The organism is Bacillus sp. NPDC057893 (assembly GCF_042796455.1).
Lineage (GTDB): Bacteria > Bacillota > Bacilli > Bacillales > Bacillaceae_G > Bacillus_A.
In genome coordinates this window covers 222,414-280,084 of sequence record NZ_JBHVNG010000005.1, presented here as the reverse complement: position 1 = coordinate 280,084, position 57,671 = coordinate 222,414, and the positions used below count along the sequence as shown (strand labels likewise).

Annotated in this window: 50 protein-coding genes, 2 pseudogenes, 1 riboswitch and 1 other annotated feature (1 of these 54 only partly in view); of the genes and pseudogenes, 42 read left to right on the top strand and 10 right to left on the bottom strand. The window is 34.6% G+C overall.

Annotated elements, in window-relative coordinates:
* The 3 genes from ACFVQC_RS22545 to ACFVQC_RS22535 all read left to right on the top strand — a co-directional run.
* Positions 1-660, top strand: partial view of a glycoside hydrolase family 25 protein gene (locus ACFVQC_RS22545; protein WP_377896219.1) — the 3' portion only. The gene continues 327 nt to the left of window position 1, outside the view; 660 of the gene's 987 nt are visible here — the last part of the coding sequence; the start codon falls outside the window, past its left edge; its stop codon occupies positions 658-660.
* 144 nt (positions 661-804) lie between these two features.
* The gene (locus tag ACFVQC_RS22540; protein ID WP_377896220.1) at positions 805-1,656 is read left to right on the top strand and encodes a peptidylprolyl isomerase PrsA; all 852 of its coding nucleotides are present in this window, start codon (positions 805-807) and stop codon (positions 1,654-1,656) included.
* Between the two features lie 639 nt (positions 1,657-2,295).
* Entirely contained in the window at positions 2,296-2,631 is a 336-nt protein-coding gene (locus tag ACFVQC_RS22535; RefSeq protein ID WP_078186005.1) for a YolD-like family protein, read from the top strand.
* 286 nt (positions 2,632-2,917) lie between these two features.
* Here ACFVQC_RS22535 and gerPF read toward each other — a convergent pair whose 3' ends face one another.
* Positions 2,918-3,133: a spore germination protein GerPF gene (gene gerPF / locus ACFVQC_RS22530; RefSeq protein WP_001141569.1), complete on the bottom strand. Its 216-nt coding sequence runs from the start codon at positions 3,131-3,133 to the stop codon at positions 2,918-2,920.
* Positions 3,134-3,345: 212 nt separating this feature from the next.
* On the opposite strand from gerPF, the gene ACFVQC_RS22525 reads away from it, so the two are divergent.
* The 5 genes from ACFVQC_RS22525 to ACFVQC_RS22505 all read left to right on the top strand — a co-directional run bounded on the left by ACFVQC_RS22525 (position 3,346) and on the right by ACFVQC_RS22505 (position 6,202).
* On the top strand, positions 3,346-3,690 hold the full coding sequence (locus ACFVQC_RS22525) for a hypothetical protein (RefSeq protein WP_377896221.1): 345 nt from the start codon (positions 3,346-3,348) through the stop codon (positions 3,688-3,690).
* Between the two features lie 31 nt (positions 3,691-3,721).
* Positions 3,722-3,922 carry a hypothetical protein gene (locus tag ACFVQC_RS22520; protein ID WP_377896222.1) on the top strand — a complete coding sequence of 67 codons (201 nt, stop codon included), beginning with the start codon at positions 3,722-3,724 and terminating at the stop codon, positions 3,920-3,922.
* Positions 3,923-4,068: 146 nt separating this feature from the next.
* Entirely contained in the window at positions 4,069-4,776 is a 708-nt protein-coding gene (locus ACFVQC_RS22515) for an SDR family oxidoreductase (protein ID WP_002148137.1), read from the top strand.
* A 253-nt stretch (positions 4,777-5,029) separates the two neighbouring features.
* Complete coding sequence (locus ACFVQC_RS22510) at positions 5,030-5,686, top strand: DUF6944 family repetitive protein (RefSeq protein WP_377899326.1); 657 nt, start codon at positions 5,030-5,032, stop codon at positions 5,684-5,686.
* Positions 5,687-5,989: 303 nt separating this feature from the next.
* Entirely contained in the window at positions 5,990-6,202 is a 213-nt protein-coding gene (locus ACFVQC_RS22505) for a YqaE/Pmp3 family membrane protein (protein WP_002065263.1), read from the top strand.
* A 70-nt stretch (positions 6,203-6,272) separates the two neighbouring features.
* Here ACFVQC_RS22505 and ACFVQC_RS22500 read toward each other — a convergent pair whose 3' ends face one another.
* On the bottom strand, positions 6,273-6,482 hold the full coding sequence (locus ACFVQC_RS22500; RefSeq protein ID WP_377899324.1) for a KTSC domain-containing protein: 210 nt from the start codon (positions 6,480-6,482) through the stop codon (positions 6,273-6,275).
* Between the two features lie 467 nt (positions 6,483-6,949).
* Here ACFVQC_RS22500 and ACFVQC_RS22495 point away from each other — a divergent pair, with 467 nt between their 5' ends.
* On the top strand, positions 6,950-9,448 hold the full coding sequence (locus ACFVQC_RS22495; RefSeq protein ID WP_377899323.1) for a PBP1A family penicillin-binding protein: 2,499 nt from the start codon (positions 6,950-6,952) through the stop codon (positions 9,446-9,448).
* 82 nt (positions 9,449-9,530) lie between these two features.
* Here ACFVQC_RS22495 and ACFVQC_RS22490 read toward each other — a convergent pair whose 3' ends face one another.
* Positions 9,531-9,809 (bottom strand): hypothetical protein, encoded by a 279-nt coding sequence (locus ACFVQC_RS22490; RefSeq protein ID WP_002148133.1) that lies wholly within the window; start codon positions 9,807-9,809, stop codon positions 9,531-9,533.
* A gap of 238 nt (positions 9,810-10,047) precedes the next feature.
* On the opposite strand from ACFVQC_RS22490, the gene ACFVQC_RS22485 reads away from it, so the two are divergent.
* The 8 genes and pseudogenes from ACFVQC_RS22485 to ACFVQC_RS22450 all read left to right on the top strand — a co-directional run bounded on the left by ACFVQC_RS22485 (position 10,048) and on the right by ACFVQC_RS22450 (position 19,903).
* Positions 10,048-11,193: an MFS transporter gene (locus ACFVQC_RS22485; RefSeq protein ID WP_377896275.1), complete on the top strand. Its 1,146-nt coding sequence runs from the start codon at positions 10,048-10,050 to the stop codon at positions 11,191-11,193.
* 247 nt (positions 11,194-11,440) lie between these two features.
* Positions 11,441-11,635 (top strand): annotated as a pseudogene (locus tag ACFVQC_RS22480) (HesB/YadR/YfhF family protein); the annotation flags it as partial.
* 412 nt (positions 11,636-12,047) lie between these two features.
* Entirely contained in the window at positions 12,048-13,169 is a 1,122-nt protein-coding gene (gene mmgD, locus ACFVQC_RS22475; protein WP_377899321.1) for a citrate synthase, read from the top strand.
* Between the two features lie 98 nt (positions 13,170-13,267).
* Positions 13,268-14,704 carry a 2-methylcitrate dehydratase gene (prpD, locus tag ACFVQC_RS22470; RefSeq protein WP_377899320.1) on the top strand — a complete coding sequence of 479 codons (1,437 nt, stop codon included), beginning with the start codon at positions 13,268-13,270 and terminating at the stop codon, positions 14,702-14,704.
* 18 nt (positions 14,705-14,722) lie between these two features.
* Positions 14,723-15,631, top strand: a complete 909-nt coding sequence (gene prpB, locus ACFVQC_RS22465) for a methylisocitrate lyase (protein WP_377899319.1) — start codon at positions 14,723-14,725, stop codon at positions 15,629-15,631.
* Positions 15,632-15,786: 155 nt separating this feature from the next.
* The gene (locus ACFVQC_RS22460) at positions 15,787-17,496 is read left to right on the top strand and encodes an acyl-CoA dehydrogenase family protein (RefSeq protein WP_377899318.1); all 1,710 of its coding nucleotides are present in this window, start codon (positions 15,787-15,789) and stop codon (positions 17,494-17,496) included.
* Between the two features lie 16 nt (positions 17,497-17,512).
* Positions 17,513-18,403: an NAD(P)-dependent oxidoreductase gene (locus ACFVQC_RS22455; protein ID WP_377896176.1), complete on the top strand. Its 891-nt coding sequence runs from the start codon at positions 17,513-17,515 to the stop codon at positions 18,401-18,403.
* Between the two features lie 39 nt (positions 18,404-18,442).
* A complete protein-coding gene (locus ACFVQC_RS22450; protein ID WP_377899317.1) occupies positions 18,443-19,903 on the top strand; it encodes a CoA-acylating methylmalonate-semialdehyde dehydrogenase in 1,461 nt (486 codons plus the stop codon).
* Between the two features lie 106 nt (positions 19,904-20,009).
* Here ACFVQC_RS22450 and ACFVQC_RS22445 read toward each other — a convergent pair whose 3' ends face one another.
* Entirely contained in the window at positions 20,010-20,642 is a 633-nt protein-coding gene (locus ACFVQC_RS22445; protein ID WP_377896178.1) for a LysE family translocator, read from the bottom strand.
* 159 nt (positions 20,643-20,801) lie between these two features.
* Positions 20,802-21,854: an enoyl-CoA hydratase/isomerase family protein gene (locus ACFVQC_RS22440; protein ID WP_377899316.1), complete on the bottom strand. Its 1,053-nt coding sequence runs from the start codon at positions 21,852-21,854 to the stop codon at positions 20,802-20,804.
* A gap of 356 nt (positions 21,855-22,210) precedes the next feature.
* On the opposite strand from ACFVQC_RS22440, the gene ACFVQC_RS22435 reads away from it, so the two are divergent.
* The 4 genes from ACFVQC_RS22435 (at position 22,211) to ACFVQC_RS22420 (ending at position 27,153) form a co-directional block, all read left to right on the top strand.
* A complete protein-coding gene (locus ACFVQC_RS22435; RefSeq protein WP_001119412.1) occupies positions 22,211-22,468 on the top strand; it encodes a hypothetical protein in 258 nt (85 codons plus the stop codon).
* 186 nt (positions 22,469-22,654) lie between these two features.
* Positions 22,655-22,894: a DUF2584 family protein gene (locus ACFVQC_RS22430; protein ID WP_002148113.1), complete on the top strand. Its 240-nt coding sequence runs from the start codon at positions 22,655-22,657 to the stop codon at positions 22,892-22,894.
* A 15-nt stretch (positions 22,895-22,909) separates the two neighbouring features.
* The gene (locus tag ACFVQC_RS22425; RefSeq protein WP_377899315.1) at positions 22,910-24,067 is read left to right on the top strand and encodes an exonuclease SbcCD subunit D; all 1,158 of its coding nucleotides are present in this window, start codon (positions 22,910-22,912) and stop codon (positions 24,065-24,067) included.
* Positions 24,064-27,153 carry an AAA family ATPase gene (locus tag ACFVQC_RS22420; RefSeq protein WP_377899314.1) on the top strand — a complete coding sequence of 1,030 codons (3,090 nt, stop codon included), beginning with the start codon at positions 24,064-24,066 and terminating at the stop codon, positions 27,151-27,153. The genes ACFVQC_RS22425 and ACFVQC_RS22420 overlap by 4 nt, the downstream gene beginning before the upstream one ends.
* 86 nt (positions 27,154-27,239) lie before the next feature.
* Here the strand turns inward: ACFVQC_RS22420 and ACFVQC_RS22415 are convergent, their stop codons facing one another.
* Entirely contained in the window at positions 27,240-27,413 is a 174-nt protein-coding gene (locus ACFVQC_RS22415) for a hypothetical protein (RefSeq protein ID WP_002012755.1), read from the bottom strand.
* A gap of 343 nt (positions 27,414-27,756) precedes the next feature.
* On the opposite strand from ACFVQC_RS22415, the gene ACFVQC_RS22410 reads away from it, so the two are divergent.
* The 3 genes from ACFVQC_RS22410 to ACFVQC_RS22400 all read left to right on the top strand — a co-directional run bounded on the left by ACFVQC_RS22410 (position 27,757) and on the right by ACFVQC_RS22400 (position 31,585).
* Complete coding sequence (locus ACFVQC_RS22410; RefSeq protein WP_377896089.1) at positions 27,757-29,124, top strand: lytic polysaccharide monooxygenase; 1,368 nt, start codon at positions 27,757-27,759, stop codon at positions 29,122-29,124.
* Between the two features lie 746 nt (positions 29,125-29,870).
* Positions 29,871-31,067: an alanine racemase gene (gene alr / locus ACFVQC_RS22405; protein ID WP_377899313.1), complete on the top strand. Its 1,197-nt coding sequence runs from the start codon at positions 29,871-29,873 to the stop codon at positions 31,065-31,067.
* A gap of 218 nt (positions 31,068-31,285) precedes the next feature.
* Positions 31,286-31,585: an ArsR/SmtB family transcription factor gene (locus ACFVQC_RS22400; RefSeq protein ID WP_070142537.1), complete on the top strand. Its 300-nt coding sequence runs from the start codon at positions 31,286-31,288 to the stop codon at positions 31,583-31,585.
* 62 nt (positions 31,586-31,647) lie between these two features.
* Here the strand turns inward: ACFVQC_RS22400 and ACFVQC_RS22395 are convergent, their stop codons facing one another.
* On the bottom strand, positions 31,648-31,833 hold the full coding sequence (locus tag ACFVQC_RS22395; protein ID WP_002148107.1) for a YkvS family protein: 186 nt from the start codon (positions 31,831-31,833) through the stop codon (positions 31,648-31,650).
* A 298-nt stretch (positions 31,834-32,131) separates the two neighbouring features.
* Here ACFVQC_RS22395 and ACFVQC_RS22390 point away from each other — a divergent pair, with 298 nt between their 5' ends.
* The 13 genes and pseudogenes from ACFVQC_RS22390 to ACFVQC_RS22330 all read left to right on the top strand — a co-directional run bounded on the left by ACFVQC_RS22390 (position 32,132) and on the right by ACFVQC_RS22330 (position 50,505).
* On the top strand, positions 32,132-32,395 hold the full coding sequence (locus ACFVQC_RS22390) for a response regulator aspartate phosphatase (RefSeq protein WP_377899312.1): 264 nt from the start codon (positions 32,132-32,134) through the stop codon (positions 32,393-32,395).
* A gap of 30 nt (positions 32,396-32,425) precedes the next feature.
* Positions 32,426-33,208, top strand: a complete 783-nt coding sequence (locus ACFVQC_RS22385; RefSeq protein WP_377899311.1) for a tetratricopeptide repeat protein — start codon at positions 32,426-32,428, stop codon at positions 33,206-33,208.
* 316 nt (positions 33,209-33,524) lie between these two features.
* Positions 33,525-33,646, top strand: a pseudogene (locus ACFVQC_RS22380) (LytTR family DNA-binding domain-containing protein); the annotation flags it as partial.
* Positions 33,647-33,841: 195 nt separating this feature from the next.
* The gene (locus ACFVQC_RS22375) at positions 33,842-35,044 is read left to right on the top strand and encodes an L-lactate MFS transporter (RefSeq protein ID WP_002148105.1); all 1,203 of its coding nucleotides are present in this window, start codon (positions 33,842-33,844) and stop codon (positions 35,042-35,044) included.
* Positions 35,045-35,703: 659 nt separating this feature from the next.
* On the top strand, positions 35,704-36,489 hold the full coding sequence (gene dhbA, locus ACFVQC_RS22370) for a 2,3-dihydro-2,3-dihydroxybenzoate dehydrogenase (RefSeq protein WP_377899310.1): 786 nt from the start codon (positions 35,704-35,706) through the stop codon (positions 36,487-36,489).
* A gap of 26 nt (positions 36,490-36,515) precedes the next feature.
* Complete coding sequence (gene dhbC / locus ACFVQC_RS22365) at positions 36,516-37,715, top strand: isochorismate synthase DhbC (protein ID WP_377899309.1); 1,200 nt, start codon at positions 36,516-36,518, stop codon at positions 37,713-37,715.
* Positions 37,716-37,727: 12 nt separating this feature from the next.
* Positions 37,728-39,344 carry a (2,3-dihydroxybenzoyl)adenylate synthase gene (locus tag ACFVQC_RS22360; RefSeq protein WP_377899307.1) on the top strand — a complete coding sequence of 539 codons (1,617 nt, stop codon included), beginning with the start codon at positions 37,728-37,730 and terminating at the stop codon, positions 39,342-39,344.
* A gap of 24 nt (positions 39,345-39,368) precedes the next feature.
* Complete coding sequence (locus ACFVQC_RS22355) at positions 39,369-40,262, top strand: isochorismatase family protein (RefSeq protein WP_377899306.1); 894 nt, start codon at positions 39,369-39,371, stop codon at positions 40,260-40,262.
* A 33-nt stretch (positions 40,263-40,295) separates the two neighbouring features.
* Positions 40,296-47,450: an amino acid adenylation domain-containing protein gene (locus ACFVQC_RS22350; RefSeq protein ID WP_377899305.1), complete on the top strand. Its 7,155-nt coding sequence runs from the start codon at positions 40,296-40,298 to the stop codon at positions 47,448-47,450.
* Entirely contained in the window at positions 47,447-47,671 is a 225-nt protein-coding gene (locus ACFVQC_RS22345) for an MbtH family protein (protein WP_377891069.1), read from the top strand. Before ACFVQC_RS22350 ends, ACFVQC_RS22345 begins: the two co-directional genes overlap by 4 nt.
* Positions 47,671-49,113: an MDR family MFS transporter gene (locus ACFVQC_RS22340; RefSeq protein ID WP_377899304.1), complete on the top strand. Its 1,443-nt coding sequence runs from the start codon at positions 47,671-47,673 to the stop codon at positions 49,111-49,113. The genes ACFVQC_RS22345 and ACFVQC_RS22340 overlap by 1 nt, the downstream gene beginning before the upstream one ends.
* A gap of 64 nt (positions 49,114-49,177) precedes the next feature.
* Positions 49,178-49,927, top strand: coding sequence for a 4'-phosphopantetheinyl transferase Sfp (gene sfp, locus ACFVQC_RS22335; protein WP_377899302.1), 750 nt, complete (start codon positions 49,178-49,180; stop codon positions 49,925-49,927).
* Positions 49,928-49,962: 35 nt separating this feature from the next.
* A complete protein-coding gene (locus tag ACFVQC_RS22330) occupies positions 49,963-50,505 on the top strand; it encodes a hypothetical protein (RefSeq protein WP_002148089.1) in 543 nt (180 codons plus the stop codon).
* Positions 50,506-50,547: 42 nt separating this feature from the next.
* Here the strand turns inward: ACFVQC_RS22330 and ACFVQC_RS22325 are convergent, their stop codons facing one another.
* Positions 50,548-50,820, bottom strand: a complete 273-nt coding sequence (locus ACFVQC_RS22325) for an HU family DNA-binding protein (protein WP_002012780.1) — start codon at positions 50,818-50,820, stop codon at positions 50,548-50,550.
* 203 nt (positions 50,821-51,023) lie between these two features.
* Between ACFVQC_RS22325 and ACFVQC_RS22320 the strand changes: the two genes are divergently transcribed.
* Complete coding sequence (locus ACFVQC_RS22320) at positions 51,024-51,797, top strand: DUF3891 family protein (protein WP_377899301.1); 774 nt, start codon at positions 51,024-51,026, stop codon at positions 51,795-51,797.
* A 61-nt stretch (positions 51,798-51,858) separates the two neighbouring features.
* Here ACFVQC_RS22320 and ACFVQC_RS22315 read toward each other — a convergent pair whose 3' ends face one another.
* A complete protein-coding gene (locus ACFVQC_RS22315; RefSeq protein WP_002148086.1) occupies positions 51,859-53,226 on the bottom strand; it encodes an alanine/glycine:cation symporter family protein in 1,368 nt (455 codons plus the stop codon).
* Between the two features lie 107 nt (positions 53,227-53,333).
* Positions 53,334-53,454, bottom strand: a riboswitch (glycine riboswitch).
* A 221-nt stretch (positions 53,455-53,675) separates the two neighbouring features.
* Entirely contained in the window at positions 53,676-54,242 is a 567-nt protein-coding gene (locus ACFVQC_RS22310; RefSeq protein WP_377899299.1) for a hypothetical protein, read from the bottom strand.
* Between the two features lie 168 nt (positions 54,243-54,410).
* Here ACFVQC_RS22310 and ACFVQC_RS22305 point away from each other — a divergent pair, with 168 nt between their 5' ends.
* The 4 genes from ACFVQC_RS22305 to ACFVQC_RS22285 all read left to right on the top strand — a co-directional run bounded on the left by ACFVQC_RS22305 (position 54,411) and on the right by ACFVQC_RS22285 (position 57,184).
* The gene (locus ACFVQC_RS22305) at positions 54,411-54,719 is read left to right on the top strand and encodes a hypothetical protein (protein ID WP_377899298.1); all 309 of its coding nucleotides are present in this window, start codon (positions 54,411-54,413) and stop codon (positions 54,717-54,719) included.
* 220 nt (positions 54,720-54,939) lie between these two features.
* The gene (locus tag ACFVQC_RS22300; RefSeq protein WP_377899297.1) at positions 54,940-55,569 is read left to right on the top strand and encodes a DUF4937 domain-containing protein; all 630 of its coding nucleotides are present in this window, start codon (positions 54,940-54,942) and stop codon (positions 55,567-55,569) included.
* 97 nt (positions 55,570-55,666) lie between these two features.
* Positions 55,667-56,032, top strand: a complete 366-nt coding sequence (locus ACFVQC_RS22295; RefSeq protein ID WP_377891053.1) for a VOC family protein — start codon at positions 55,667-55,669, stop codon at positions 56,030-56,032.
* A gap of 444 nt (positions 56,033-56,476) precedes the next feature.
* A complete protein-coding gene (locus ACFVQC_RS22285; protein WP_377899296.1) occupies positions 56,477-57,184 on the top strand; it encodes a pseudouridine synthase in 708 nt (235 codons plus the stop codon).
* A 123-nt stretch (positions 57,185-57,307) separates the two neighbouring features.
* Positions 57,308-57,529: a binding site (T-box leader), on the top strand.
* Positions 57,530-57,671: the final 142 nt, after the last annotated feature.

Sequence of the window (57,671 nt, the reverse complement as noted above, 5' to 3'; positions counted from 1 at the left end):
TTACGCCGATTAGGTGCAAAAAAAATTGGTTTATATGTAGGGCATCACACGTATATATCATTTGGAGCTCGCAATATTGATGCTGATTTTATTTGGATTCCTCGTTATGGAGGGAATAAACCAGCATATCCTTGTGATATTTGGCAATATACTGATTCAGGAAATGTTCCTGGTATTGGAAAATGTGATTTAAATCAATTAATTGGGAATAAAAATCTTTCTTGGTTTATAGGTTCAAATCAATCTAGTATTGGAGATAGTAAGCAACCAAATGGAATTGGTATTGCAGTTTCAAAATATGATGATGGATACGGCATTAATTTATATGAAAATCCTGCGAATCCACAGTTTACAGGAAGACTTACGAAAAAAATCCCATATTTAATCTTTAAAGGTTATTGGGGAGGTGGCGAAAAAGATATGATTTGTTTAGGTGGTGAACAGCAGTGGGCTAAGTTAGAGCATTTCAATGTACAATGGTTTTATGCATATTCAAAATACACACCTGGATATGAAATTAGAACGTACGATGGACCAAACGGGAATGATACAGGTGCGGTCGATGGGAAGGTCCCTTATCGTATTTGGAATCGTCAAGATGGATATATAGATATAGGTGGGAACAAATGGATCAAAGAAGAACATGTGCAGATTAAATGATGTTAAAAAGTCGGCTTTATGCCGGCTTTTGTATTTAATAAAGCTTGTCTCTGGCATGAAGAGAAATACTTGCGGAAAACACATTAATTTCACAATAGCGCTGTATAGTTCCTAATATACATTTATCAAAGTGAGGTATTTGAATTGAAAAAGAAAAAGCTATTTATGGGAACTATTATTACATGTGTGGCGCTAACATTGTCTGCGTGTGGTTCCTCAGAAAATGTTGCAACATCAAAAGTAGGAAACGTGACAGAGAACGAGTTAAGTAAAGAATTAAGGCAAACATATGGAAAAAGTACTTTATCTCAAATGATGTTAAATAAGGCATTGCTAGATAAATATGAAGTATCAGATGAAGAAGCTAAAAAACAAGTAGAAGCAGCGAAGGAACAAATGGGTGACAAGTTTAAAGTGGCTTTAGAGCAAGTAGGATTAAAAAATGAAGATGAATTAAAAGAGAGAATGAAGCCAGAAATTGCACTTGAGAAAGCGATTAGAGCGACTGTCACAGATAAAGATGTGAAAGATAACCATAAACCAGAAATGAAGGTAAGTCACATTTTAGTGAAAGATGAAAAAACTGCGAAAGAAGTAAAAGAGAAAATAAATAATGGTGAAGATTTTACCGCTTTAGCGAAACAATATTCGGAAGATACTGGTTCAAAGGAACAGGGCGGAGAAATAGCTGGTTTTGCCCCTGGTCAAACTGTGAAAGAATTTGAGGAAGCTGCATATAAATTAGATGCAGGACAAGTAAGTGAGCCAATAAAAACATCATATGGTTATCATATAATAAAAGTGACGGATAAAAAAGAATTGAAACCATTTGATGAAGTGAAAGATACGATTCGAAAAGATTTAGAACAACAAAGACTACAAGATACGACAGGTAAATGGAAACAACAAGTAATCAATGATCTATTGAAAGAAGCAGATATTAAAGTAACAGATAATGAATTTAAAGATACATTTAAATTCTTAGATGAGAAGTAAGGTTTAGAAGAAAAACAGAGATTTAGCATAGTGCTATATTTCTGTTTTTTAATTTTTAATAGAAAAGGGAACTCATATAGAGTTCCCTTTTCTCGTTAGTGTGTGAGTTATAAATAGATAGTAAGACAATACAATATTACATTTAAATATTAAGAATTACAATAGAAAATTTTGGTGTAAATAAAAAGGAATAAGCAATTACTTCGCAAAATGTTGAAATGATAGTGTTTTAGTTAATTAATTTTGTTAAATATAAACTAAATATATTTTCTTAGAAATTGAATAGAGGACATAATTTAAAGGATGGTACATATCATATTTATTGGAGTATAAATTAACTTTTTAGGAAGTGCAAAGAAATTTGATTAATAAAAGGGAGTAATCAATGAGTATGAATAAACTTCATATATTAAAGTTGCATTTTGTTTAAAAAATTTACATGTTGCACTTTCGGAAGAACGTTAGTTCGTGTATAATTAGAACAAACGTTCTTTTAAGGTGGAGATTTCTACAAATGTATAAATAGTTTTGAATTAGAAAGCTACGCTACATATAAATAAGAGATGGATAAAGTGTATTTAGAAGTAAAGTTTCTGTTTTTATGAATAGATGGATGTAGAAAATTGAGGAGTAAAGAAAATGAATTATGTAAAGATACAGGAAAAAGGAAGAGAGTGGGTTCCGTTTACAGTAATGTCGGAACAATTATTAAGTATGAGAAAAATTATTGGAGAGAAATTAAAAGTCCAAAGACCGCTAATAACGAATGAAGCGAAAGAAAGCATTTCAGACAAATTATTAACTTCATTATTGTCTGAAGAAGAGATGTTAGTGACCTATTTTGAAGAAGGATACATACTTACGAGTTATATGACAGTGGTTCATATAAATCCAATTCAACAAATTGTAAAATGTACAGATGCATTTTATAAAACATATATATTTGCTGCAAGGGACATAATTGATGTAACTTAAAAGAAGCTGAATTTTGAAGTTTAGCTTCTGTAATTTATCCAGCTATTTGCGGGCAGTTAGATTTACGCCTCAAAATTCGGCTGTGAGTCAGGCTGCCTGTAAAAGCCTAATTTTTTTGAAGAGGTGAAGAACTAAATGAAAAAGCAGCTAGATGCAAGCTAGCTGCTTAGTCCCAGGGAAAGGGAGAAAAAGATTGGCACTCAAAAAATCGACGATAGCTGTGTATCAGCCTGAGTATAGTATAGACAAATTTAAAAATGTTATACAAAGATGATTGCAGATTTGGTTAGGCCGTACCAACTTGGTTTTGATCTGCTAGATCAGAATCAAATGTATTAGTCGCGCTAACCCCACTAAAAGTGTTCACTACGAAACCAACGTTAGATGCGCCAGAGCCGTTATAAGCTTTCGTATTCTCTTTTGGAGAAACATTATAGAAATCACCTAAGTTGAAAGATCCGTTACTATTTTGTACAACTAAATTCCCAACAACAGAGGGCATAATTTTCACCTACTTTATAAGTAATTGTTTGCATTACTATATGAAAGTATAGTCTAATTGGTTCATTTGACAAATATTCCGGAATAGAAAAATGTTTGAAGCTTTGTTTAATCAATCGAGCAAAAAGTATGTTAAAATTAATGAAGAGTTGAATTTTAAAAAGAATAAATTCGAATAATTAATATATACGGAATTAAAGGAGGCGAAATGTTATGAATAATGTTATGAAAAAAGTAGATTTAACAGATGCAAAATCAAGTAATCTTGTTGCACTTATTTATAGTAATGATGTTACATTGGTTGAAAAAGCATTTTGTCCTAATGAAATAAAACTAAAGTTAAATGAAATAGCAATTTTATCGGCAATTAAAACAGCACATATTACGAAAGTATCTATAAGGAAAGAACTCGAAGTGATTTTTCATGATACCGGTGTTTTGTTAGTACAGCACAACGCGGATAATAATAGTAGTCGATCTATAACAATGCACTTTGAACAATTTAAAAAGTTACAAAATGAAATTGAGAATTCACATAAAAATATGCAATTAGACTAAGTGAAAATTCTTCGATAAGGTAGGTTATATTATGTTAAAAAAGTGGGTTGGAAAATATTTAGATAAATCGAACTGTAAACATAAATATAACTTCATTAGGATGCAAGATAACGAAGATTATAAAAATGGTAAATTGGGTGTAGCCTATATTTATCGGTGTGAGAAATGTGGGAAAGAGAAAATGAAAATTAAAAATAATAACGATATAAACAGTGATTTTTTGGATATTTAAACAAAAAGAGTAACTATGATGGTTACTCTTTTTATTTGTAATATGTAATATCAAAAATACTTCTAAAGTATGAAATGAATTGATACTTAAGTGAGAAGTTGAATAAGAATAAAAAGAGTAATATTAATTGAAAGGAGGAGATGCAGTTGGAGCGAAACGACATTGGGAAACTTGTAATTATTACTGGAGTAACGCAAGGGTTAGGACGTGCAATGGTTGATAGGTTTCATGAATTGGGATGGAACATAGCAGGGTGTGGACGCTCAAAAAATAAAATTGAAGAGCTTAATAAATATTACGGTGCTTCACATGATTTTCAAATAATTGATGTTTCAAATCATCACCAAGTTAGTAAATGGGCAAGTCGTATTCTTAATAGGTATAGGGCTCCCGATATGTTAATAAATAATGCATCGATTGTTAATCAAAATGCACCGCTATGGAAAGTTACCGCTCAAGAATTTGAAAGTGTAATGAGTGTAAATGTGAACGGGGTAGTAAATGTCATTAGGGCGTTCGTCCCGGCGATGATAGCTAGGAAAGAAGGGATTATTATTAATATGAGCTCTAGTTGGGGAAGAGAAGGCGAGGCTGAACTTGCGCCATATTGTGCTTCGAAGTTTGCTATTGAAGGTATCACGCAGTCTATGGCAATGGAACTGCCAAATGGCATGGCCGTAGTTGCTTTAGATCCAGGTGGAAGTGTTAGCACTCCAATGCTTCATTTATGTGCACCTCAATATGTAAAAGAATCTCCTACACCTGAAATGTGGTCACATAAAGCAATTCATTATATATTAAATATATCAATAGATAAAAATGGAGATTCATTGACATGCCCGGTATGCATTTAATGTTCAGATGAGTATTAAATGTTATATTCACAGTTTTGAAGGACAAGTATATATTGAATTATGTAGGAAGCATTTGCAAATTATACATTTATCGAGAAACTCCTTGTCAAAAAGAGCGCCTGAAAGGTGCTCTTTTGTATTATTAGTACATTATGTGATGCACAAAATTACATATGAAAAATAAAATAATGAATTAAAGGTGATATTTGTTTATTTCGAATGTACTAGAAAATTTAAATATAGGTGATGGGAAATGAACCTACGCGATTTAGAATTGACAGGGGCATGGTTTCAAGTAGGAGGAAATCTTATAGCAGCTATTGGAACAACTAGAGGGTTTACAGGAGAAGAAAAGATTGAGTCGGATCTTGTTATTGTAGGGAGTTCATTACAAGCCCTCGGATATATATTACAAATTATAGCAACTATTGATGCGAAAGATGAAGATAAATGTGAGAAGCAAGATGTAACTATAGATAATAAAAATAAAGCGCTAGCGAAGACGGGGATTGAGTTATTAGCTTTAGGTAATATTTCTAATGTAATAGGAACGTATTTTAATCTAAATGAACAAATGAAAGAAAATGATTTTCTTATAATTACTGGAAATAGTTTGCAATCAATTGGAGCTTTTTTAGGAGTAGAAGTAGCATTGAATGAGATAAATGAAATACAGTGGATTATTGTATTAGGGAATTCAATGCAAAGTTTAGGTGCGGGATTACAAGCATATGAAGGTATTCACAATATATCAAAAGAAGAAAAGGGAAATGAAGACAGTAATTTAGATAAAGAAGATCAACGTATAATAGGGCTAATAGGTATTTGGATACAGGCAATAGGTACTGTAATTTCAGCAATTGGATTAACCGAAATAGTAGAAGAGCAAAGATTAGAATCTAAGAAATGACGTTGAGATACTCATTTAATAGGAGTTTGGAGTATTTCATCTTTATAAGTGGGACAAGATTGATGTGATAATTCTTTTTGTAGGCTTTTTCATATAGGTGTAGAATATGTACATAGAAGAAAAGGTGAATATTGCTTTTGTATGTTAGTGAGTGGTTTCTCAATTATTTTCACTCAGACATCTAATACTCGTAATAATGAGTTCTAATTTGCATTTGTGGAAATAATATAACTTTGTAGATTTGATAGTGTAGGAAATGAACGAATAAGGATTGAAAATAAACAAAAAGGGGTTATTTTAGAGATGATGTACTTATTAGCAATTCTACTTCCGCCGGTAGCTGTTTTATTTTGCGGAAAGCCGTTTCAAGCGATTATTAATTTCATTTTAACCTTAATTTTTTGGGTTCCAGGAGCGATACACGCAGTTCTTGTCGTACATGATAAAAAAGCCGACAGGCGACTTAAAAGACAAGTTCAGGCGTACGATGAAATTAATAAAAGAAATAGAAGGTAAATTACGATTGAAAACATACAAAAAAGAAAGGGGATTTGATTCGCCTTTCTTTTTTGTATGCCAATCAAGTTTAAATTTTAGTATAGCGGTAAGAATTTTTAATATAAGTATTATGATAATAACTTTTAGAGTGTGCGTTTAATAAACCGGTGTAAATGCTTTCTGGCACGTTAAAGAAATCATACATACCATTCTTTAGTTGAATACGTAAAATCATAGAAAAAGGATTATAGCCAACAGCAACTAAATTTTTTGAGGTAACGGGAGAGAGCTTCATCATTACGCAACTCCTTACTTTTCATTTTAGATGGTTTCTTGTAGATAAGGGGATTGTCGTGTTGAAATCCTAATAATTAAAGAGGTATTATATTTACATGCAATATATCAAATGTTCTTTATACGTAATTATAAGGAAGTTCACACGAAGTACATATCGTTGTGCTATTTTTATTTCACCTTTGATTTATAAATAAGAAAATATTGACCATTTGAAAAAAAGGTATATTATTTATACGAGGTATTAAAAATTCACTTCTTACATTCTATGCTTTAAGGGGCGGTATTATTAGAAGAAAATAGAGGTGAATATAGTTTGTATAAGAAGTATTCCAAAATTTATAATCTGTGAATTGGGAAAATATTGAATGCTTCCGGTTAATAAACTTTCTAAATATAAGTATATTTGTGAAGGTGACCTCAATATTTTATGTAAATCAACGGGAGAATTGAAAGGCAGGAGAAAGTAACATGTCAGAAAATTATCGTTCTCGAGAGGAGCGACGACAAGTTCAAAAGAAAAAACAGCCAGCTTCTAAAAAAACAAAACCAAAAGGTAAAACATCGTTTTTTCGTAAATTTTTAATCAGTTGTTTACTACTTGGTATTGTAGGTTTAGTGGCAGGGGTTGCTACCTTTTTTGTTATGATAAAGGATGCGCCAAAACTTGAGAAATCAAAACTTGTTAATCCGTTATCCTCAAAAATTTATGATAAAGACGGGAATTTGGTATATGAATATGGGAAAGAAAAGCGAACGAATGTTACGTATGATCAAATTCCAAAATTAGTAGAAAATGCATTTTTAGCAACAGAAGATGCACGTTTTTACGAGCATAGCGGGGTAGACTTTAAAGGTACTGCCCGTGCGGTTTTAGTCAGTCTTAAAGGAGATTATGGCTCTCAAGGTGGAAGTACGATAACGCAGCAAGTTATTAAAAATTACTTCTTATCGATGGAAAAAACGTCAAAGCGTAAGGTTCAGGAAATATATTTAGCGTATAAGCTAGAACAACAATATTCAAAACATGAAATATTAGAGATGTATTTAAATAAAATTAATTTAGGTAACCGTTCATATGGAATCGCAACAGCAGCGCAAAACTACTACGGTAAAGAATTAAAAGATTTAACATTACCAGAAGTTGCGATGCTTGCCGGTTTGCCGAAAGCACCGAATAACTATGATCCAACGAAAAAAGAAAATGTCGAAAGGGCGACAGAAAGAAGAAATACTGTACTAAACTTAATGAATCGACATGGTTATATTACAAAGGCAGAAATGGAAGAAGCATCAAAAGTTCCAGTAACAGATGGGCTTAAGACTGTAACTGAACAAACAATGCCATATCCTGCATTTATGGATGCGGTTGTGAAAGAAGTAGAAAAAGAATTACCAGATGCTAATATTGGCTCTGATGGTTTAGAAATTTATACAACGTTGGATCCAAAAGCACAGAAATTGGCTGATAATATTTTAAATACAAATATTATTGATTATCCAAATGATAAATTCCAAGGTGCTTTCACATTTATGGATACAAAAACAGGGGAAGTTCGCGCTATAGGTAGTGGTCGTGGCGAAAATAAAGCAGTATTTAAAGGTCATAATATGGCGATTGAATTAGATCGTGCAGCTGGTTCAACGATGAAGCCAATTTTTGACTATGCTCCTGCAATTGAATATTTAAAATGGGCTACTTATCACCAAATTGATGACTCTCCATTTAAGTATTCAACAGGACAAGAAGTTAGAAATGCTGATAGAAATTATTTAGGATCAGTTACAATGCGTGATGCATTGAAAATGTCACGAAATATCCCGGCTATTAAAACAGCGAAAGAAGTGGGGATTAGTAAATCGAAAGACTTCTCTGAGAAACTAGGTATTACATTTAATAAAGCACCGACAGAATCTACAGCGATTGGTACAAACGAAGTATCACCAACTGAAATAGCGGGTGCTTATGCGGCATTTGGTAATGATGGTAAGTATACGAAGCCGCATTTTGTTAAGAAAGTAGTTTATCCAGACGGCAAGTCACAAAGTTTTGGACAAAAACCAAAACAAGTTATGGCCGATTCTACAGCGTATATGATTACCGATATGCTTCGTTCTGTAGTTACATCAGGTACTGGTACATCTGCAAATGTAGGTTCTTTAGATATCGCGGGTAAAACAGGTACAACAAACTATGATTCAAAACAACTAGCGCAATATAAAATTCCAGAAAGTGCAACTCGTGATAGTTGGTTTGCAGGATATACATCGCAATATACGATGGCAGTATGGACTGGATATATGAAAGATGGTAAAGACGAGTATATTAGTAGTAAAAATACGAAAATTGCACAGTTGATCTTTAAAGAAATGATGAGCGAGATGGCTACAGATAAATCACGCTTTAAAATGCCAAGTAGTGTTATTCAAGAAGGTAGTGAATTGCGTATAAAAGGTGAAAAACGTGATTCATCTCCAAATACGAGCGTACCGGATACAACGGAACAACCAAAACAAGACCAACAGCAAAAAACTGAAGAAGAGAAAAATCAAGAGGAATTAAAGAAACAGGAAGAACTTAAGAAACAAGAAGAGCAAAAGAAGCAAGAGGAACTTAAGAAGCAAGAAGAGCAAAAGAAACAAGATGAACAGAATAAGCAAAATGAACAAAACAATGGAAATGGTCAAGGAACGCCAAATCCACCAACTAATGGAGGTGGTCAAGGAACGCCAACCCCACCAACCACTGGAGGTGGTCAAGGAACGCCAAATCCACCAACCACTGGAGGTGGCCAAGGAACGCCAAATCCACCAACCACTGGAGGTGGTCAAGGAACGCCAAATCCACCAACCACTGGAGGTGGCCAAGGAACGCCAAATCCACCAACCACTGGAGGTGGCCAAGAAACTCCACCCCCACCAACTACTGGCGGGAACACAGGAGAGGCTCCTTCCAATAATGGACAATAAATAATGCATTTAAAAAGCACCAAAGGTACCGGGAAAAACGGTTTCTTTGGTGCTTTTTGTATTATAAAGAGTAATATTATTTTTAAATGTTAAAAGTACCATAGAAATTTTGAAAGTAAATTGACGGGAAATGATAAAAAATTTGAGTTGGAGGTATTGGATAACTAGGGCTATAAAAAGTAGTACTACTAGGGTGTGTACCATGATGCCAAAATGAAGGGGTGACTTGGTCAGTCGATTGATATTGTTGCCAAGCGGCAGGAAGTTCGATACCAACATCAGAACTAGCTGTATGAATGGCAGGAACATGTATTGAGGGAACTGATGGGACAACGGCAGTTATTCTTGGTGATACCCACATGAAGACGATCACTCCTAAGTTACAATGATAAAGTAGTATATTCTTTTAATACTTATAAAGATACATATAGATAGGACTTTCGGTTGAAACATACGTACAAAGTCGTAAGACCAATGTGAATTGATGGTGGACCATTTATTACGAAAAGATACGTCTAATAGCGGAGGGAAAAGGAATATGAAACATATACAATTGATGTGTTGATTGCAATATTTTACGTGTTTATGGAGGAATTTTAATGGAACGATTATGGACGAAATCATTTATTCAAATGACTATCGCAATGTTATTTTTATTTACAGGGTTTTATTTACTTGTTCCAACGCTCCCGCTCTTTATTAAAGAGATTGGTGGAAATGAATCACAAGTTGGACTGATGATGGGAATGTTTACAATAGCGGCAGTAATGATACGGCCGATTATTGGAGGTATGTTAGATAGATATGGTAGGAAATCTTTTATTATTTGGGGACTTATCTTTTTTGGACTAACAATGTTTTCTTATAATTTAGCAACAACTATTATATTTTTAGCGGTTTTACGCGTTATTCATGGCGTGACATGGGCCGTTTCTACAACTGCTGTTGGTACGGCTATAACTGATATTATTCCAGATTCACGCCGTGGTGAAGGAATGGGATGGTATGGGATGGCGATGACAATTGCAATGGCAATCGGCCCGATGATTGGATTATGGGTTGTACAAAATTATTCATTTCATGGCCTATTCTTATTAGCAACTCTTTTATCCTTTATGGCAGTCGTATTATCGTTAATAACGAAAATGCCATTCACGCCACAAAAAGAAAAAGGGAAAATTCAGCTATTTGAAAAATCCGTTTTATCAATTACAATTGTTGTTTTCTTTTTATCGTTTGCATACGGAGGCATAACAACATTTTTACCGTTATTTGCGTCATCAATTGATGTAAATCCTGGGACGTTCTTTCTTGTATATGCAATTGCCTTAACAATTGTAAGGCCGATTTCAGGCAAATTATTAGATAAATATGGAGAAGTATTTATCATACTCCCGGCACTATGTATTACCATTTTAGCTATAGTTATATTAACTATTTCAAATAGTTTAATGGGTGTAATTATCGCAGCGGCATTATACGGTGTTGGATTTGGTTCAGCACAGCCTGCTTTGCAAGCAGCGATGCTTACAATTGTTGCTCCGAGTAAAAGAGGAGTTGCTAACGCCTCATTCTTTACCGCATTTGATTTAGGTATTGGATTAGGTGCGATTTTACTTGGATTTATTTCACAAATATTTGGTTACCGTATTTTATTCGCAGGCAGTGCAATTTCAGGATTAATAGCTTTAATTATATTTGTCATTTTTGTAAAACAACGATTAGGCAAAAAAGATTTTGCGTAAACAGGAGGAGCGAAGATGAAAATTTCAATTGATCATGATGCTCTACAATGGTTTAAGGAAGAATTGCGTATAAAGCATGATGAATCTATTTGATTTACCCCGCTATTTGCGAGCAGTAAGACCCCCACCTCAAAATTCAGCAAATACAAGGGAGTTAGGCAGGAGATTAACTGCTCGTAAATGCCCGATTGGTGTGGGCTAATAATCAGTGGGGGAGGGACAAAACCCCCACTGATTAAAGTTTCACTTTATTGTAAGGTACGGAGGAAATAGCTCAATTCAGCCAGGATATTCTTTAGGAATTGTTTCTGAGAAAACAGACGGGGAAATAGTGTCAGTTGAGAAGGACGGTATTTTATTTTTTATAGATTTTGATGATCTTTGGTACTTTCAAAACTATGATTTAGTTGTAAGCTATCGTAAAGAAACGGAAGAAATTTAATTTAATTATGTGAAATAATAATTTTATTAAAAATAAATAAATTTTATATAAGAATTATATTTATGGGAATATGAAATAAATATTATAAAAAACGAGCTGTGCATGAATGCAGCTCTTTTTTTTATATTTGTTAAAAAAAAGAGATTAAAGGTATATCCAGTGGGATTATATGGAAAATCGTTATATTTCGTTTTAGAAAATTGAAAGAGATGTCTGGCCTTTCTTTATAAAAGATGAAAGTTATTTTTGAAAAATTGTATTATTACATCGGTAAAAGTATAGAAAACTTATCATTATAAAATAAATTGAAATCTTCTAAAAACTCTGATACATTGAAATAGAAATGTAGTTTCACAGTATTGTAAAGGCTTACAGTTATGTGCACGAAGATCTATTAGGATTGGAGGAAATAATGATGAAAGCTGAAGAAAAATTTTCCCCGGGATTAGATGGTGTAGTAGCAGCGGAGACGAAAATTTCGTTTCTTGACACAGTAAAAGGTGAAATTGTAATTCAAGGGTATGATTTAATCGAACTCTCAAAAACAAAAGAGTATTTAGACATTGTGCACCTTTTATTAGAAGAACGTTTACCGAATGAGGATGAGAAAGCAATAATTGAAAAGAAATTAAAAGAAGAATATGCAGTGCCAGAAGGTGTATTTAATGTGCTAAAGGCATTGCCTAAAGAAACGCATCCTATGGATGGGTTACGTACAGGTGTGTCTGCATTAGCTGGTTACGATAGTGATATCGAAAACCGCTCGTTAGAAGTGAATAAAAGTCGAGGGTACAAGCTTTTAAGTAAAGTGCCAAATATTGTAGCGAATAGCTATCATATTTTAAATAACGAGGAGCCAATTCAGCCCCTTCAGGAATTGTCATATAGTGCGAATTTCTTCTATATGTTAACTGGTAAAAAACCAACTGAACTTGAGGAAAAGATCTTTGATCGTTCCCTCGTTTTATATAGTGAACATGAAATGCCAAACTCTACATTTACAGCTCGCGTAATTGCATCAACACAATCGGATTTATACGGTGCTCTAACAGGTGCAGTTGCATCTTTAAAAGGAAGTTTACATGGTGGTGCAAATGAAGCTGTTATGTACATGCTTTTAGAAGCTGGCAATGTTGAGAAATTTGAAGAACTATTACAGAAGAAACTTTATAACAAAGAAAAAATCATGGGCTTTGGACATCGCGTATATATGAAGAAGATAGATCCAAGAGCACTTATGATGAAGGAAGCTTTAAAACAGCTTTGTGATGTAAAAGGCGATTATACACTATATGAAATGTGTGAAGCTGGAGAGAAGATTATGGAGAAGGAAAAAGGCATTTATCCGAATCTTGATTACTATGCTGCTCCAGTATATTGGATGCTTGGTATTTCAATTCAACTTTACACACCAATTTTCTTTAGCTCTAGAACAGTAGGACTATGTGCGCACGTTATTGAACAACATGCGAACAATCGTTTGTTCCGTCCACGTGTAAATTATATTGGCGAGCGACATGCATTTAGTAAATAAAAACAACTGGGGAGTTGTTAGCGCCGCCCGCCAGATGGGTGTTTGACCGACACCCATCATTAATAATAACGAATTTTCGACAGAAAGGGAAGAATAGCATGATTAAAACAAATGAAATTAAACAAAAAGATGCATTATTAGAAGAAATTACGGACTATGTATTAAATAAAGAGGTTACAAGTGCAGAAGCATTCAGTACGGCCCGCTACGTATTACTTGATACACTTGGATGCGGAATTTTAGCACTACAATACCCGGAGTGTACGAAATTATTAGGACCAGTTGTACCAGGAACAATCGTGCCAAATGGTACACGTGTACCAGGAACATCTTATGTGCTAGATCCAGTAAAAGGCGCATTTAATATCGGATGTATGATCCGTTGGTTAGACTATAACGATACTTGGCTTGCAGCAGAATGGGGACATCCATCTGATAACTTAGGCGGAATTTTAGCAGTAGCAGATTATATTAGCCGCGTTCGTATTTCAGAAGGAAAAGAACCATTAAAAGTACGTGAAGTACTAGAAATGATGATTAAAGCACATGAAATTCAGGGTGTACTTGCTTTAGAAAACAGCTTAAATCGTGTTGGTCTTGACCATGTATTATATGTAAAAGTAGCAACAACTGCAGTAGTTGCGAAAATGCTTGGCGGAACGCGTGAAGAAATCTTTAATGCATTATCACATGCGTGGATTGATAATTCTAGTCTTCGTACATATCGTCATGCTCCAAATACTGGTTCACGTAAATCATGGGCAGCAGGAGATGCGACGAGCCGCGGTGTTCATCTTGCAATGACTGCTCTAAAAGGTGAAATGGGTTACCCAACAGCATTATCTGCGCCAGGATGGGGATTCCAAGATGTATTATTTAATAAGCAAGAATTAAAATTAGCAAGACCGCTAGAATCTTATGTAATGGAAAATGTATTATTCAAAGTGTCATTCCCAGCAGAATTCCATGCACAAACAGCTGCAGAATGTGCTGTGAAATTACATCCGGAAATTAAAGAAAGATTAGATGAAATTGATCGCATTACAATAACAACTCATGAATCAGCAATTCGTATTATCGATAAAGAAGGTCCATTAAATAACCCAGCTGATCGTGATCATTGTTTACAATACATTACAGCAATTGGTTTATTAAAAGGAGATATCGTTGCGGACGATTATGAGGATGTAGTAGCAAATGATCCACGTGTAGATGAATTACGAAATAAGATGGTTGTTGTTGAAAACAAACAGTACAGTTTAGATTATCTTGACCCGAACAAGCGCTCAATCGCCAACGCTGTTCAAGTTCATTTTAAAGATGGTACTGTAACAGAAAATGTGGAATGTGAATACCCACTTGGTCACCGTTTCCGTAGAGACGAAGCGATTCCAAAAGTTGTTCGAAAATTCACTGCAAATATGGCAGGTCATTATTCTAGTAAGCAACAAGAACAAATTCATGAAGTTTGTTTAAATGAAGAAAAACTAGAAAATATGAATGTAAACGAATTTGTAGATCTATTCTTAATTTAATAATAGGGGGAATTTAGAATGGCTTGGGTTGTGAATAAACAGTCAACACAAGAGGAGCTTGCGAATGGCTTCCGAGCTTTAGTAGAAGCAAATGAAATTTTGCAAATTCCAGGTGCTCATGATGCAATGGCGGCTCTTGTTGCGAAAAATACAGATTTTTCAGCTCTTTATTTATCGGGAGCTGCTTACACTGCAAGTAAAGGTCTACCAGATTTAGGTATCGTGACATCTACTGAAGTAGCTGAAAGAGCAAGGGATCTAGTTAGAGCTACAGATTTACCAGTTCTTGTTGACATTGATACAGGATTTGGTGGAGTACTAAACGTAGCGAGAACAGCTGTAGAAATGGTAGAGGCAAAAGTAGCGGCTGTTCAAATTGAAGATCAACAATTACCAAAGAAATGTGGACATTTAAATGGTAAGAAACTTGTTACTACAGAAGAATTAGTTCAAAAAATTAAAGCGATTAAAGAAGTTGCGCCAAGCTTATATATTGTAGCACGCACAGATGCACGCGGTGTAGAAGGACTAGATGCTGCGATTGAAAGAGCGAATGCATATGTTAAAGCAGGTGCAGACGCAATTTTTCCAGAAGCGCTTCAATCGGAAGAAGAATTCCGTTTATTTACTAGCAAAGTGAATGCACCTTTACTAGCAAATATGACTGAGTTCGGGAAAACACCATATTATAGTGCTGAGGAATTTGCGAATATGGGCTTCCAAATGGTTATTTACCCTGTAACTTCACTTCGAGTTGCTGCGAAAGCGTATGAGAATGTGTTTACTTTAATTAAGGAAACAGGTTCTCAAAAAGATGCACTTTCTAATATGCAAACGAGAAGTGAATTATATGAAACAATTTCATATCATGACTTTGAAGAATTAGATACTGGTATTGCAAAAACAGTATTATCTGAAGATCAATAGGTAGAACAACTAAGGCGATGAGAATACATCTTTGGCAAAACGAACTGCTTGATGTGAAAATTCATCGCCTTCTGTTTTCAATAATAAGATATTCCACTCATCGTAGACGAGCATATGCAAGGAGCAATGAAGGCCGAAATGATAGGGGGATTCAGATGGAGAAAACGAAGTTACCTTGGGATGAATTTTTTTCACTCAATAAAGATGTGAACAATACTTTCTTTACACCAGAAGATTTTTCAGGGGATGAAGATTTAATTGCAAAAACGATTGAACAATTCGTTAAACAAGAAATTGTTCCACAAATTGAGAACATTGAACAACATAATTATAAAGTTTCTCGTCAATTATTTGAAAAAGCTGGAGAACTTGGATTATTAAGTATCGAGGTCCCAGAAGAATACGGTGGGTTTGAGCTAGGAAAGGCCGTTTCAGGGCTTGTAGCAGAGAAAATGGGATACGCTGGTGCATTTAGTGTTTCATTTAATATACATGCTGGTGTAGGTACATTGCCTTACATATATTACGGAACGAAAGAACAGAAAGAAAAATATTTGCCAAAAATCGCATCAGGAGAATGGATTGGTGCTTATGCTTTAACTGAGCCAAATGCTGGTTCTGATGCATTAAGTGCAAAAACGAGTGCAGTATTGAATGAAGATGGTACAGCTTGGAAGTTGAATGGTGAGAAGCAGTGGATTACAAATGCTCATATGGCAGATGTATACGTTGTTTTTGCGAAGACAAATAAAGGAATGACAGCGTTTATTGTCGAAAGAACATGTGAAGGTGTATCAATAGGACTAGAAGAAAAGAAGATGGGGATTAAAGGTTCTTCAACAGCGACGCTTATTTTAGAAGATGTTGTCATCCCAGCTGAAAATGTTTTAGGGGAAGTTGGGAAAGGTCATCACGTAGCTCTTAATATTCTTAACTTCGCTAGGTTGAAACTTGCTTTTGGAAATATTGGAACAGCAAAACAAGCAATCGGTTTGTCAGTTCAATATGGAAAAGAACGAAAACAGTTCCAAACTGAATTAGTGGACTTTACGATGATTCAAGAGAAAATTGCCAATATGATTATTTCTACATATGGAGCAGAAAGTGCAGCTTACCGCACAGCAGGTGTAATTGATGAAGCAATTCATGAGAGTGATGAAGATCTTATGAAAAAAATGTCCCAATTTGCAATTGAATGTGCACTTAATAAAGTAAATGCTTCTGAAACACTGGGCAATATTGTAGATGAGGCTGTACAAATTCATGGTGGATACGGTTATATGCAAGAGTACGAGGTAGAACGTTTATATCGTGATGCTAGAATTAGTCGTATTTTTGAAGGAACGAACGAAATTAACAGATTAACAGTTGCCAAAATGTTAATGAAACAAATAGAGCAAATAGAAGAGCATGAAGTAGAAAGTGATATGGAAAATGTAGAAAGAAACCATCGTTACATTTTATTAGCGAAAAAATTGTTGAAACAATCTTTGAAAACGCTCTCTAAAACTCCGGACTTAAAAATTGATCAGGAGCAAGAATATTCACGTGTATTATCAAATATGTTGACGGACGTGTACGTCATGGAATCAGCATTTTTACGTACGAGGAAAGCAGTTACTAAAAATGGTGAGGAAAAAGAGCGTACGAAGCAAATGATAACAGATGTTATTTGTGAAGAAGGATATCGTAAAGTAGAAGAAGCTGCGATTTCCATCCTTTCAGCAGCTGTCACAGAAGAACAAGATAGAAGTGTAGTTTTAGCTGAAATCCGTCAATTATTAGTGCCTTTATACACGAACTTATTTACGAAAAAGAGAGATATTGCGAAAGCTATTATAAATCGCGGGAAATATATTGTGTAAATAGGAGGAAAGCGATATGAAAAAGATTGGTTTTATCGGTTTAGGTAACATGGGTCTTCCGATGTCTAAAAATTTAGTTAAATCAAGTTACACAGTATACGGAGTGGACTTGAATAAAGAAGCTGAAGCTTCCTTTGAAAAGGAAGGCGGAATTATCGGTTTATCAATTTCGAAACTAGCAGAGACATGTGATGTGATTTTTACAAGTTTACCGTCACCTCGTGCTGTTGAAGCAGTATATTTTGGAGCAGAAGGGTTATTTGAAAATAGCCACTCAAATGTAGTTTTAATTGATACAAGTACAGTATCTCCACAGTTAAACAAACAGTTAGAGGAGTCGGCGAAGAAAAAGAAAGTAGACTTTTTAGCAGCACCTGTTAGTGGTGGGGTAATTGGTGCAGAAAACCGTACATTAACGTTTATGGTTGGTGGATCGAAAGAAGTATATGAAAAAACTGAATCTGTCATGGAAGTACTTGGAGCGAATGTTTTCCATGTTAGTGAGCAGATTGATAGTGGTACAACTGTTAAATTAATTAACAATCTATTAATTGGTTTTTATACAGCTGGTGTGAGTGAAGCTTTAACATTAGCTAAAAAGAACAATATGGATTTAGATAAAATGTTTGATATTTTAAATGTAAGTTACGGTCAAAGTAGAATTTATGAGCGTAATTATAAAAGTTTCATTGCATCAGAAAATTATGATCCGGGCTTTACTGTAAATTTATTAAAGAAAGATTTAGGATTTGCGGTAGATTTAGCTAAAGAAAGTGAACTTCACTTACCAGTAAGTGAGATGTTATTAAACGTATATGAAGAAGCGAGTGAGGCAGGATATGGTGAAAACGATATGGCTGCTTTATATAAGAAAGTTAGCGAACAATTAATTTCTAATCAAAAATAGTGCACTTATAAAAACCATGATAAAAAAGGAGAGAATATAATGATTACAACTGAAATTAAACGAGTGAAAAATCATATTAATGGCGAATGGGTAGAATCTACTGGTACGGAAGTAGAAGCGGTTCCGAATCCGGCAACTGGAAAAATCATCGCTTACGTTCCACTTTCTCCAAAAGAAGATGTTGAAAAAGCTGTTGAAGCGGCAAAAGCGGCATACAAAACATGGTCTAAAGTACCAGTTCCAAATCGTTCAAGACAATTATACAAATATCTACAACTGTTACAAGAAAATAAAGATGAGCTTGCAAAAATCATTACGCTAGAAAACGGTAAAACGCTAACGGATGCAACTGGTGAAGTACAGCGTGGTATTGAAGCGGTAGAACTTGCAACATCAGCACCAAATTTAATGATGGGACAAGCTCTTCCGAATATTGCTAGTGGAATTGATGGATCGATTTGGCGCTATCCAATCGGAGTTGTTGCTGGTATTACACCGTTTAACTTCCCGATGATGATTCCATTATGGATGTTCCCACTTGCAATTGCTTGCGGTAATACATTCGTATTAAAAACATCTGAAAGAACACCACTTTTAGCTGAGCGACTTGTAGAGTTATTCTATGAAGCTGGTTTTCCAAAAGGGGTATTAAATTTAGTACAAGGCGGAAAAGATGTTGTAAATAGTATTTTAGAAAATAAAGATATTCAAGCAGTTTCGTTTGTTGGCTCAGAGCCAGTGGCACGCTACGTATATGAAACTGGTACAAAAAATGGTAAACGTGTACAAGCGTTAGCAGGTGCGAAAAACCATGCGGTTGTTATGCCAGATTGCAACCTTGAGAAAACAGTACAAGGTGTAATTGGGTCTGCGTTCGCAAGTAGTGGAGAGCGCTGCATGGCATGTTCAGTAGTAGCAGTAGTAGATGAAATCGCTGATGAATTTATCGATGTACTAGTAGCAGAGACGAAAAAACTAAAAGTAGGTGACGGTTTCAACGAAGATAATTACGTTGGACCATTAATCCGTGAATCGCATAAAGAGCGTGTTTTAGGCTATATTAATAGCGGTGTAGCAGATGGAGCAACTTTATTAGTAGATGGTCGTAAAATCCATGAAGAAGTTGGGGAAGGTTACTTTGTTGGAGCAACAATCTTTGATGGTGTAAACCAAGAAATGAAAATTTGGCAAGATGAAATTTTCGCTCCAGTACTAAGTATTGTGAGAGTGAAAGATTTAGAAGAAGGTATTAAACTGACGAATCAATCAAAATTTGCAAATGGTGCTGTTATTTATACTTCAAATGGTAAGCATGCACAAACATTCCGTGATAACATCGATGCTGGTATGATCGGTGTAAACGTAAATGTTCCTGCACCAATGGCATTCTTCGCATTTGCAGGAAATAAAGCTTCATTCTTTGGTGATTTAGGTACAAATGGTACGGATGGTGTTCAATTTTATACACGTAAAAAAGTTGTAACTGAGCGCTGGTTTTAATAAAGTGAAAGGATAATGAGTGGGGTGCATTCCCATTCATTATCAAAATAATACAAACGAAAATACACTACTCATAATGGAGTAGTGTATTTTCGTTTGCATTGTGTTAACTATTTCTTTCAAAGGCTAATTTAATACCAAACCCAATTAAGACGATTCCTGTAATTCCTTGAATATAACGCTGTGTCTTCGGTTTTTTCATAAAAGCACTAATTTTATCAATTAAAAATATATAAAAAGCAAACCAAATGACTGTTAAAATGAGATAAGTAAGTCCCATAACGAGAAGTTGTATAAATGTATTATGATTTGGATTTAAAAACTGTGGTAAAAAAGTTAAAAAGAAGACTGCAATCTTAGGGTTTAGTAAATTTGTAAGAAACCCTTGGCGAAAGCAAGAAGTATGTTTATTGTCATTATTTATTGGAACGTCATTTGTGTTTAAGTCTCCGGTGTTTCTTACTGCTAAAAGGGCTTGAATACCAATATAGACTAAATATACAGCACCAACATATTTAAAAATAGAAAATAAAAGAGCAGACTTCACAATAAGTGCTGAAAGACCAATTACAGCAGCTAAAGTGTGAATTAAAAGCGCAACACAAGTACCAAAAACAGTTTTTACGCCACCGATTTTGCCAGCAACCAATGTGTTTTTCGTAGCCATTGCTGTATCAGGACCGGGTAGAATAATAAGACATATAGACATAATAATAAACAGAAAAAAATTTTCCAAAATGTTATCCGCCTTCCTTTGTTGTTTTTAGAAAATTCGATTAACGTTAGTTTAACATATATTTCAGTTAAATAAAATTACATTATATTTAAAATTATTTAACTGAAAAGAAGAGGCCATATAGAGTAGCTGAGAGTGAGCTACTCTATATGGCCTTTTTGTTTAGGCGTTAAGTAAGTTAAAGAATCGATTTACATCTTCTTCTGAAACATCACTTAATTGTTTATATTTATAATTTGGATTTTGGTCTTTATCAACTACAACGGAGCGTACTCCTTCAAAGAAATCTTCATGTCGCAAGAAGTTTTTAGCGAGTATAAGATCTGTCGCGAAACATTCTTCAACTGACTTTTCTTGGCCATCGATAAACTGTTTTAATGTTACCTTTAATGAAACAGGGGATTTGGATAATAGCTTTTCTTTCGTTGTTTGGGCAAATGTACTTTGATCTTTCTCTAACGATTGAATGATTCCCTCAATTGTATCGAATGCAAAATTCGAATTAATTTCTTCTAATGAAGAAGAAAGATTGCCATCTAAGTTTGGAGCAGTTGCAAATGTACGAATAACATCTTTTAAATGAGTATGTACATCTTCGTTTTTCCAATTTACATTTTCAAGTGCGGTAAGGAAATTTGGTAATGAATCTGATGTCATAAAGTAATCAGCAGCGTTAATATATAATACATCAGGAGCTTTTAAAATGGATGCTGTTAAAGCAACATATCGACCAGTATATCCAGGTGCTTTATTTAAGAAATAAGCAGCACCGACATCAGGGAAGAAACCGATGTTCATTTCAGGCATTGCCCACTTCGTACGCTCTGTTACAATTCGATACGTAGCTCCATTTGTCAGACCGACACCACCGCCCATTACGATTCCATCTAAACAAGCGATAATTGGTTTTTTGTATTGATAAATAAATGTATCAATTTCATATTCTTCTTCAAAAAACTGCTCTGCATGTTGTAATGCAACTTCGTTAGAACGTGCTTCGTAAAGCGTTTTAATATCACCACCTGCACAAAAACCTTTCGTCCCAGCTCCTTTTAAAACGATGAGTTCAATACGCCCATCTTGCTCCCATTCTTTAAGTTTTTGCCCAATTGGTTGTAACATGTCATAGGATAAAGAATTAAGTGCTTTTGGACGGTTTAAAGTAATAGATGCAACGCCGTTTTCGCTAACAGAAAATAAAACGTGTTCGGTCATAATAAATCCTCCCTTACTTATCTTTCTATTCTTATTTCTTGATACATGCTGAAATGTCCTCTATAATTTTTGTCTAAATTAGGTGCTTAGTGTTATTATTTATCGCATATTTTGACGAGTTATATTTGCAGGATTTCAGAGGATGAAGAGGAATATTACAACATTACTGTAAGCGCAATTATTTGAAATCATAGTGTTGAAGGCGCTATTATATGTATAACTTATATTGAGTTAGTATACGTGGCGTAACAATACATTAAAGAGTGGATGTAGAAAAGGTTAAAAGGCTGAATTATCTAACTTTTAAAGAGTGTGGGGTTTGTATATAATTAGAAATAGAGAAAGGAGAGATCGGAATGCCAGGACCTTTACTATTGTCGGTAATTATTTTGTCATCTCTTATGGTAGGAATTACACAGTATTTTCATCATACAGATACGACAGAAGAAGTGAAGGATAAGGTGCGTCTCGTGTTTCCGATTTTTATAATATCTATTTCCATATGTTTTTTACTAAATAAAGATGGGTATGTTGTGGCCGTATTCGCGTTTTTTGTAGCAATTGTCTTAATAACTGTATTGTATTACGTTATGAAAGAGTACTTGCAAAAATAAGGATGCCAGAAAGGGCATTTTTATTTTTGTATATTGATAATTTCACATACCGTATTTTATGTAAAAAAAACATAAAATACTTATAATTAAAAAAGTATGTACATCGCAGTGTATTTACTTGTCAATCTTGCATGACCACTATACTATTAAAATGTAGAGATTAGAAAAAAAGGGGTTGTATCTAGCATGAAATTTGAGATGCACACAAAAATTATTTCAAATGAAAAAGAAGTAAGAGTACATATAGAAGATAATTTATTTCAATTAATTTTAGATGGTTATCATCTATTTACTATTCAAGAAATATTGCCTTTATATAAATCAAACGAAGAAAGAATCGGTAGTGCAATTGTCCAAAAGTTAGAATGGGAGAACGGAAAAACTACACTAAACTATCAGCTTGTTTCACTACAATCAGTAAACTAAAAGGAGAAGGGTAATATGAAGTTTTTTCATACAGCGGATTGGCATTTAGGTAAGCTTGTTCATGGTGTATATATGACTGAAGATCAAAGAATTGTGTTAGATCAGTTTGTGCAAGCTGTTGAAGAAGAAAAACCGGATGCTGTAATTATTGCAGGAGATTTATATGACCGAGCAATTCCACCTACAGAAGCAGTAGACTTATTAAATGATGTATTACAAAAGATAGTTATTGATTTACAAACACCAATAATCGCAGTTGCGGGAAACCACGATAGCCCGGACCGCATACATTTTGGTAGTAATTTAATGAAAAAACAGGGATTACACATTGTTGGACAATTTCAATTTCCATACAATCCTGTTGTTTTAAATGATGAATACGGAGAGGTTCATTTCCATCTCGTTCCGTATGCAGATCCAAGTATTGTTAGACATATATTGAAAAATGAAGATGTTCGTTCTCATGATGACGCGATGCGTATTTTTATGAATGAACTCTCTGAAACGATGGATAAAGAAGCGAGACACGTATTTGTAGGACATGCATTTGTAACTTCTTCAGGAGAGGCAGAGGAAAATACGAGTGATGCGGAACGACCACTTTCAATTGGTGGTGCTGAATATGTAAATAGTCATTATTTTGATAAGTTTCATTACACGGCGCTTGGCCATTTACATCAAGCGCATTTTGTACGTAATGAGACAATTCGTTATTCAGGTTCACCACTTGCATATTCTATTTCTGAAGAAAAGCATAAAAAAGGATATTATATTGTGGAACTGGATGAAAAAGGTGAAACAACAATTGAAAAACGTTTACTTACACCACGTCGTAAAATGCGTACAGTAGAAGCGAAAATAGACGATTTATTACTTCATCCAGTGAGTGAAGATTATGTATTTGTGAAATTATTAGATGAAAATCCTGTCTTGCAGCCAATGGAAAAAATACGTTCTGTATACCCAAATGCAATGCATGTTGAAAGATCTATTCAAAGACGAGAGTTCACAGATGAAAATGAAGTAACTGTTTCAAGACATAAAACGGATGATTTATCTCTTTTAAAAGCATTTTATAAAGAAATGAAAGGGCTAGATTTATCAGAAGAGAAAGAACGTCTATTTTTAGATGTTTTGCAAACAGTGCAAGAACGGGAAGGTGAACGAGGATGAGACCGATTCAGCTTATAATGACCGCATTTGGTCCATATAAACAGAAAGAAGTAATCGATTTTAAAGATCTTGGTGAGCATCGTATTTTCGCTATTTCTGGAAATACAGGAGCTGGAAAGACAACGATTTTTGATGCGATTTGTTATGTATTATATGGAGAGGCTAGTGGAGAAGAGCGCAGTGATACAAACATGCTTCGTAGCCAATTTGCTGATGATGATGTTTATACAAGTGTGGAATTAACTTTTCAATTAAAAGGAAAAAGTTATGAAATTAAACGACAACTGGGCCATAAAAAACAAGGGAATAAAACAATTACAGGACATGCAGTCGAATTATATGAAGTAATTGATGAGGAAAAAGTTCCATGTGTCGATCGTTTTCATGTAACGGATGTAAATAAAAAAGTTGAAGATTTAATTGGATTAAGTAAACATCAATTTAGCCAAATTGTCATGTTACCGCAAGGAGAGTTCCGAAAATTATTAACATCTGAAACGGAAAATAAAGAAGAAATACTACGCCGCATTTTTAAAACAGATCGTTATAAATTAATGCGTGAGATATTAGATCAAAAGCGTAAACAATGGAAAGACGTCTTACAAGAAAAACAAAAAGAACGTGAGCTATATTTCCGTAATGTATTTAAATTACCAATACGTGATGGGGCATTATTAGAGACATTAGTGGAGCAAGAGCATGTAAATACACATCAAGTAGTAGAGGCATTAGAACAAGAAACAATTTGGTACAATACAGAGGTTGAGCAATTACACTTAGAACAAAATGACAAAACGAAACAATTAAAAGAAGCAGAGGCACGTTTTCATGCAGCAAAAGCTGTAAATGAGAAATTCAAAGATTTAGAACAAAAGAATGAGAAGTACAGTACTTTACAAGAAAACCGTGCCGTAATCGAAATGAAAGAAAAATCTTTTAAACATGCGGAACAGGCGAAGCGATTATTACCATTTGAGCAATGGTATGAGGAAGCGATGCAATATGAACAGCAGTCTGAAAGTTTGTTAAAACAGATAATCGCAAAAAAAGAGCATATAATGAACAGTTTTGCACTTGCTCAGGAGAAATATGAAGCATTAAAGAATAAGGCATCCGAGCGAGAAAATGCTAAAAAACAAGTTCAAAGACTAGAAGAGTTACAACCAATTATTGCATCATTAGCTGAGAAAAAGTTAAATTTGCAAAATGCTGAAATTCAAATAGGAAAATTAAAAGAAGGTATGCAAAAGTTAGATGAACAACTAGAAGCGCATAAAAATGAAAAACAAAGAATGTCTGGCGAATTACAGCAATTAGAAGTAGCGCTTGAACAATATGTAGCTAAAGTAGAAGAACTAACGAATATGCGAGAAGATGCAAAAGTATTAAAGCAGGCATATGATGTATGGCAAGAAAAACAAAAATACGAGCAAGAAAAAGAAATTGCGTTTCATAAGATGCAACTTGCAGTTAGTGCGTATGAAAATATGGAACGCCGCTGGTTAGGTGAGCAAGCTGGTATATTAGCTCTTCATTTACATGATGGTGAATCTTGTCCAGTATGTGGTAGCATGGATCACCCGAAAAAAGCTACAGAGCAAAGTAATGCAATTGATGAAAAAGAGTTAAATGGGCTAAGAGAAAAGAAAAACGTTGCGGAAAAATCACATGTTCAATTAGAAGAAAAGTGGAATTTCTATCGAGTTCAATATGAACAAGTGATAGAAGAAGTCCTAAAGCGAGGGTATCGCTCAGAAGAATTAGTAGAAACATATAGTGCGCTCGTTCAAAAAGGAAAGCAATTAGCAGCAGAAGTAAATACGTTAAAATCAAGTGAAGAAACGCGTAAGCAAATTGCTGTGAATATAAAAAGCGTAGAAGAAAAAGTAGAAGAACTCCAGAAACAAAAGCGTGAAGTAGAAACCGTGCAGCACAGTACTGAAATGGAGTGTATGCAGCTTCGTACGTCATATGAACATGATAAGCAAAATATTCCGGAAAGCTTGCAAACGGTACAAGTTTGGAAAGTACAGTTTGACCAAGCTCTACAAGAACTTCGTTTAATGGAAGATGAATGGGAGAAAGTACAAGAAGCGTATCAACATTGGCAAAATGAAAATATACGTATTCAAGCAGAACATGATAGTGCTTCTAATCAATTTAATAGTGCAAAAGAGAAGAAAGAAGAGACTTTCACACGCTTTATGAAAGAGCTAGAACAAAGCGGATTTACAGATCAATTAACATATACAGAATCCAAATTAAATGATGCTGAGATGGATAAGTTACAACAAGAAATCCAAAGTTATTACTCATCTCTAGAAGTACTTACAAAACAAATTGAAGAATTAAAGACACACTTAAAAGATAAAGCGTATATAGACATTTCTTCATTAGATGAGCAAGTGAAAGAATTGGAAATTAACCTTGATATTATTAAAGAAAAACGACAACGTGCTCAAAACGCCGTATCATATATTACGGATTTACATGAAAATATTAAACGAATTGATGAACAAATTCATGAGGAAGAAAAAGCATTCCAAGAACTTGTTGATTTATATGAAGTAATGAAAGGGGATAACGATAGTCGTATATCCTTTGAACGTTACATCTTAATTGAGTATTTAGAACAAATTGTTCAAATTGCGAACGAACGACTACGTAAATTATCAAATGGACAATTTTATTTAAAACGAAGCGAACGAGTTGAAAAGAGGAATCGACAAAGTGGATTAGGCTTAGATGTATACGACGCATATACAGGTCAAACTCGAGATGTAAAAACATTATCTGGCGGTGAGAAATTTAACGCATCACTTTGCTTAGCGCTCGGAATGGCAGACGTTATTCAAGCGTATGAAGGTGGTATTTCCATCGAAACGATGTTTATCGATGAAGGGTTCGGCTCATTAGATGAAGAGTCATTAACGAAAGCAGTTGACGCCCTAATCGATTTACAAAAATCAGGCCGGTTTATCGGTGTAATTTCACACGTTCAAGAACTGAAAAACGCAATGCCAGCTGTATTAGAAGTAACAAAGCAGAAGGATGGGTGTAGTCAGACTAAGTTTGTGGTGAAGTAACAAGATTTAATTGCGGAGAAATTTAGTGAAATAATAAATAAAGCGCCGTCTCCTTATTGGAGGCGGCGTTTGTATGAAATAAGGAACTATGAGTTATCTGAAGTAGGCGGCGTATGTGATAATCGATTATAAGTTTTAAAAGCAGAAATTGCCGATATAACACCACCCGCTAAAAATAATGCTGATCCACCTACTAATATGATACGACTGACATATGTTTCTCGTGCTTCTTCAACTTCTTCTTGTAACATTGTAGGCATATGATTCCCTCCTTTATAAAAATGTGTTTTGTAATAGTATATACAAACGCCTAACATGTGTTAAAAATGAAGAAGTTGTATGTATAAGCATCTAAGTGAATTTAATATTTAGCTAGTGTTAGTATTAAGTTCGACGCTTCTGCACAATTTCTGCACAAGTTTTAGTAGTTTATATGTCATGATATATCCGTAAAGATAAATATTCAATAATAATGAATGGAACATTCGTTCATTATTAAGTGTGCGTTTCTTACGCACTCTCCAAAACAAGTGTCTTTATTGTTATTCTTTTGCATCAAAGCCCTCATCACACTACGAAGTATAACAAGAAGGGGATACGAACATGAATAATCGAATTTTAAAACACCTACTAAATATGAAGATGAACAAGAAAAGTCTGGGAGCCGTTGCATTAACGGCTGGAATCATAGGCACGACTCTCATTCCTCAAAATGCATATGCGCACGGTTTTGTTGAAAAACCTGGAAGTCGTTCTGCTTTATGTAGCCCAACTTACGGCGCACTGAACGTGAACTGCGAAAGTATTATGTATGAACCTCAAAGCTTAGAAGCTCCAAAAGGATTTCCACAAGGTGGCCCAGTTGATGGGCAGATTGCTTCGGCAGGTGGGAAATTTGGTGGTATTTTGGATCAACAAACAACAGAGCGTTGGTTTAAAAATACGATAACAGGTGGAGAAAATACGTTCACATGGAAGTATACAGCTCCTCACTTAACAAGCAAATGGCATTACTATATTACGAAAAAAGGTTGGAATCCAAATAAAGCGCTAACAAGAGCAGACTTTGAGCCAATTGGAACTGTACAACATGATGGCTCTGCAGCTTTAAACAATTTAAATCACAAAATTAACGTACCTACTGATCGTAGTGGATACCATGTTATTTTAGCGGTATGGGATGTAGCTGATACAGCAAATGCATTCTATAATGTAATTGATGTAAATCTAGTCAATAATGAAAAACCAGACACAGAAGCACCAAGTAATCCAAATGGACTTGAGGCAACAAAAGTTACAGCAAATAGTGTAGAACTAGCATGGACCGCTTCTACGGATAATGTAGGGGTAAAAGGTTATCAGGTCCTACGCAATGGAGAGATTATTGACACAGTACCAGGCACTCATTTTATTGATAAACATTTACAACCAAGTACTGAATACTCTTATACTGTAAAAGCGATTGACGCAGCTGGAAATGTATCGAAAGAAAGTACGGCAGTTAAAGTGAAAACATCAGTAGCGATTCTTGATACAAAAGCACCTACACAGCCAAAAGGATTACACAGCATGGGAACGACAGCATCAAGTGTTGATCTGATGTGGAGTCCGTCTGACGATAATGATGGTGTAGACCATTACGATATTTACAGAGAAATATCAGGCGTAATGAAAAAAATTGGAACATCCAACACTACTTCTCATATGGACAAAAATTTGCTTGCTAATACTACATATAAATATACGGTGAAAGCTGTTGATGTAGCTGGAAATGAATCAACACAAAGCGATGTATTCAAAGTTACCACAAAAACTGAGAGCGCTTCATACGAAGCGTGGAATTCAAAGAAGGCATATAAAAAGGGAGATAGAGTCGTACACGAAGGGAAAGTGTATGAAGCTGTCCAAAATTACCAAGGAAATGGGGATCCAAACTGGATTTATGCTTTATCATTATGGAAAACAGTGTAAGCTTTTACTGGTTTTGAACTAAGGAATGACTGACGGGCTTTGGTGTAATAAAGTAATAATGAGAGTTCACTTTAAAGTTGAAACAAAAAAGACGACATATAAAATGTCGTCTTTTTTGTACGGATTTATTTTTCCTCCTGGTTTTCTACCTTTTCCGTATTAGAAGCAAATCCGCTTTTAAACCCATCGATAAAATTACAACCACTTAATGAAAATACAAATACACATATAAGACCAACTAAAATACCCTTTTTGTAATTTACTTTACAACAGCCTCCTAATTATCAATTCGTAAACTAAATATCACTACATTTAAATGTTTAATATACATTGGAATTACCGTAAAAACGAATAGTTAAATTATATAGTTGTAGGACATGACGTCATCTTATGAATATTTTTATACAGTAGATATATTTATTACTCATATAGTATTACTTCGTAAAGCAATTGTATTACAAAGAGGTATCTCTATACCTCTCCACCATACCACTAGACTGTAAAAATACATAATGTGTGTACCTTTTTGGATAGGTAAAGATATGTAAAAATATGAGGGTGAGAGTGAATGTGATTTTTAACGATTTTAGCTCACGGAAGGTTACGAGGTAAAAATAACTGAAGGAATACTCAAAAAATAATAACCGACGGATTTTCGTTTGAATACTAATGACTTTTACGGATTCATGAACTTGGCTATTCAGGAAAAGCATTTTTGATAGCTTAATATAGGAGGTAAATAAATTATGAAAATTAACTACGGTAGACATACTATTATTGAAGTTGATTTAAATGCACTGCAACGTAATTTCCAACAGTACAAACAAGCTATTCCATTTGGTACAGCGATTATGACAGTTGTAAAAGCGAATGCCTATGGACACGGGGCAGTTCCGATTGCGAAGGCGGTAATAGAGGCAGGCACAAGTCACTTGGCAGTTGCGTTTGTAGATGAAGGAATTGAACTTAGAGAAGCTGGTATAACTGTACCAATATTAATCTTTGGATACACACCGTATGAAGCGATAGTAGATGCAATTACGTATGATTTAAGCATGACAGTATATACAATTGAGGATTTGCATGCTATAGAAGAGGTTGCTTCACAAATGGAAAAGAATGCGTACATCCATATTAAAATTGACACTGGAATGAGCCGACTCGGTTTACAACTTAATGAAGTCACATTGTTTTTACAAACATTAAAGTGTACAAAATATATTCAGGTTGAAGGAATGTACACGCACTTCGCTTGTGCAGATGAAAGGGATAAAATGTATACTCTCATGCAACAAGAGGTATTTCAAAAAGCCGTAAGCAAAGCAGAAGAGTTACAAATTGTTATTCCATGGATTCATGCCAATAATAGTGCTGCTACAATTGATATGAGAGAAACAAAAGGAAATATGGTCCGCCTTGGAATCGCGTTATACGGTCTCTATCCATCTGCAGATGTCAATCAAGAAGCTATTTCGTTACAGCCTATCCTGACATTTAAATCAAAAGTTGCGCATATCAAAAAAGTAAAAAAAGGAAATGGGGTTGGCTATGGAGCAACATATACAGCGACAGGAGAAGAATGGATTGCGACGATACCGGCTGGATATGCGGATGGTGTCAGCAGGCAACTCTCGAATAAAGGGTTTGTATTAATAAAGGGTATGAAAGTTCCTATTATAGGACGTATTTGTATGGACCAGTTAATGTTGGACGTAACAAAAATCATGCCAATACATGTTGGGGATGAAGTGGTCTTTTATGGTAATCAAGGCAAGGAATCAATAAGTGTAGATTGCGTTGCAGATATATTAAGTACAATTAATTATGAGATTACTTGTATGTTAAGTAGAAGGATACCTCGCATCTATATAAAAGACAATAAGCCAATCGAAATAATAAATGAACTACGAAGAAGTCCTATCAGTTTATGTATAAATGAATGAAGAATCTTCACCATAAATTTATGCTAACTTCACATGCAGCACATATTAAAATTGTATTATGTATATGTACCAAATAAATAAAATAAATAGCATTGCTGTTTTTAAATAATCAAAATCCTATTATTTCTATATAAGGGTCTTAATTGTATTTTAGAGATTACATTTTATTTAGAAGCAGATTTTAATAAAAAGGAATTCAAATAAAAGGGGAATGTCTTATGACAACATATACGAGCGAGATAAAAAAAACTTTAGTTACTGAAGAAGATGTAGATATTTTAAAAATTATGGCGCATCCAATACGTTTACAAATTGTAAATGAATTAAGTGTCCGTAAAACTTGTAATGTAACTCAATTGACAGAAATATTAAACATTCCGCAATCGACTGTTTCACAGCATTTATCAAAAATGAAAGGTAAAGTGCTAAAAGCAGAGAGAAGAGGATTAGAAATTTATTATTACATTAATAATTTAAAAGCAAGCAAGATTGTTAATGTATTAGGATATATAAACTAATGGATGTTCATTGTACAAAACAGTCCCTCTGTTATAAAACAGAGGGACTGTTTTGTATTTCATTATTTGTTTGTATTTAAGATTTTATAGTTTTTATGATTCACAATAGTTCGATCAAATTCAAAAGTACCACCATTTACATCTGTAATTTCAACTAAGACAGATTCAGTGTACAGTTTTAATACAGAGCCAGTGATTTTCAGGTTATTTCTTTGAAAAAGTATAGTATCCCCTACGTTTGCTTTCATAGTACCTCCTCATAAAAGACAGAAATGTTTGTTTATTATATATATTAAACCACGTATAGTTATAATAGTGAATATTTAGTTTTGTTTATCAATAAAATATTTGTTATTTAATAAAAAACATAGAGTAACATTATGTTAATAAATTGTATATTTTCTATTTATGTGTAGGAAATTGTGAAAATCCACCCCTTTAATTCCAAATATTTTGCTAGAAAAATAAAAAAAGTGAAAGTGGAAATACACTTTATTCTCTGTTAATAATTGTATTAATATGTAGAACAAAGAGAGGGTGGGATATTTGAGTACAAGCATTGTAATGAAAAGTCAAATTATAAGACTATTAAATAATTGGTATCAAGAGATGCTAGTGCAACATGTAATTAAAGCTGGGGAGTTAAAAAAAGAAATAGATAGTAAAATTTATAATATGGAAGAAGATCAAGAAATCTTAATTTATTATTCTTTGCTTAGTTTTCGATATAAAATGTTGATTGGGGAATTTGATAGTAAAAAAACTAATATAAATTCGATTTCAGAAAGAACGGATACGTTTTTACAGTAGTATTATTATTTTTTTGAATTTATTTACGAAATGGAGCTAGGGAATTATTATAACGCAAAAAAGCATTATAAAGTCGCTGAGAGTTTGCTGGCTTCAATACCAGATGAAGCGGAGAAAGCGGAATTTAATTATCGAGTATCGTTATTTCATTGTTGTATATCACAACCGACTTTAGCGATTTCTTATGCTTTGAAAGCACAAGATTTTTTTGGTAAGAGTTTAGGGTATGAAGTTAAAACTGCGGCTTGCAAAAATACTTTAGGGGTGTGTTGTATAGCACTAGGACAATATGAGCTTGCAGAAGAATATTTAGTGTCGGCGATGAATACATTTACAAATCTAAAAGAAGAACAACTAATAATAAAAGTTAGATGCAATTTATGTTTATTATATGCAGAGCAAAAATTTTCAGAATTAGCTATCCAACATTTAATTTATTCTTTTGGAGAAATTGAGAAAGATTATAGAACAATATTTTTATTAGCGAGTGAATATTCAAAACTAAAAAAATTCAAAGAAGCGAGTCGGTATATTGAAAAGGGATTAAAAATATGTAACAGAGAATATGAGTATCATTTCAATATTTTAAAAGCATTAAATGAAGAAATGCCGATTGAAGAGTTAGAAGTGATTATCGAAGAAGCAATTCAATATTTCAAAGAACAAAATTTATGGATAGAAGTAAAAAAATATGCGGAGCGGTTAGCGATTCAATATTTTGATGTTGCAAATGAAAAGAAAGCTATCCAGTATTTTTATTTAAGTTATGAAGCTAGAAAAATTATTCAACAAAAAGAGGGTGTATACGTCTAAATTAAATGTAGGTATTTTAAGTGTTTTTAGGATTAGCAGTATTGTTTTTCAGAGTATAGGGATCATTTTTTTTACAAGACGCATTAAAAACGCATTCGTTATTATGGAATTTGTAGAGCGAATTGTTACATTTGAAGAAACAATTGTAAACGTACAAAGAAAGTCAGCCTTATAAAGTGATCGCATAAAGTAAGAAGACTTTTAGACATATAAAAGGGAAGGTTTTTTTGTGTTTGTTTAAACAGCCTGTAGTTTCTAAAAGAGGTTATATATTTTAGTACCCTATTATTAGGGTGCTTTTTTGTTTGTATACGGTAATCAAAATTCTGAAGTCCAGCCATGGTGTAACTTTACGCATAACTTTTTATGAAAGAGGATTCAAAAGTACCTGTAAGTCGTACTTATGCAAAACAATACAAAAATTTGTTACGTATTTAACAAGAAGTTTTTTGTATTTCACCCTTCGTTTTATGTAACTGGTTCCATATATTTGACGTTCTGCCTTGTAAGTGCTTACATAATCAAAAACATCCTATACAATGAAGTTGTTAAATCGAATGAGGTGGCGAAAATGAAAATGAAAAAAGCATATTTAGCGAATAGCATTGAAATAGAAAGAGGAGGAGAGATGGTATGAAAAAATCATCGGTTAATCCATGGCTTGTTGTTCTTGGAACAGTCATAGTACAAATGGGGCTTGGAACGATATATACATGGAGTTTATTCAATCAGCCCTTAGTGAGTAAATACGGTTGGAGTCTTAACGCTGTTGCTATAACTTTCTCAATTACTAGCCTTTCTTTAGCATTTTCAACTTTGTTTGCGAGTAAATTGCAAGAAAAATGGGGACTTCGTAAACTTATTATGATAGCTGGACTAGCATTAGGAATCGGATTAATACTTAGTTCACAAGCTTCCTCATTATTGATGCTTTATGTACTAGCAGGAGTTGTTGTAGGTTACGCAGATGGTACAGCATATATCACTTCACTATCCAATTTAATAAAGTGGTTTCCAGAGCGTAAAGGTTTAATTGCCGGTATATCTGTTTCTGCATATGGTACAGGTAGCCTAATATTTAAATACATAAACGCAATGTTGATTGATTCAGTTGGTGTATCGCAAGCGTTTATATACTGGGGTTTAATTGTTACAGCTATGATAGTAATTGGTGCTTGTTTAATCCATCAAGCCGCTGATCAAGGTGCAGTTCAGGAAACAAAAACTAAAGAATATACAACAAAAGAAATGTTAGGAACAAAACAAGTATACTTATTATTTATTATGTTATTTACATCATGTATGAGTGGCTTATACTTAATTGGTATGGTAAAAGACATCGGTGTTCAACTTGTAGGGCTTAGCGCAGCAACAGCAGCTAATGCGGTGGCTATGGTTGCAATCTTCAATACATTGGGTCGCATCATTCTGGGACCGTTATCAGATAAAATCGGCCGTTTGAAAATCGTTACTGGTACTTTTGTTGCTATGGCGACTTCAGTCTTGGTTCTAAGTTTCGTAGATTTAAATTATGGTATCTACTTCGTCTGTGTAGCAAGTGTAGCGTTTTGCTTTGGTGGAAATATCACTATTTTCCCAGCTATTGTTGGTGATTTCTTCGGTATGAAAAACCATAGTAAGAACTACGGAATTGTGTATCAAGGATTTGGATTTGGAGCGCTTGCAGGTTCCTTTATCGGTGCACTTCTAGGTGGATTCAAACCAACCTTTATGGTGATCGGCGTATTATGTGTCGTGTCATTTATTATCTCAATTTTAATTCAAGCACCTAATCAGAAAAAAGAAAACGAAGAAGAGTATCGCAGCGTAGCGTAAGTATTTAAATTTTCTATAGCACTAAGGTAACTAAAAAGTACCCTATAAAATGGGGTGCTTTTTTCTTTATGAACTAATTTTAATAGTTTTTCTCTAACCAGTCTTTATTATTTACGGAAATTTACTGATAAAAGAGGCATTAAAACATCGGATTGGATTATATTGGAATATCATTGAGTCACGCATAATATATGAAAATCTTAGATTATATACAGGATATTCATTGAGAAATGCAAGATGTAAAATAAAGTATTTTCAGAAAAATATTGAGAAAAGAAAAACTTAAATTTTTGATAAAGTATGTAGGTGAAGAAATCTACAGGTTCTCTTTTTCAATTACAAAAAAGATGATAAGGAATTATGGATTAAATTTTTATTTGAAGTACGTTTTAATGCTTATAGATGCAGTCTGGCATAGAAACGTAAAAATATTTTATCTGAAAAATAAAAAAAGATTGACAAGTATATTGAGAAACATTATCATTTCGATGTAGATAGAGAAAATGAAAATCATTATCAATTGGTTTCGTTTTGATGAAAAGTACACTTGACCAATTAGTTTAGTAAGTGTATTATTTTTTACATCATTAGTGATAATGAAAATCGTTATCGTTTATATTGTTAAACTTGATTAATTTTTATATGAAAGGATAGAGGAAATGAACCTAGGGGAATTTGATGGAAAAATCGTTTTAGTGACAGGTGCAGCTCAAGGTATAGGTAGTGTTGTCGCAAAAATGTTTTTAGAAAGAGGAGCTACAGTTATTGGGGTTGATCAAAATGAAGAAGGGCTTAATATGTTTTTAAATCATTATGCATCAAATGAAAGCCGTATTAAGACGTTTCATTTAGATGTGAGTGATAGTGCCGCTGTTGAAGAGGTAGTAGAACGAATTGAAAATGATATAGCGCCAATAGATATATTAGTAAATGTTGCAGGGGTTCTACGTATGGGAGCGATTCACTCTTTAAGTGACGAAGAGTGGAATAAAACATTCTCTGTAAATACTACAGGAGTTTTCTATATGTCCCGAGCAGTAAGTAAGCTTATGATGTTAAGGAAGTCAGGGGCAATTGTTACAGTTGGTTCAAATGCGGCAAATACTCCGAGAATCGAGATGGCTGCGTATGCTGCATCAAAAGCTGCAACGACGATGTTTATGAAATGTTTAGGGTTAGAACTTGCAGCATACAATATTCGCTGTAACTTAGTTTCTCCAGGTTCTACTGAAACTGAAATGCAAAGGTTATTATGGGCTGATGAGAATGGAGCTGAAAATATAATTGCTGGTTCTCAAAATACATATAGACTCGGTATTCCGTTACAAAAAATTGCACAACCTTCAGAAATTGCTGAAGCAGTATTGTTTTTAGCTTCTGATAAAGCGAGTCATATTACAATGCACAATTTATGTGTCGATGGCGGAGCTACATTAGGAGTTTAATAAAAAATTCAGGAGGTTTTAATACTATGAATGAACTTACAGCCGTAAAGGAACTGTCAGAAAAATTATTAGAAGATTATAAAACTGAATCTTCGTTCTTTTTCGCTTCACCAACTCGAACGATATTGACAGAAGGAGAGTTTACTACAGTAAAACATCATGAAATTGAAAGTTTTCCAGAACTTGTACAAGCGGTATTAAGTAATGCAAAACAAGCCGGAAATCCGAATCCTATCGTTGTTGGTGCTTTGCCTTTTGATCGTAGAAAAGAAGTTCAACTTATTGTACCGGAATATTGCAGAATTACTGAGCGTTTACAGTTGGAGACAACAAATGAGATAAAACGAAATGAGAAACTGGCATTTGAAATGACACCGGTTCCAGCTCCTGAAGTTTATATGAATGGTGTGAAGCAAGGGATTGAAAAAATACAGGACGGAGATTTAAAGAAAATCGTCCTATCTAGATCATTGGATGTTAAGTCTTCCGAGGTAATTAATAAACAAAAGCTTCTTCGTGAATTAGCAGAACATAATAAGCACGGCTACACATTTGCTGTTAATTTACCGAAAGATGAAAATGAGAGAAGTAAGACGTTAATTGGAGCAAGCCCTGAATTACTTGTTTCACGTCATGGTATGCAAGTAATTTCTAATCCGTTAGCTGGTTCAAGACCACGTAGTGATGATCCAGCAGAAGATAAAAGAAGAGCAGAAGAATTACTTTCTTCTCCAAAAGATTTACATGAACATGCGGTAGTAGTTGAAGCGGTTGCCGCAGCACTTCTTCCGTATTGTCATACATTACATGTTCCAGAAAAACCATCTGTTATTCATAGTGAAGCGATGTGGCACTTATCTACAGAAGTGAAAGGTGAACTTAAGGATCCAAATACTTCTGCTTTAGAATTAGCAATTGCTCTTCATCCTACGCCAGCAGTTTGCGGAACTCCAATGGAAGAAGCGAGAGAGGCTATTCAAAAAATTGAGCCATTTGACCGTGAATTCTTTACAGGAATGTTAGGGTGGAGCGATTTAAATGGAGATGGTGAATGGATTGTTACAATTCGATGTGCTGAAGTGCAAGAAAATACACTTCGCTTATATGCAGGTGCCGGAGTTGTTGCTGAGTCTAAGCCCGAAGATGAGTTAGCAGAAACATCAGCTAAATTCCAAACAATGTTAAAAGCTTTAGGGTTAAGTGATAGCTCATTGAATGAAAAGTAGGGGGATGAAAGAATGTTAGCAGGTTATACGGAATGGCCAAAAGAATTTGTAGATCGTTATCGAGAAGAAGGATGTTGGCTAGGTGAAACATTTGGCGGAATGTTAAGAGAGCGTGCTGAAAAATATGGAGATCAAATTGCGGTTGTAAGTGGTAATACGCAAATAACGTATAGTGAACTTGATAAAAAGGTAGATCATTTAGCTGCAGGTTTATTGAATTTAGGCATAAAGAAAGAGGACCGAGTTGTAATCCAGTTACCCAATATTATAGAGTTTTTCGAAATATGTTTTGCACTATTTCGAATTGGAGCGCTTCCTGTTTTTGCACTACCTTCACATCGAAGCAGTGAAATTAGTTATTTTTGCGAGTTTGGTGAGGCGAGTGCTTACGTTATTTCAGATAAGGCTCTCGGCTTTGATTACCGAAAACTAGCAAGAGAAGTGAAAGAGAAAGTTCCCACTTTACAACATGTAATCGTAGTGGGGGAAGAAGAAGAATTCGTGAACATAAGTGATCTTTATATGGATCCAGTTCCATTACCAGAAGTTCAGCCAAGTGATGTTGCGTTTCTCCAATTATCAGGAGGGACAACAGGACTTTCTAAATTAATTCCTAGAACGCATGATGACTATATTTATAGTTTACGTGTTAGCGCTGAAATTTGTAATTTGAATGCAGAAAGCGTCTATATGGCAGTTCTTCCAGTAGCACACAATTATCCGATGAGTTCTCCAGGGACATTTGGAACTTTCTATGCGGGTGGAAAAGTAGTGTTGGCAACTGGAGGTAGTCCAGATGAGGCTTTTGCACTTATAGAAAAAGAAAAAGTTACGATTACAGCGCTCGTTCCACCATTAGCAATGATTTGGCTTGATGCAGTTGATTCGCGTACCAATAATTTATCGAGCCTACAAGTACTTCAAGTAGGTGGAGCGAAATTTAGCGCTGAAGTTGCAAAACGGATACGTCCTACATTCGGATGTACGTTGCAACAAGTATTTGGTATGGCGGAAGGATTAGTAAATTATACCAGACTAGATGATCCAGAAGAAATCATTATTCATACACAAGGTAGACCGATGTCTACATTTGATGAAGTTCGAGTTGTTGATGAAAATGATAATGATGTTAAGCCTGGTGAAGTAGGTAGTTTATTAACAAGAGGGCCATATACAATTCGTGGCTATTATAAAGCGGAAGAGCATAATGGAAGATCATTTACAGAAGATGGCTTTTATCGCACAGGTGATCTTGTAAAAGTAAATGAACAAGGTTACATCATTGTAGAAGGAAGAGATAAAGATCAAATTAACCGTGGTGGTGAGAAAGTTGCCGCGGAAGAAGTTGAAAATCATCTATTAGCACATGATGCAGTACATGATGTAGCAATTGTATCTATGCCTGACGATTATTTAGGAGAACGCACTTGCGCTTTTGTTATCGCTCGTGGACAAGTCCTAACTGCAAACGAATTAAAAATGTTCTTAAGAGAACGTGGTATAGCAGCTTATAAGATTCCAGATCGAATTGAATTTATTGAATCATTCCCACAAACAGGTGTTGGAAAAGTAAGCAAAAAAGAATTACGTAAAGTCATTGCTGAAAAACTTATTACAGTAAAACAATAATAAAAATCGGAAGGAAGTGATTAGATGGCTATCCCATCTATTTCAGTATATAAAATGCCAGTTGAATCAGAACTACCAAAAAATAAAGTGAATTGGACACCGGATCCGAAACGTGCAGTTCTTCTAATCCACGACATGCAAGAATATTTTCTTGATGCATATAGCGATAAAGAATCGCCAAAAATAGAACTAATTCCAAATATTAAGGTGATAAGAGAAAGATGTAAGGAACTTGGTATACCGGTTGTTTATACAGCACAACCTGGTGGACAAACGTTAGAACAACGAGGGCTATTACAAGACTTTTGGGGTGACGGTATTCCTGCTGGACCGGATAAAAAGAAAATTGTCGATGAACTCACTCCAGACGAAGATGATATCTTCCTAACAAAATGGAGATATAGTGCATTTAAAAAGACGAATCTATTAGAAATTTTAAATGAACAAGGACGAGATCAACTCATCATTTGCGGTATTTATGCGCATATTGGCTGCCTTTTAACAGCTTGTGAAGCGTTTATGGATGGTATCCAGCCATTCTTTGTGGCAGATGCAGTTGCTGATTTTTCATTAGAGCATCATAAACAAGCATTGCAGTATGCATCTAATAGATGTGCAGTAACGACATCAACAAACTTACTGTTAAAAGATTTACAAAGTTTAAAGGGTGCTGAGAGTGAAGGAATCACTTTACAGGAAGTGCATGAACTAGTTGCACAACTACTCCGTGAGCCAGTAGAGAGTATTGAAGTGGATGAAGATTTATTAAATAGAGGACTTGATTCGGTCAGAATTATGAGTTTAGTAGAGAAGTGGCGTCGCGAAGGGAAAGAAATCACTTTTGCAGATTTAGCAGAACGTCCAACAGTTGCCGATTGGTACCGTGTATTATCTTCACAAGCAGCACAGGTGCTGTAACAAATAGACTACATAATAAAGGGGTAGTAAAGAATGCCTAACAGTCAAAAGATTCGTCATTCGTTATCATCTGCGCAGTCTGGTATGTGGTTTGCGCAACAATTAGATCCGCTTAATCCGATTTATAATACTGGGGAATATGTAGAAATAAACGGAACGATTAATCAAGAAATTTTCGAATTAGCTGTACGTAAAGTTGTAACAGAAGCAGAAGCACTTCATGTTCGTTTCGAAGAGGATGAAATTGGCCTATGGCAAGTTATTGAGGAATCGTCAAAGTTTCATATGCATTTTATTGACGTTCGTAAAGAAAAAAATCCTGAAGAAGCTGCTAAGGTATGGATGAAAAATGATTTATCTATGCCTGTGGATTTAACAGAGGATAAATTATTTACTGAAGTACTTATTCAAGTTGAAAATAATCGTTTCTTTTGGTATCAGCGCATCCATCACATTGTGATGGATGGCTATGGATTTTCACTTCTTAGCCAAAAGGTAGCGAATGAGTATACATCACTTATAGAAGAAACAAACAAGAATGAAAAGCCATTTGGCTCTCTTGCAAAAATTGTACAAGAAGATAATGAGTATCGTGAATCTAAACAATTTCAGGAAAATCGTACTTTTTGGTTAGAGAAGTTTGCAGATGAACCGGAAGTTGTAAGTTTAGCAGAACGAGCGCCGAGAACATCAAATGGATTTTCACGAGAAACTGCTTATTTATCAAATTCTAGTACGAAAACGTTACTAGAAGATATCAATATTTCGTTAACGAGTTGGCCCGAATTTATTGTAGCCGTAACAAGTATTTATATGCATAAACTAACAGGTGCAAATGATATTGTTTTAGGTTTACCGATGATGGGGCGTCTTGGTTCTGTATCTATTCATACACCAAGCATGGTAATGAATTTAGTTCCACTTCGTCTAAAGTTAACTCCAAATATAACTTTTGCAGAATTAATACAGCAAGTTTCTGAAGAAATTCGAGATATACGTCGTCATCATAAATATCGTCATGAGGAATTAAGAAGAGACTTAAAGTTACTAGGTGAAAATCAAAGGTTATTTGGGCCGTTAGTGAATGTTATGCCTTTTGATTACGGGCTTAACTTTGCTGGAAATCGTGGCATTACACATAATTTATCAGCAGGACCTGTCGATGATTTATCGATAAATGTATATAAGCGCTTCGATGAAAATGAGCTAATGATTCATTTTGATGCGAATCCGGAAGTATATAGCGATACGGAACTAGCATTGCATAAAGAAAGATTTATGAATCTATTAGAATTAGTGATAAATAATTATCACAAAGACGAGCCGATTGGAAAAATAAACATTACTCTTCCTGAAGAAAATCATAAGGTTTTATTGGAATGGAATGAAACTAAGAGAGCTGAAGAGCTAATTAATCTACCTATATTATTTGAAAAACAAGTACAAAAAAATCCAAATAATATAGCAGTTACTTGTAACGGGATAAAACTTACGTATAAAGAGCTAAATGAACGAGCGAATGAACTTGCAAACTATTTATTAGAAGAAGGAATACAATCAAATCAGTTTGTAGCCTTAGTATTTCCAAGGTCAATAGAAATGGTAGTTAGTATGTTAGCAGTTCTAAAGACGGGTGCAGCGTATTTACCGATAGATCCAGAATACCCAGTTGAACGTATTAGTTATATAGTAAATGATGCAAAACCGGTGTATATCATAACACATTCATCTGTTTCATCCTCTTTAGTTATAGAAAATGATATTAAAAAAATCATATTAGATAGCGAAGAAACGAAAATAGTGTTAAAAACATATTCTCATATGAATATACCATTTAAAAATGATGAATCACTTTTAAACCCAGCGTATACAATTTACACTTCAGGATCAACAGGAAATCCAAAAGGTGTAATTGTTCCTATGAAAGGTTTAAGTAACTTTTTATTGGCTATGCAAGACATGTTTTCATTAAATGAAAACGATCATTTATTAGCAGTTACAACGTTTGCGTTTGATATTTCTGCTCTAGAAATATATTTACCTCTTATTAGTGGTGCAAGTATAACAATTGCTCAAAAAGAAGTAATCCAAGAGCCTTCTGCATTAACGACACTTTTACAAGAAGAAAGAGTGACAATTATGCAAGCTACACCGACGCTCTGGCAGGCGTTAGTAACTGAATATCCAGAGCGGCTACAAGAACTAAACGTACTCGTTGGTGGTGAAGCTCTACCAGCACATTTAGCAAATAAATTAAAAGAATTAGGTTGCTCTATAACAAACTTATATGGACCAACTGAAACGACAATTTGGTCTACCTTCATGAACATTGATGAAAGTGGTATACCTCCTATTGGAAAGCCAATTTGGAATACTGAAGTGTATGTGTTAGATGCAGGGTTACAACCAGTTCCGCCTGGAGTTATTGGTGAATTATATATTGCGGGTGAAGGACTTGCGAACGGATATTTAGGAAAACCTGAGTTAACAGCTGAACGGTTTGTTGCAAATCCTTATGGAAAAGATGGAGCACGTATGTACCGCACAGGTGATCTTGTGAAATGGCGTACCGATGGTGTCTTAGAGTACATTAGTCGCGCAGATCATCAAATTAAAATTCGCGGTTTCCGAATTGAATTAGCTGAAATTGAAACGGTATTACAACGACATGAAAATATTCAACAAGCAGTAGTAATGGTACGGGAAGATCGCCCAAATGATAAACGGATCATTGCGTATATCGTTGCCGAAGAGAAGGAACCAATTAATCTATCAGAAATTCGTTCTTATGTTTCAGAAAGTTTAGCGAATTATATGGTGCCATCGGCATTTGTTGTGCTAGAAGAATTACCATTAACACCAAATGGTAAGGTTGATAGAAATAAATTACCTGCTCCTGATTTTAATGGAATGAACAATGAGAGAGTTGCTAGAAATCCGAAAGAAGAAATACTATGTGATTTATTTGCAGAAGTACTTGGTGTTTCGCGAATTAGTATAGATGATAATTTCTTTGAAATGGGTGGCCATTCGCTTCTTGCATCTCGTTTAATGGCAAGAATTCGTGAAACATTAAGTGTAGAATTAGGAATTGGAAAGCTATTTGAATCACCAACTGTTGCTGAATTAGCAAAACAATTGGATCGTGCAAAAAGCGCAAGACCAGCTATTAAGAAAGTAAGTAGGCCAAATGAAGTTCCACTTTCATTTGCACAGCGCAGGTTATGGTTCTTAAATTGTTTAGAAGGTCCAAGTCCTACTTATAATATTCCGTTAGTCATTCGTATGTCTGGAAAATTGAATGAGGAAGCATTACAAGGAGCCTTTTATGATGTTGTTGAAAAACATGAAACACTTAGAACGATTTTCCCGAATTCACTTGGTAGTTCATATCAAAGAATTCTAGAAATGGATAAATTGAATCTAAAAATGACCATAACAAAAACATGTAAGGATGAATTAGAAAGTGCACTGTCTGAAGCTGTAAAATATAGTTTTAATCTTGATATCGAACCAGCAGTTCGTTTACAACTTTTTAAAGTGAGTGAAAACGAACATGTTTTACTAATTCTTTTGCATCATATTGTAGGAGATGGATGGTCATTACAACCATTAACGAGAGACTTTACAGCGGCTTATAAAGCACGATGTCAAGGTGATAGTGTTCAACTAGAAACCCTTCCAGTTCAATACGCAGATTATTCATTATGGCAACAACAACTATTAGGTGATGAAACAAAACCAGACAGTATTATTTCAACACAATTAGATTTTTGGAAAGAAGAGCTAAAAGGTTTACCAGATCAAATGGAGTTACCTACAGATTTTCAACGTCCAATTGAAACGAGTTATCGTGGGGAAACACTTCATTTTCATATAGATGAAGGTATGCATAGTAGGTTAGTAGAGCTCGCTCGTAAAAATGGAGTTAGTTTGTTTATGGTGTTGCAAGCGGGACTTAGTGCACTATTTACAAGATTAGGTGCTGGAACTGATATACCATTAGGTAGCCCGATTGCTGGAAGAAACGACGATGTACTCTCGGATATAGTCGGTTTATTTGTAAATACATTAGTGTTACGTACAAATACATCAGGAGATCCAAGCTTTAAAGAGTTATTGGATAGAGTGAAGCAGGTAAACCTTGCAGCCTATGAAAATCAAGATGTTCCATTTGAACGACTCGTTGAAGTGTTAAACCCAGTACGAACTCGAAATAGTCATCCGCTGTTTCAAGTTATGTTAGCTTTCCAAAATACACCAGAAGCAACGTTTAATGTACCGGATATAGAAGCGAGCCTTGAAATTCAAAGTGTTGGCTCTGCAAAATTTGATTTAACATTTGAAATTAGCGAGAGTAACGGAGTTGATGGTACTCCAAACGGCTTACACGGATTGTTAGAGTTTAGTACCGATTTATATAAACGTGAAACGGTTCAAAAACTAATAGAACGATTCATTCTGTTATTAGATGATGCAGCGAAACATCCGGATCAATCAATTGGTAGATTAGAAATATTAACTTTAGCAGAGCGAAATACAGTTTTAGAAAAGTGGAATGGTGGTTTTCAAATTGTACCTGAAATGACATTGCCACAATTATTTGAAAAGCAGGCTTATGTAAATCCAAATTCTATTGCTGTCGTCTTTGAAGATGAAATGCTAACTTATGAAGAGTTAAATAGAAAAGCGAATAAAATAGCTCGGTTGTTAATAGCGCAAGGAATCGGCCCTGAGCAACTCGTTGCTTTAGCAATGCCGAGATCATTAAATATGGTTGTAAGTTTACTAGCTGTTCTTAAAGCTGGTGCGGGATACCTACCGTTAGATCCGGATTATCCGTCAGATCGTATTTCATTTATGCTACACGATGCGAAACCATCATGTGTTTTAACAAATTCAGATGTGGAAATTGAATGTGATGAGGCATTAAAGATTTTAGTTGATGATGTGAACGTAATAGAAGAAATTGAGAAATATAGTGAAGACAATATTGATGAAATGGAGCGCATTAAGCCGTTATCTCCTTCACATATTGCTTACGTTATTTATACGTCAGGCTCAACAGGTAGACCGAAAGGCGTTATGATACCTCATCAAAATGTAGTAAGACTTTTAGGAGCAACTGATCATTGGTTCCAATTTGACGCAGACGATGTGTGGACGATGTTCCATTCATACGCTTTTGATTTCTCAGTTTGGGAAATTTGGGGACCTTTATTATACGGGGGACGCCTTGTTGTAGTACCACATACTGTAAGTCGCTCGCCGAAAGAATTTTTACAGCTTCTTGTTAAAGAAAAGGTTACTGTTTTAAACCAAACTCCATCAGCGTTCTATCAATTGATGCAAACCGATCGTGAAAATGAAGAGATTGGTCAAAAATTATCTTTACGATATGTTGTTTTTGGAGGAGAAGCACTTGAACTAAGTCGATTAGAAGATTGGTATAGTCGTCATCCTTATAACTCACCGAAGCTTATTAATATGTACGGAATAACGGAGACGACGGTACATGTTAGTTATATTGAGCTAGATGAGGGTATCGTTTCTTTACGAGCAAATAGTTTAATCGGGTGCAGTATACCAGATCTTAAAGTATACGTATTAGATAACTATTTACAACCAGTGCCACCTGGGGTAGTTGGAGAAATGTATGTTGCAGGTGCTGGACTAGCTCGTGGATATTTAGGAAGAGCAGGATTAACAGCTGAACGTTTTATTGCAGATCCATTTGGTAAACCAGGTACAAGAATGTATCGTACAGGAGACTTAGCACGTTGGCGTCAAGATGGGACGTTAGATTATATAGGACGTGCAGATCATCAAATTAAAATTCGTGGATTCCGAATTGAATTAGGGGAAATAGAAGCGGTAATAATGAAACACGATAAAGTTGAACAAGTAGCCGTTATTGTACGGGAAGATCAACCAGGGGATAAACGATTAGTTTCTTATATCATCGCATCAAATAATGAAACGATCGATACGAATGAAATGCGTCAGTATGCTGGAGGTAGTTTGCCAGATTACATGGTTCCCTACGCTTTTGTAGTAGTAAATGAGTTACCTTTAACTCCAAACGGTAAATTAGATAGAAAGGCATTGCCAGCTCCAGAATTTATTGCATCATCTTCTAGCCGCGGACCAAGAACACCACAAGAAGAAATGTTATGTGACTTGTTTATAGAAGTTTTAAGTGTGCCTCAAATTGGAATTGATGACGGATTCTTTGATCTTGGTGGTCATTCACTTCTTGCAGTGCAACTTATGAGCCGCATTAAAGAGGCACTTGGAGTTGAACTAAATATTGGAACTTTATTTGCAGCACCTACTGTTGCAGGGCTTGCTGAAAGACTTGAAATGGGGAATGTTCAAAGTGCACTTGATGTGTTGCTTCCATTACGAGCAAGCGGAGATCAATTACCACTATTTTGTGTACACCCAGCAGGTGGATTAAGTTGGTGCTATGCAGGACTTATGAAATCTTTAGGAACAGATTATCCAATCTATGGCGTACAAGCACGTGGTATCGCTGAAAATGAAGAACTCCCAAAAAGCTTAGAGGAGATGGCGGCGGATTATTTGAAACACGTTCGTGAAGTACAGCCTCACGGACCGTATCGTTTACTCGGTTGGTCGCTTGGAGGGAATGTTGTTCATGCAATGGCGGCGCAACTACAAAATAAAGGGGAAGAAGTAGAATTACTCGTTATGCTTGATTCTTATCCTGGTCACTTCTTACCGAATACGGAAGCACCTACTGAAGAAGAAGCGTTAATCGCATTACTTGCTTTAGGTGGATATGATCCAGATAACATGGATGGTAAACCACTTACTATGGAAAGTGCGATTGCAATACTTCGCAAAGATGGAAGTGCATTAGCAAGTCTTGAAGAAGAGACTATTTTGAACTTGAAAGAAACATATGTAAATTCGGTAGGTTTGTTAGGGAAATACGTACCGAAAGTTTATAACGGGGATATTCTATTCTTTAGATCTACTGTTATACCAGACTGGTTTGATCCTATTTCTCCAAATACATGGCTAAATTATTTAGATGGAGATATCGTGCAACATGATATTGATTGTAGACATAAAGATTTATGTCAGCCAGGGCCGCTTACAGAAATTGGACAAGTGCTAGCGAAATATTTGCAGAATAAGAAAGGGGTAAGTAGAGTATGACGAATCCATTTGAAAATGATAATTACACATATAAAGTATTAATGAATGAGGAGGGCCAGTATTCTCTCTGGCCTACCTTTCTCGATGTACCTATTGGATGGGATATCGTACATGAAGAAGCTAGCAGACAAGTTTGCTTAGAATATGTTGAATGTAACTGGAACGATTTAGACCCGAAAAAAAATCAAATTAGCGAAAAAATATTAGTAGGAAAACAATAATGAAAGCAATAATAAATCCAAAAGTAGTTGTAAGCATCGTTTATATAACAGCGATGTTTATGGCTGCGATGGATGCAACGATTGTGAATGTAGCACTGCAAACGATAAGCAAAGAACTGCAAGTGCCCCCATCTGCAATGGGAACAGTAAATGTTGGGTATTTAGTTAGCTTAGCTGTTTTCCTTCCGATTTCTGGTTGGTTAGGCGATCGCTTTGGTACGAAAAGAGTATTTTTAATTGCCCTTTTCGTTTTTACAATTGCATCTGCATTATGTGGAATTGCTAATGATATTACTTCATTAAACATTTTTCGTGTCATTCAAGGTGCTGGTGGCGGACTTTTAACACCAGTCGGGATGGCGATGTTATTCCGAATATTTTCACCAGAGGAAAGACCAAAAATTTCTCGATTTATTGTACTTCCAATTGCTGTAGCACCAGCGATCGGACCAATTATTGGTGGTTTCTTTGTAGAACAAATGTCTTGGCGCTGGGCATTTTATATTAACCTACCGTTTGGTATCATTGCGTTGCTATTTGGACTTCTATTTTTAGCAGAGCATATTGAAAAATCGGCTGGTCGTTTTGATTCTCTCGGTTTTGTTCTTTCAGCACCAGGTTTTGCAATGCTCATCTATGCACTTAGCCAAGGACCATCAAAAGGTTGGATTTCTCCAGAAATAATAAGTACTGGGATAGCTGGGATTGTATTCATTACATTGTTTATAATTGTAGAACTGAAAGTAAAGCAACCGATGTTAGATTTACGCTTATTAAAAGAACCAGTTTTTAGAAAAATGAGTCTCATATCTTTGTTTTCATCAGCTGGTTTACTAGGAATGTTATTTATTTTTCCGCTTATGTATCAAAATGTAATAGGAGTTTCCGCGCTGGAATCAGGTCTTACGACATTCCCAGAGGCGATTGGATTAATGATTTCTTCACAGATTGTACCATGGTCGTATAAGAAATTAGGAGCTCGAAAGGTAATCTCTATTGGATTAATAAGTACAGCGGTTATATTTGTTTTATTAAGTTTTGTAAATCATGATACGAATCCCTGGCAAATTCGGGCATTATTGTTTGGCATAGGTATTTTCTTAGGTCAATCTGTCGGTGCAGTTCAATTTTCTGCTTTTAACAATATTGCACCACCTTCTATGGGGAGAGCAACTACTATATTCAATGTACAAAATCGATTAGGATCTGCAATAGGAGTTGCTGTTTTAGCTAGTATACTATCTGGTTTTGGAAGTAATAGTGTACAAAATAATGCTCCAGCCAATTTCTTGCCATATCAAGCAGCATTAATTGGATCAGCAATATTTTTACTCATAGCATTACTATTTTCTTTACGCATTTCTGATAAAGAGGTAATGTCAAAGAAGAATAAAAAGCCGTTATCTGTATTACAAAAAGAGAAAGAAGTTGTAAATGAATGAGGTGCAGCATGCTAATACTCTTTTGAAATAAAGTGATATTGGTATTTAAAAGGAGAGAGTTTACATGATAGAGAGTAAAGGAATAGATTCTGTACCAACCCTTAATGAGAATAGTTGTCAAATATGGTGGGCAAGAATTTCAGATTTACAATCATGGTATTACAATTTACTAAATGATGTAGAGAAAGAGAAAGCAAATTCATATCATCATTCGGCAGACCGTGCGCGTTTTATAATTGGTTGCGTAATTAGTAGATTAGTACTTGGAAAGATACTTTCGATGTCGCCAGTTCAAGTACCAATTGATCGAATGTGCCCAGTATGTAAATTACAACATGGCAGACCACAGTTACCAGAAGGTATGCCGCAAATATCAGTCTCACATTCGGGTGAGTGGGTTGTTGTTGCATTTACTAAATCTGCACCTGTGGGTGTTGATGTTGAGCAAATGAATCCAAATGTAGATGTTATGAAAATGGCAGAGGGTGTATTAACAGACATTGAAATAGCACAAGTTATGAAATTACCTAATGAACAAAAAATAGAAGGGTTTTTAACATATTGGACTCGAAAAGAAGCAGTGCTGAAAGCGACAGGTGAAGGACTATTGATTCCACCAGCAGATATTACAGTATCAGCTCCAAATGATCCTCCAAAATTGTTGGTTTTTAAGGATAGACAAGAGTTAGCAGAAAATACAATGATGGAAGACGTAAGGCCAAGTTTAGATTATATGGCTTCTATTGCAATATTTAGTAAAGAAGTAACTGAAATTACGCAATTAGACGCGGTATCGCTTTTAAATCATAAATAAGTTTAATAAAATATTTTATAGAAGAGGTGTTCCTCATGTTAGTGGCGGAAAATAGAAAAAGCGAATTAACTTATAATGTACAAGCAATAAAAAATATTTTATTTTCTGGAGATACATCATCTATTCTTGCTTTAGAAAAGCTTTTGAATGATACAGTTCAGTTTGATGTTCTTGAACAAGAGGTACTTGATAGACAGTACATTCCGAAAGAAGCAAAGAATTTCTTTGATAAAAACGGAACATTTCTTTACCGTGTATCCAATGTTAGTTATAAAGGTAAGGTGTTATCTGAAAATCTAATTTTTGCTGACACCTCATTTTTACCAAATACTATAAAGCAAGAATTAGAGGATGGAAATATTCCAGTTGAAAAGCTTATAGAAAAGATGGAAGCAAGAAGAAACGTATTATACGAAGGGTATCAGCCATCTGGAAATATTATCGAATTATTTGATGGATGTTCTGTTGCAGCGAATGTTTATCCAACTAGAAAATATCAAATTGTAAGTAACTGCAAATGTATATTTTATATTTGTGAAGTGTATCATGCAGAGAATATAAAGGAACTGCTTAAATAAAAAATAAACAAGAAACCAGCCTATAAATGGCTGGTTTCTTGTTTATTTAACAGCTTCTTTTAATTCTTTACCTGCTTTAAATGCTGGAACTTTACCAGCAGCAATCTGAATTTCTTCGCCAGTTTGTGGATTACGTCCTGTACGGGCAGATCTTTCACGCACTTCAAAAGTTCCAAAGCCGATCAGTTGAACTTTATCGCCAGATTGTAATGCATTAGCAATTGTGTCAAATACGGATTGTACAGCTGCAGAAGCATCCTTTTGAGAAATATCAGCTGATTGTGCTACATTTTTAACTAATTCTGTTTTGTTCATGTTTTCACCTCATAAAAAATTTTTTAGAATGAATGTTTTAGTATAATGGTTAGTAAAGATAAAGCTATCTTCGTGATTAGGAAGAATGCTGTATAGTTATGTTAATTTCGTTGAAAGAAACTGAATCCCTGCAATTATAAGGGAATTTATTATGAATTGATGTATAAAAAAGCTGTAAAATGAAGATGAGGGGGAGTATACGGATGATTTTTCGTGAAAAGAATGAGAACGAGAACGAGAGTATATTAATTCGTCAACATGATCATGGCTTTTTAGCAGGAGAGATTGCAAGTTATATGAAAGAAGATTTCTTTGAAGGTAAAGCATACTTAAAGGAGACTATTGATGCTATATATGAGCATGATAGAGGCTGGATAGGGCTAGATAAAATCCCGATTTTGAACGATGCTAAAAATATCCCATATACATTTATGGATTGTCCAAGTTCATTACGCTTTGTTTTTTATACGATTGGTTTGAATGAAATCGAAAGTTCTAATCCATACGGGGCGTTACTTTGTAGTAAACACTTTTTATCATTTCCACTAAATGAAGAAGATGAAGAGATGATGTCTTTTTATAAACATGAATTGAAACGACAAAAAAGAATATTGAAAACGTTAACAAAAGAACAATTTTCGATTTTCGATAAACATTATAGATTATTAAAGTTTTGTGATGAACTTTCTTTATATGTATGTATGAACAAACCAGGTGTAAAAAAGAAAGATGAGATTGATTTATTTAAAGATGGTTTTGAAGGAACAGAAATGTTTAATAGAAAGGAGGATAAATCTATTCAAGCTGAATGGGTGGATGAAGAAACAATTCGAATCACAACGTTTCCATTTAAAACAGAATTTCATGCTTATGTAAAATATAAAACTATAAATAAACATGAAATTGAAGAAAAAGGAATTGCAAAGGCTGATAGGGAATCGGAAGTTCAGAAGCAAATGATATATTTTCTACAATAGAGAGGGCATAACAAGAAAAAGGAATGATCTCACTTTATGAGTCATTCCTTTTAGAAATAAATTAACTTACACGTTTTTTATTTAATTCCTTTAATTTCTCTGCTTGTAAAAACCGATTTGTTTCAGCGACAACTACACCACTTAATCCAATTAGACCAATTAAGTTTGGAATCGCCATAAGTCCATTCGCAATATCGGCAAATGTCCATACAACACCTAATTTTAAATTAGCGCCAATAGCAATCATAACGATAAAGATTGCTTTATAATATCGTACAGCACCTTGTCCGAATAAATAAGCAACACACTTCTCTCCGTAATACGACCAACCTAAAATAGTAGAGTAGGCGAATAATATAATGGCGATACCGAGAATCATACTACCAGCAGTACCGAATACGGATTGGAATGCTAATGTTGTAGCTTCAACACCAGTTTTACCTGATTTCCATGCGCCTGTAGTAATTAATACTAGCCCCGTAATTGTACATACAATAAATGTATCTAGAAAAGTACCAGTCATAGAAACTAAAGCTTGTTTTGCAGGTGAATCTGTTTTGGCCGCAGCCGCAGCAATAGGAGCACTCCCTAAACCAGCCTCGTTAGCAAATACACCACGCGCCATTCCGATTTGAATTGCAGATGCAACTGTTGCTCCGATAAAACCACCAGCAGCTGCAGTACCTTGAAATGCACCAGAAAAAATAAGTGAAAACGCTTCTGGAATTTGATCAAAGTGATAGAAGATAATAATAAGGCCAGCGATTACATAAAAGAAAGCTTTAATAGGAACGATATATCCAGTAACTTTACCAATCTTTTTTACACCGCCTAAAATAACGATAGCGATTAAGAATGACATGAGTATACCAGTTAATGCAGGAGGGAAAGAGAAATTGATTCGCATTGCCTCTGCAACTGAATTAGATTGAACCATATTACCGATACCGAAAGAAGCAGCTGTGCCGAATATAGCGAATAAAACAGCCAGCCACTTTTTCCCTAAACCACGTTCTAAATAATACATTGGTCCACCGGAGTATTCACCATTTTCATTACTAACACGGTATTTCACTGCAAGGATTGCTTCGGCATACTTTGTTGCCATTCCGAATAAAGCAGTAATCCACATCCAAAAAATTGCACCAGGACCACCAATTGTAACAGCGGTTGCGACACCGGCTATATTTCCCATACCAATCGTTGCAGCCATAGCTGTCATCAGTGCTTGGAAGTGACTAATATCTCCAGAAGATGATGTATCCTCTGATTTTTTAAAAGCTAGTTTGTGAGCGTATATTAGTTTACTAAACTGTAAACCTTTTAAGCGCACTGTGAGAATGATACCAGTTCCAACGAGTAGCAACAAAGTTGGTAACCCCCACACATACTGATTAATTTGTTCTAATACTTTACTTACTGTCTCCATCTGTATTCTCCTTTTTTAGAAAAAATAAAAACCACTTCAAGGAAATGAAATGGTCTCTGGAGAAACAAGGGATAGAAAAATAAACCGATACAAATCGGCATTTTCTTTCGCTTGTCTCTGTCCTTTTACCTGAGAGATTATCCGCTAGATTAGCGGATTTGCTCCTTCGGTGCTCGTTTTCCTCCGCGCTATATAAAAGCGAGAGGGAGTCTCTCCAGAGATTCGTCCCCATGCAGTTCTACTTGTAAACAAGACCTGAGAGTTTCAAAGTTGGTTCAGCAACTTTTTGCCCCGTCGGTAGATCAATAGATCTTCTCCTGAATGGTTCATCCGAATTATAAAACTAATAACTAAATGTATTGATCATAAGTATATATAATCAATAAACACATTATAGATACACAATAAGTGAATTGCAATCATTTTTTATTTTAAAATAGTAAATAAACTTATTTTTTCGATATTCCTAATTTATCTTCAACTTCATTTAAAGTAGATAAAGCGATGACAATATGTTGATCCGCAAGTCCTAATGCATGCTTTGTATTTTCAATTGTTTCATTGGTTGGAGTAGAATTGTTGTATCCGTCTATAATCAAATCTGCTGCATTTTTCATAAATTTAGAAGCTGCCTTAAATTCAATTGTGAAATAAACTAGTTGCTTTTGTATATGTACTTCTGTTATGTTTTCTTCAATTTGTATTGTGTCTATTTCTTTCATAATTTTTTCATACTGTTTGGAAACAGCACTCATTGTAACTAATAGTTTATTTCTGTCCACTGAATCTCCGTTCGTGTTAATCTCTTCCCAGGCAGGCAACCAATCATTCTCAATAATGTCATTATAATTAGTAGTTAATTCATTCATTTTAGGTTGCAATTGAGTTCGGAAAGTTGTAGTATCAACGGTTTCTTTTTTAGCATTTTTTCGATCTTTAGTTGCGTAGAAAATAGTGCCGGCAATAATAAGAATAGAAACCACAAGCAACCATTTGTTTAAAAGTAATTTCTTCAATATATAAATCCTCCAAATTCTAAAAACTTATAATTATAATATATAACAATAATGTTATTGAAGGCAAAGAGTAAAGTACAGAAGTGATTTGAATCATATTTATTCTATACATGAATAAATAAAATTAGTAAAATAATGAAGATATTATGTTAGAAAAGGGAATTTTTAGTGGGGACGAAAAGAAAAAAACGAGCTTCAAGTATTGCAACGGCTATGTTATTAGTTGGTGTACTTGCACTCATATATATGAACAAGGGATCAAAAATTGAAGATTTTCCAATACCAATGTCAGTAATACATATTAACGATGATAACGAAGAGAATTATAAATATATAAGTGTAATGCCTATTACGAAGGCAAGTGGATGGGAGAACTTAGGGGAAAACGGGCATACTGTTAGTTTTAAAAAAGGGGATCGGAAAGTAACTGTATTACATTATCCGGGAGAGATTACTTATTATTTATTTGAGCAATAGATATACAAGGGAGATAAGATTTAGATGTCATTCGTATAGGGTTACATTTTTTATATTCCGAATTATTTGAAATTAAAATAGATAGATGGTTTGATAGATATAGTGTTAAAAAATGATTGGTTGTATATTTGTAAAAAAAATAGAATATTTAGTTACCATAGTTTTATTATGTAAACTGATTATTGTAAGAGAGAGATTGTATTATAAGGGGGAATTAGAAATGTTACTAAAAACAATCTACTGTAGGGTGGAAGAAGAGAAAAAGGAATTGTTTTCAAAAGCACAAGAAAAATGGCGTGATATACAGCATCTAGATGGTTTTCATGGGCAATTTGGTGGATGGAATGAAGATGAGGCATGTGTATATACTTTATGGGAAGATAGAAATGCATATCAATCGTTTATGAATGAGGCTCACGATACAATTTATTTAAATAGTAATCAAAAAGATACGTTTCTTTCATGTGAAATTGAACTATTTCAAACGTTGTATGATATAACAGAAACTCCTTTGAAAGACGTAATTGCACAAGGGTCATTTGTAAGAGTTGCAATTTGCGATGTGAAAGAAGGAAAAGAAAAGAATTTTTTACATACGCAAGAAACAATTTGGAATAAAGGAATGGAAAATGTAAAAGGGATATTAGGTGGAGTTGTAGGGAAGTCTTTAAAGAATGAAAATCGTTACATAGTATTAACTTATTGGCAAGATGAAATAGTACATGAACGTTATATGAAAGAAATTTTTCCTGAGTTATATCAGTTAGCAAATGTAAATGAGTATGTTGAAAATATAAATGGAAAGAAAGTTATTAGGAAGGAAGAATGGTCTGTTGCCGCTTCGAAATAAAGTTAGAACTTGTTAAAGTAGCTGGTTTAGATAAAGTTGAAACAGAACGTTCGTTCTTGTATGATTGTTTTGTACAAGAACAAGAGGGGGTATTTAAATGAGTAAAGTTTTAAGATTTGAATTGCAAGTCCCAAACCCTGAAGAAGCTATTCAATTTTATACAAATAGTTTTGGATGGAAGTTTGAAAAAATGCCTGGGCCACATGACTATTGGTTCATAATTACAGGGGAGAGTGATAGACCTGGTATCGATGGTGGATTAATGAAATCACCTGATGGTGCTACTAGGACGACTAATTCGATTGAAGTACCTTCAGTTGATGAGTACATAAATAAAGTTATTGAAAATGGTGGACAAGTAGTTGTACCTAAAACTGCTATTCCTAATATGGGTTACTTTGCTTATTGTATGGATAATCAAGGGCTTCTTTTTGGAGTATGTGAAGAAAATATTGAAGCGTAAAAAATTAGGGGCTTTTGAGATTATTTTGTTTGTTGAACGATGTTTTCTATCAAAGATTATAATTATTGAACACATTTGTATAAAAACTAGTATTATTTTAGCTGAAGAAGGATCCATTTTGATTATTTTCAAAAGGATTCTTTTTTGTTTTTCACATATTGTGAGTTATTTAGGCATTATTAATCAAACTTATATCGGTATATTATCTATGAAAAAAGTAAATAAATGATGTTATATTCAAGGATTAATCTATTGACTGCTAAACAGTTGGATGTGAAAAGGAAAAGAGGACCAATTGTTTTCTTATAAACATGTAATTAAGTGAAGACGTCATATACCCTTTCATGTTAATATATTTAAGTTATAATAGGAGGCTTACCCTTTTGTATTGTACGGTAGAAGCAGTGTGAGCTTGAAATTTTTTATGAAAAGGATGTGCCTAACTTGCGTATAAATAAATTTATTAGTGAAGCTGGAAAAGCGTCTCGACGTGGAGCAGATAAGTTAATTAACGAGAGAAAAGTAATTATTAACGGTAAGGTTGCAAAAATTGGTGACCAAGTAAATCCAGGTGATGACGTACGAGTAAATGGAGAGCAACTTCGTATTGCTCGAGATCATGTGTATATCGCTTTAAATAAACCAGTAGGTATTACATGCACAAGTGAAAAAGCAGTAAAAGGTAATATTATCGATTTAGTGAATCATCCTTTACGAATTAATCACATCGGGCGTCTCGATAAAGACTCAGACGGTTTAATTTTGTTAACGAATGATGGCGATATTGTTAATGAGATTTTACGTGCTGAAAACAAGCATGAGAAAGAATATATCGTTTCAGTAGATAAGCCGATTACACCGGAGTTTTTAGAGGAAATGGCAGCAGGTGTTAAAATTTTAGATACAAAAACGCTTCCTTGTGAGATTACACAGTTATCAAAATATGAGTTTGAAATTATTTTAACACAGGGGCTAAATCGTCAAATTCGTCGTATGTGTGAAGCGTTAGGTTATCAAGTATATACGTTAAAACGTACGAGAATTATGAATATTGAATTGAATAATTTACCGGTTGGACAGTGGAGAGATTTATCGAAAAAAGAAAAAAAACGCCTATTTTCAGACTTAAATTACGAACCACAAGATTGGTAATAAAGAGAAGGAGAAACCAAAAAATGTTTTTGGTTTCTTTTTTTGTTGAATAAAAAATATATTTTTAACACTTGTAAAAATAAAATGAATAGGATATATTAAATAACAATAAATGGATTTGTTATAAAAGCAAAGAAAAGGACACGAGTTATTTTAAACGGTTATACAGAGAAGGAAGAAAAGCTGAGAACTTCCTAACGCAGAAAAATAACTTACCACCTTAGAGCTGCACTGGGGAAATGAAGTATCTAGTGCCGTGTATGCGACGTTATCGCAAAGGAAGCCATTGCATTTTGTGATGGGAATCTGGGTGGAACCACGGATATAAGCATATTCGTCCCTATTTACTAGGGATGAATATGCTTTTTTATATTTAATTTCATAATAAGCGAAGAAAAGGACACGAGTTATTTTAAACGGTTATACAGAGAAGGAAGAAAAGCTGAGAACTTCCTAACGCAGAAAAATAACTTACCACCTTAGAGCT

What these genes read in the sequence shown, in the direction of transcription:
- ACFVQC_RS22535 (WP_078186005.1), top strand. Translation starts at nt 2,296, where the DNA reads ATGAATTATGTAAAGATACAGGAAAAAGGAAGAGAGTGGGTTCCGTTT.
- gerPF (WP_001141569.1), bottom strand. Translation starts at nt 3,133, where the DNA reads ATGCCCTCTGTTGTTGGGAATTTAGTTGTACAAAATAGTAACGGATCT.
- ACFVQC_RS22525 (WP_377896221.1), top strand. Translation starts at nt 3,346, where the DNA reads ATGAATAATGTTATGAAAAAAGTAGATTTAACAGATGCAAAATCAAGT.
- ACFVQC_RS22520 (WP_377896222.1), top strand. Translation starts at nt 3,722, where the DNA reads ATGTTAAAAAAGTGGGTTGGAAAATATTTAGATAAATCGAACTGTAAA.
- ACFVQC_RS22510 (WP_377899326.1), top strand. Translation starts at nt 5,030, where the DNA reads ATGAACCTACGCGATTTAGAATTGACAGGGGCATGGTTTCAAGTAGGA.
- ACFVQC_RS22505 (WP_002065263.1), top strand. Translation starts at nt 5,990, where the DNA reads ATGATGTACTTATTAGCAATTCTACTTCCGCCGGTAGCTGTTTTATTT.
- ACFVQC_RS22500 (WP_377899324.1), bottom strand. Translation starts at nt 6,482, where the DNA reads ATGATGAAGCTCTCTCCCGTTACCTCAAAAAATTTAGTTGCTGTTGGC.
- ACFVQC_RS22495 (WP_377899323.1), top strand. Translation starts at nt 6,950, where the DNA reads ATGTCAGAAAATTATCGTTCTCGAGAGGAGCGACGACAAGTTCAAAAG.
- ACFVQC_RS22490 (WP_002148133.1), bottom strand. Translation starts at nt 9,809, where the DNA reads ATGTGGGTATCACCAAGAATAACTGCCGTTGTCCCATCAGTTCCCTCA.
- ACFVQC_RS22485 (WP_377896275.1), top strand. Translation starts at nt 10,048, where the DNA reads ATGGAACGATTATGGACGAAATCATTTATTCAAATGACTATCGCAATG.
- mmgD (WP_377899321.1), top strand. Translation starts at nt 12,048, where the DNA reads ATGATGAAAGCTGAAGAAAAATTTTCCCCGGGATTAGATGGTGTAGTA.
- prpD (WP_377899320.1), top strand. Translation starts at nt 13,268, where the DNA reads ATGATTAAAACAAATGAAATTAAACAAAAAGATGCATTATTAGAAGAA.
- prpB (WP_377899319.1), top strand. Translation starts at nt 14,723, where the DNA reads ATGGCTTGGGTTGTGAATAAACAGTCAACACAAGAGGAGCTTGCGAAT.
- ACFVQC_RS22460 (WP_377899318.1), top strand. Translation starts at nt 15,787, where the DNA reads ATGGAGAAAACGAAGTTACCTTGGGATGAATTTTTTTCACTCAATAAA.
- ACFVQC_RS22455 (WP_377896176.1), top strand. Translation starts at nt 17,513, where the DNA reads ATGAAAAAGATTGGTTTTATCGGTTTAGGTAACATGGGTCTTCCGATG.
- ACFVQC_RS22450 (WP_377899317.1), top strand. Translation starts at nt 18,443, where the DNA reads ATGATTACAACTGAAATTAAACGAGTGAAAAATCATATTAATGGCGAA.
- ACFVQC_RS22440 (WP_377899316.1), bottom strand. Translation starts at nt 21,854, where the DNA reads ATGACCGAACACGTTTTATTTTCTGTTAGCGAAAACGGCGTTGCATCT.
- ACFVQC_RS22435 (WP_001119412.1), top strand. Translation starts at nt 22,211, where the DNA reads ATGCCAGGACCTTTACTATTGTCGGTAATTATTTTGTCATCTCTTATG.
- ACFVQC_RS22430 (WP_002148113.1), top strand. Translation starts at nt 22,655, where the DNA reads ATGAAATTTGAGATGCACACAAAAATTATTTCAAATGAAAAAGAAGTA.
- ACFVQC_RS22425 (WP_377899315.1), top strand. Translation starts at nt 22,910, where the DNA reads ATGAAGTTTTTTCATACAGCGGATTGGCATTTAGGTAAGCTTGTTCAT.
- ACFVQC_RS22420 (WP_377899314.1), top strand. Translation starts at nt 24,064, where the DNA reads ATGAGACCGATTCAGCTTATAATGACCGCATTTGGTCCATATAAACAG.
- ACFVQC_RS22415 (WP_002012755.1), bottom strand. Translation starts at nt 27,413, where the DNA reads ATGCCTACAATGTTACAAGAAGAAGTTGAAGAAGCACGAGAAACATAT.
- ACFVQC_RS22410 (WP_377896089.1), top strand. Translation starts at nt 27,757, where the DNA reads ATGAATAATCGAATTTTAAAACACCTACTAAATATGAAGATGAACAAG.
- alr (WP_377899313.1), top strand. Translation starts at nt 29,871, where the DNA reads ATGAAAATTAACTACGGTAGACATACTATTATTGAAGTTGATTTAAAT.
- ACFVQC_RS22400 (WP_070142537.1), top strand. Translation starts at nt 31,286, where the DNA reads ATGACAACATATACGAGCGAGATAAAAAAAACTTTAGTTACTGAAGAA.
- ACFVQC_RS22395 (WP_002148107.1), bottom strand. Translation starts at nt 31,833, where the DNA reads ATGAAAGCAAACGTAGGGGATACTATACTTTTTCAAAGAAATAACCTG.
- ACFVQC_RS22385 (WP_377899311.1), top strand. Translation starts at nt 32,426, where the DNA reads ATGGAGCTAGGGAATTATTATAACGCAAAAAAGCATTATAAAGTCGCT.
- ACFVQC_RS22375 (WP_002148105.1), top strand. Translation starts at nt 33,842, where the DNA reads ATGAAAAAATCATCGGTTAATCCATGGCTTGTTGTTCTTGGAACAGTC.
- dhbA (WP_377899310.1), top strand. Translation starts at nt 35,704, where the DNA reads ATGAACCTAGGGGAATTTGATGGAAAAATCGTTTTAGTGACAGGTGCA.
- dhbC (WP_377899309.1), top strand. Translation starts at nt 36,516, where the DNA reads ATGAATGAACTTACAGCCGTAAAGGAACTGTCAGAAAAATTATTAGAA.
- ACFVQC_RS22360 (WP_377899307.1), top strand. Translation starts at nt 37,728, where the DNA reads ATGTTAGCAGGTTATACGGAATGGCCAAAAGAATTTGTAGATCGTTAT.
- ACFVQC_RS22355 (WP_377899306.1), top strand. Translation starts at nt 39,369, where the DNA reads ATGGCTATCCCATCTATTTCAGTATATAAAATGCCAGTTGAATCAGAA.
- ACFVQC_RS22350 (WP_377899305.1), top strand. Translation starts at nt 40,296, where the DNA reads ATGCCTAACAGTCAAAAGATTCGTCATTCGTTATCATCTGCGCAGTCT.
- ACFVQC_RS22345 (WP_377891069.1), top strand. Translation starts at nt 47,447, where the DNA reads ATGACGAATCCATTTGAAAATGATAATTACACATATAAAGTATTAATG.
- ACFVQC_RS22340 (WP_377899304.1), top strand. Translation starts at nt 47,671, where the DNA reads ATGAAAGCAATAATAAATCCAAAAGTAGTTGTAAGCATCGTTTATATA.
- sfp (WP_377899302.1), top strand. Translation starts at nt 49,178, where the DNA reads ATGATAGAGAGTAAAGGAATAGATTCTGTACCAACCCTTAATGAGAAT.
- ACFVQC_RS22330 (WP_002148089.1), top strand. Translation starts at nt 49,963, where the DNA reads ATGTTAGTGGCGGAAAATAGAAAAAGCGAATTAACTTATAATGTACAA.
- ACFVQC_RS22325 (WP_002012780.1), bottom strand. Translation starts at nt 50,820, where the DNA reads ATGAACAAAACAGAATTAGTTAAAAATGTAGCACAATCAGCTGATATT.
- ACFVQC_RS22320 (WP_377899301.1), top strand. Translation starts at nt 51,024, where the DNA reads ATGATTTTTCGTGAAAAGAATGAGAACGAGAACGAGAGTATATTAATT.
- ACFVQC_RS22315 (WP_002148086.1), bottom strand. Translation starts at nt 53,226, where the DNA reads ATGGAGACAGTAAGTAAAGTATTAGAACAAATTAATCAGTATGTGTGG.
- ACFVQC_RS22300 (WP_377899297.1), top strand. Translation starts at nt 54,940, where the DNA reads ATGTTACTAAAAACAATCTACTGTAGGGTGGAAGAAGAGAAAAAGGAA.
- ACFVQC_RS22295 (WP_377891053.1), top strand. Translation starts at nt 55,667, where the DNA reads ATGAGTAAAGTTTTAAGATTTGAATTGCAAGTCCCAAACCCTGAAGAA.